The sequence below is a fragment of the Chitinophaga sp. genome, from assembly GCF_039596155.1.
Classification (GTDB): Bacteria; Bacteroidota; Bacteroidia; order Chitinophagales; family Chitinophagaceae; genus Chitinophaga.
The window spans coordinates 57,672-115,342 of sequence record NZ_JBCNKF010000002.1 but is presented as its reverse complement, the minus strand read 5'-3'; the positions used below and the strand labels follow the sequence as shown (position 1 = coordinate 115,342).

49 protein-coding genes (2 of these 49 cut by a window edge) are annotated in these 57,671 nt (G+C 46.1%); 15 read left to right on the top strand and 34 right to left on the bottom strand.

The genetic code is table 11. The features are described 5' to 3' along the window. A protein-coding gene (locus ABDW33_RS02330) for a type I restriction endonuclease (protein WP_343688456.1) crosses the window boundary here: on the top strand, window positions 1-416 show its end. Its footprint begins 670 nt before the window's first position; the window shows 416 of its 1,086 coding nt (coding positions 671-1,086); the start codon falls outside the window, past its left edge; the stop codon is at window positions 414-416. Between the two features lie 63 nt (window positions 417-479). Beyond that, window positions 480-1,337, top strand: a complete 858-nt coding sequence (locus ABDW33_RS02325) for a pirin family protein (RefSeq protein ID WP_343688455.1) — start codon at window positions 480-482, stop codon at window positions 1,335-1,337. A gap of 55 nt (window positions 1,338-1,392) precedes the next feature. On the opposite strand, the gene ABDW33_RS02320 is transcribed toward ABDW33_RS02325, so the two are convergent. Continuing rightward, window positions 1,393-3,345 (bottom strand): KUP/HAK/KT family potassium transporter, encoded by a 1,953-nt coding sequence (locus tag ABDW33_RS02320; protein WP_343688454.1) that lies wholly within the window; start codon window positions 3,343-3,345, stop codon window positions 1,393-1,395. 487 nt (window positions 3,346-3,832) lie between these two features. Continuing rightward, a complete protein-coding gene (locus ABDW33_RS02315; protein ID WP_343688453.1) occupies window positions 3,833-5,389 on the bottom strand; it encodes an OmpA family protein in 1,557 nt (518 codons plus the stop codon). Between the two features lie 313 nt (window positions 5,390-5,702). Between ABDW33_RS02315 and ABDW33_RS02310 the strand changes: the two genes are divergently transcribed. Both ABDW33_RS02310 and recJ read left to right on the top strand, forming a co-directional pair. Then, window positions 5,703-6,668 carry a polyprenyl synthetase family protein gene (locus tag ABDW33_RS02310; RefSeq protein ID WP_343688452.1) on the top strand — a complete coding sequence of 322 codons (966 nt, stop codon included), beginning with the start codon at window positions 5,703-5,705 and terminating at the stop codon, window positions 6,666-6,668. Window positions 6,669-6,953: 285 nt separating this feature from the next. Further along, window positions 6,954-8,609, top strand: a complete 1,656-nt coding sequence (gene recJ / locus ABDW33_RS02305; protein WP_343688451.1) for a single-stranded-DNA-specific exonuclease RecJ — start codon at window positions 6,954-6,956, stop codon at window positions 8,607-8,609. Window positions 8,610-8,901: 292 nt separating this feature from the next. Here the strand turns inward: recJ and htpG are convergent, their stop codons facing one another. Continuing rightward, window positions 8,902-10,731, bottom strand: a complete 1,830-nt coding sequence (gene htpG / locus ABDW33_RS02300; protein ID WP_343688450.1) for a molecular chaperone HtpG — start codon at window positions 10,729-10,731, stop codon at window positions 8,902-8,904. 296 nt (window positions 10,732-11,027) lie between these two features. Between htpG and ABDW33_RS02295 the strand changes: the two genes are divergently transcribed. The 5 genes from ABDW33_RS02295 to ABDW33_RS02275 all read left to right on the top strand — a co-directional run bounded on the left by ABDW33_RS02295 (window position 11,028) and on the right by ABDW33_RS02275 (window position 16,387). Beyond that, entirely contained in the window at window positions 11,028-14,294 is a 3,267-nt protein-coding gene (locus ABDW33_RS02295) for an Ig-like domain-containing protein (RefSeq protein WP_343688449.1), read from the top strand. Between the two features lie 138 nt (window positions 14,295-14,432). Next, the gene (rpsF, locus tag ABDW33_RS02290; protein WP_221223742.1) at window positions 14,433-14,783 is read left to right on the top strand and encodes a 30S ribosomal protein S6; all 351 of its coding nucleotides are present in this window, start codon (window positions 14,433-14,435) and stop codon (window positions 14,781-14,783) included. Between the two features lie 4 nt (window positions 14,784-14,787). Further along, window positions 14,788-15,054: a 30S ribosomal protein S18 gene (rpsR, locus tag ABDW33_RS02285; RefSeq protein ID WP_146965391.1), complete on the top strand. Its 267-nt coding sequence runs from the start codon at window positions 14,788-14,790 to the stop codon at window positions 15,052-15,054. Window positions 15,055-15,102: 48 nt separating this feature from the next. Next, complete coding sequence (gene rplI, locus ABDW33_RS02280) at window positions 15,103-15,549, top strand: 50S ribosomal protein L9 (RefSeq protein ID WP_343688448.1); 447 nt, start codon at window positions 15,103-15,105, stop codon at window positions 15,547-15,549. A 106-nt stretch (window positions 15,550-15,655) separates the two neighbouring features. Further along, window positions 15,656-16,387 carry a hypothetical protein gene (locus ABDW33_RS02275; protein WP_343688447.1) on the top strand — a complete coding sequence of 244 codons (732 nt, stop codon included), beginning with the start codon at window positions 15,656-15,658 and terminating at the stop codon, window positions 16,385-16,387. A gap of 139 nt (window positions 16,388-16,526) precedes the next feature. On the opposite strand, the gene ABDW33_RS02270 is transcribed toward ABDW33_RS02275, so the two are convergent. Next, window positions 16,527-17,354, bottom strand: a complete 828-nt coding sequence (locus ABDW33_RS02270; RefSeq protein WP_343688446.1) for an alpha/beta hydrolase — start codon at window positions 17,352-17,354, stop codon at window positions 16,527-16,529. A gap of 124 nt (window positions 17,355-17,478) precedes the next feature. Here ABDW33_RS02270 and ABDW33_RS02265 point away from each other — a divergent pair, with 124 nt between their 5' ends. Continuing rightward, a complete protein-coding gene (locus ABDW33_RS02265) occupies window positions 17,479-17,862 on the top strand; it encodes a hypothetical protein (RefSeq protein WP_343688445.1) in 384 nt (127 codons plus the stop codon). 59 nt (window positions 17,863-17,921) lie between these two features. On the opposite strand, the gene ABDW33_RS02260 is transcribed toward ABDW33_RS02265, so the two are convergent. The 5 genes from ABDW33_RS02260 to ABDW33_RS02240 all read right to left on the bottom strand — a co-directional run bounded on the left by ABDW33_RS02260 (window position 17,922) and on the right by ABDW33_RS02240 (window position 23,412). After that, window positions 17,922-18,995 carry a membrane dipeptidase gene (locus tag ABDW33_RS02260; protein WP_343688444.1) on the bottom strand — a complete coding sequence of 358 codons (1,074 nt, stop codon included), beginning with the start codon at window positions 18,993-18,995 and terminating at the stop codon, window positions 17,922-17,924. 93 nt (window positions 18,996-19,088) lie between these two features. Further along, entirely contained in the window at window positions 19,089-20,192 is a 1,104-nt protein-coding gene (locus ABDW33_RS02255) for a D-TA family PLP-dependent enzyme (protein ID WP_343688443.1), read from the bottom strand. Between the two features lie 6 nt (window positions 20,193-20,198). Beyond that, window positions 20,199-20,660, bottom strand: coding sequence for a RidA family protein (locus ABDW33_RS02250; protein ID WP_343688442.1), 462 nt, complete (start codon window positions 20,658-20,660; stop codon window positions 20,199-20,201). Window positions 20,661-20,788: 128 nt separating this feature from the next. Next, complete coding sequence (locus ABDW33_RS02245) at window positions 20,789-22,099, bottom strand: gluconate:H+ symporter (RefSeq protein WP_343688441.1); 1,311 nt, start codon at window positions 22,097-22,099, stop codon at window positions 20,789-20,791. Window positions 22,100-22,137: 38 nt separating this feature from the next. Next, window positions 22,138-23,412, bottom strand: coding sequence for an ABC transporter permease (locus tag ABDW33_RS02240; protein WP_343688440.1), 1,275 nt, complete (start codon window positions 23,410-23,412; stop codon window positions 22,138-22,140). Window positions 23,413-23,459: 47 nt separating this feature from the next. On the opposite strand from ABDW33_RS02240, the gene ABDW33_RS02235 reads away from it, so the two are divergent. Continuing rightward, window positions 23,460-24,461 carry a LacI family DNA-binding transcriptional regulator gene (locus ABDW33_RS02235; protein WP_343688439.1) on the top strand — a complete coding sequence of 334 codons (1,002 nt, stop codon included), beginning with the start codon at window positions 23,460-23,462 and terminating at the stop codon, window positions 24,459-24,461. A 286-nt stretch (window positions 24,462-24,747) separates the two neighbouring features. Then, a complete protein-coding gene (locus ABDW33_RS02230; protein ID WP_343688438.1) occupies window positions 24,748-25,812 on the top strand; it encodes an aminoglycoside phosphotransferase family protein in 1,065 nt (354 codons plus the stop codon). A gap of 69 nt (window positions 25,813-25,881) precedes the next feature. On the opposite strand, the gene ABDW33_RS02225 is transcribed toward ABDW33_RS02230, so the two are convergent. The 16 genes from ABDW33_RS02225 to ABDW33_RS02150 form a co-directional block, all read right to left on the bottom strand. After that, a complete protein-coding gene (locus ABDW33_RS02225) occupies window positions 25,882-27,252 on the bottom strand; it encodes an NADH-quinone oxidoreductase subunit N (protein WP_343688437.1) in 1,371 nt (456 codons plus the stop codon). Between the two features lie 27 nt (window positions 27,253-27,279). Continuing rightward, the gene (locus ABDW33_RS02220) at window positions 27,280-28,716 is read right to left on the bottom strand and encodes an NADH-quinone oxidoreductase subunit M (RefSeq protein ID WP_343688436.1); all 1,437 of its coding nucleotides are present in this window, start codon (window positions 28,714-28,716) and stop codon (window positions 27,280-27,282) included. Between the two features lie 46 nt (window positions 28,717-28,762). Next, entirely contained in the window at window positions 28,763-30,664 is a 1,902-nt protein-coding gene (gene nuoL / locus ABDW33_RS02215; RefSeq protein ID WP_343688435.1) for an NADH-quinone oxidoreductase subunit L, read from the bottom strand. A gap of 45 nt (window positions 30,665-30,709) precedes the next feature. After that, complete coding sequence (nuoK, locus tag ABDW33_RS02210) at window positions 30,710-31,027, bottom strand: NADH-quinone oxidoreductase subunit NuoK (RefSeq protein ID WP_116853914.1); 318 nt, start codon at window positions 31,025-31,027, stop codon at window positions 30,710-30,712. A 22-nt stretch (window positions 31,028-31,049) separates the two neighbouring features. Continuing rightward, a complete protein-coding gene (locus ABDW33_RS02205) occupies window positions 31,050-31,547 on the bottom strand; it encodes an NADH-quinone oxidoreductase subunit J (RefSeq protein WP_146965376.1) in 498 nt (165 codons plus the stop codon). A 36-nt stretch (window positions 31,548-31,583) separates the two neighbouring features. Further along, window positions 31,584-32,093: an NADH-quinone oxidoreductase subunit NuoI gene (gene nuoI / locus ABDW33_RS02200; protein WP_343688434.1), complete on the bottom strand. Its 510-nt coding sequence runs from the start codon at window positions 32,091-32,093 to the stop codon at window positions 31,584-31,586. A gap of 40 nt (window positions 32,094-32,133) precedes the next feature. After that, window positions 32,134-33,171 (bottom strand): NADH-quinone oxidoreductase subunit NuoH, encoded by a 1,038-nt coding sequence (gene nuoH, locus ABDW33_RS02195; protein ID WP_343688433.1) that lies wholly within the window; start codon window positions 33,169-33,171, stop codon window positions 32,134-32,136. Window positions 33,172-33,194: 23 nt separating this feature from the next. After that, the gene (locus ABDW33_RS02190) at window positions 33,195-34,283 is read right to left on the bottom strand and encodes a 2Fe-2S iron-sulfur cluster-binding protein (protein WP_343688432.1); all 1,089 of its coding nucleotides are present in this window, start codon (window positions 34,281-34,283) and stop codon (window positions 33,195-33,197) included. Window positions 34,284-34,346: 63 nt separating this feature from the next. After that, window positions 34,347-35,711 carry an NADH-quinone oxidoreductase subunit NuoF gene (nuoF, locus tag ABDW33_RS02185; RefSeq protein WP_343688431.1) on the bottom strand — a complete coding sequence of 455 codons (1,365 nt, stop codon included), beginning with the start codon at window positions 35,709-35,711 and terminating at the stop codon, window positions 34,347-34,349. Window positions 35,712-35,739: 28 nt separating this feature from the next. Then, entirely contained in the window at window positions 35,740-36,225 is a 486-nt protein-coding gene (nuoE, locus tag ABDW33_RS02180; RefSeq protein WP_072359211.1) for an NADH-quinone oxidoreductase subunit NuoE, read from the bottom strand. A gap of 33 nt (window positions 36,226-36,258) precedes the next feature. After that, window positions 36,259-37,476, bottom strand: coding sequence for an NADH-quinone oxidoreductase subunit D (locus ABDW33_RS02175; RefSeq protein ID WP_343688430.1), 1,218 nt, complete (start codon window positions 37,474-37,476; stop codon window positions 36,259-36,261). Between the two features lie 18 nt (window positions 37,477-37,494). After that, window positions 37,495-38,016 carry an NADH-quinone oxidoreductase subunit C gene (locus ABDW33_RS02170; protein WP_343688429.1) on the bottom strand — a complete coding sequence of 174 codons (522 nt, stop codon included), beginning with the start codon at window positions 38,014-38,016 and terminating at the stop codon, window positions 37,495-37,497. A gap of 51 nt (window positions 38,017-38,067) precedes the next feature. Beyond that, window positions 38,068-38,631, bottom strand: coding sequence for an NADH-quinone oxidoreductase subunit B (locus tag ABDW33_RS02165; protein WP_116853921.1), 564 nt, complete (start codon window positions 38,629-38,631; stop codon window positions 38,068-38,070). Window positions 38,632-38,712: 81 nt separating this feature from the next. Beyond that, window positions 38,713-39,105 (bottom strand): NADH-quinone oxidoreductase subunit A, encoded by a 393-nt coding sequence (locus tag ABDW33_RS02160; RefSeq protein WP_343688428.1) that lies wholly within the window; start codon window positions 39,103-39,105, stop codon window positions 38,713-38,715. Between the two features lie 157 nt (window positions 39,106-39,262). After that, complete coding sequence (locus tag ABDW33_RS02155) at window positions 39,263-40,978, bottom strand: tetratricopeptide repeat protein (RefSeq protein WP_343688427.1); 1,716 nt, start codon at window positions 40,976-40,978, stop codon at window positions 39,263-39,265. 37 nt (window positions 40,979-41,015) lie between these two features. After that, window positions 41,016-41,939 carry a substrate-binding domain-containing protein gene (locus ABDW33_RS02150; protein ID WP_343688426.1) on the bottom strand — a complete coding sequence of 308 codons (924 nt, stop codon included), beginning with the start codon at window positions 41,937-41,939 and terminating at the stop codon, window positions 41,016-41,018. 696 nt (window positions 41,940-42,635) lie between these two features. Here ABDW33_RS02150 and ABDW33_RS02145 point away from each other — a divergent pair. The 3 genes from ABDW33_RS02145 (at window position 42,636) to ABDW33_RS02135 (ending at window position 45,688) form a co-directional block, all read left to right on the top strand. Beyond that, window positions 42,636-43,070, top strand: a complete 435-nt coding sequence (locus ABDW33_RS02145) for a low molecular weight protein-tyrosine-phosphatase (protein WP_343688425.1) — start codon at window positions 42,636-42,638, stop codon at window positions 43,068-43,070. A gap of 18 nt (window positions 43,071-43,088) precedes the next feature. Further along, window positions 43,089-44,441, top strand: coding sequence for a histidine--tRNA ligase (gene hisS / locus ABDW33_RS02140; protein ID WP_343688424.1), 1,353 nt, complete (start codon window positions 43,089-43,091; stop codon window positions 44,439-44,441). A gap of 353 nt (window positions 44,442-44,794) precedes the next feature. Continuing rightward, the gene (locus ABDW33_RS02135; protein WP_343688423.1) at window positions 44,795-45,688 is read left to right on the top strand and encodes a cation diffusion facilitator family transporter; all 894 of its coding nucleotides are present in this window, start codon (window positions 44,795-44,797) and stop codon (window positions 45,686-45,688) included. 51 nt (window positions 45,689-45,739) lie between these two features. Here the strand turns inward: ABDW33_RS02135 and ABDW33_RS02130 are convergent, their stop codons facing one another. The 9 genes from ABDW33_RS02130 to ABDW33_RS02090 form a co-directional block, all read right to left on the bottom strand. Further along, entirely contained in the window at window positions 45,740-47,719 is a 1,980-nt protein-coding gene (locus ABDW33_RS02130; RefSeq protein WP_343688422.1) for a cytochrome c biogenesis protein CcdA, read from the bottom strand. A 115-nt stretch (window positions 47,720-47,834) separates the two neighbouring features. After that, entirely contained in the window at window positions 47,835-48,290 is a 456-nt protein-coding gene (locus ABDW33_RS02125; RefSeq protein ID WP_343688421.1) for a protein-disulfide reductase DsbD domain-containing protein, read from the bottom strand. 50 nt (window positions 48,291-48,340) lie between these two features. Continuing rightward, window positions 48,341-49,033: a phosphoribosylformylglycinamidine synthase I gene (gene purQ, locus ABDW33_RS02120; protein ID WP_343688420.1), complete on the bottom strand. Its 693-nt coding sequence runs from the start codon at window positions 49,031-49,033 to the stop codon at window positions 48,341-48,343. A 159-nt stretch (window positions 49,034-49,192) separates the two neighbouring features. Next, complete coding sequence (locus ABDW33_RS02115) at window positions 49,193-50,179, bottom strand: hypothetical protein (RefSeq protein ID WP_343688419.1); 987 nt, start codon at window positions 50,177-50,179, stop codon at window positions 49,193-49,195. Window positions 50,180-50,231: 52 nt separating this feature from the next. Beyond that, entirely contained in the window at window positions 50,232-50,822 is a 591-nt protein-coding gene (locus ABDW33_RS02110; protein ID WP_343688418.1) for a Crp/Fnr family transcriptional regulator, read from the bottom strand. Between the two features lie 9 nt (window positions 50,823-50,831). After that, window positions 50,832-51,911, bottom strand: coding sequence for a tetratricopeptide repeat protein (locus tag ABDW33_RS02105; RefSeq protein WP_343688417.1), 1,080 nt, complete (start codon window positions 51,909-51,911; stop codon window positions 50,832-50,834). 87 nt (window positions 51,912-51,998) lie between these two features. Further along, the gene (locus ABDW33_RS02100; RefSeq protein ID WP_343688416.1) at window positions 51,999-54,335 is read right to left on the bottom strand and encodes a mechanosensitive ion channel domain-containing protein; all 2,337 of its coding nucleotides are present in this window, start codon (window positions 54,333-54,335) and stop codon (window positions 51,999-52,001) included. Window positions 54,336-54,395: 60 nt separating this feature from the next. Then, window positions 54,396-57,104 (bottom strand): M14 metallopeptidase family protein, encoded by a 2,709-nt coding sequence (locus ABDW33_RS02095; protein WP_343688415.1) that lies wholly within the window; start codon window positions 57,102-57,104, stop codon window positions 54,396-54,398. A gap of 10 nt (window positions 57,105-57,114) precedes the next feature. Further along, on the bottom strand, window positions 57,115-57,671 hold the end of the coding sequence (locus ABDW33_RS02090; RefSeq protein WP_343688414.1) for an amidohydrolase. 892 nt of this gene lie beyond the right edge of the window; 557 of the gene's 1,449 nt are visible here — the last part of the coding sequence; its start codon lies beyond the right edge, outside the window; the stop codon is at window positions 57,115-57,117.

Sequence of the window (57,671 nt, the reverse complement as noted above, 5' to 3'; positions counted from 1 at the left end):
ACACCATTAATGAACGGCTAAAATCAGCGTTGAACAACCAGCAACAACAGGAAGTCAAGGAAGAAGTAACGGAACCTGTTGACCTCGATGAACAAAAAATAGTCACCACCGAAGAAGAAATGGAAGGATTTTATATCGTAAAATCCATACTGCGTCCTAAGATGGAAGGACACAGGGTTTTCTTCAGAGATACACAATCGTACTTCGGTATCCTGATCGATAACAATAACAGGAAACCCGTATGCAGACTACATTTCAACGGAAAGAAAAAGTATCTTTCTCTCTTTGACAAAGAAAACGAAGAAAAGGTAGAGATAAAAAATCTGGATGATCTATACACTTATGAGCAACAGATTCAGGCAGCCGCACTAAAATACAAACAGCAGCAGGCTGAAGAAGCCAGGGCCACCTTATAAAAGTGCACCATTTTCTGCATCCGATCCATCGGCTCCCCCTCCACTCCTTCGTACCTTTGCCCTATGCAAAGATCAATTAACAAAATCAACACGAACCACCCCATCAGTGGTTCATTGTCATCATACCACTTCTATGGTCCACTGCCACTTCCTGATGGCAACACCATCGATCCATTTCTCTTACTCCACCACCATGGCCCCATGACACTGCCTCCTTACAATACAGGCATGCCATTCGGCCCTCACCCCCACCGTGGTTTCGAAACAGTTACCTGGATCGTAAAAGGACACGTGGTACACAAAGACTCTCACGGCTTCCACAGCCGTATCGATGAAGGCGGCATTCAATGGATGACCGCAGCCCGCGGCCTCATTCACAACGAATACGTGGAAGATACCTTCAAAGAATCCGGTGGCGACCTGGAACTTTTACAATTATGGATCAACCTGCCCGCAAAGCAAAAGATGATCCCTCCTAAATACACCGGCTTACAAAAAAGCGATATTCCGGTCATCGAAAACGATAAAGTGAAAGTTGCCATTGCAGGTGGTCAGTGGAATGGTCATAAAGGCGCTTTACAGTCGATTACAGACATTAACGCGTATCTGGTAGATATCAGTGAAGGAGGTAGCACAACCATCCAGGTAGCGAAGGAAAGAAACATTCTTTTCTATGTGCTCCACGGAGAGGTCACTGTCAATGGTCGGAACACCGGCGACAGAAGTATGGTGCTCTTCAATAACGATGGAGATGAAATTACTATCAGCGCCGGCAAAGATGCACTGATCCTCTATTGCGATGGGCTGCCACTGAACGAACCTGTCGCCTGGCACGGCCCGTATGTCATGAACACACAGACGGAAATTATGGAAGCCATGCGCGATGAAAGAATGGGGAAATTCGGATTCTACATCGACTAAAAAGCCGATCGTATTTTAAATAAAGCGGGCCGCTCATGTGAGCGGCCCGCTTTATTTAATGTATAATTCTCTTTAACTGCAGGTTCGTCACCGGCGCGACTACCAGCGGATATTTCTCAATCGTCACATAACTGCTATCCAGACCAAAACCACGCTCCTCAGAAAGACTCACACGTTTCAGCCAGAAATACATCCGCATAATCAAACGCTCGTACAACGGCAGGTCATTATCGTGCGACAGGAACTTCTCCATTACGATGAACTGGAAGTCACCCACCACATTATTCTTGCTCAGCGATTCATAACGACTGGTGATATTCACCTCCTTATTCCTCACCATATCTTCCACCACCATTCTGAACATCAGGTTAATTCGCTGCTCCACCTTAAATCCAAGCCTGAACTCCACCCGGATTACCTCATTCGGAATGATCGTCTGTACTGAATATTCACTCAGGTAAGGCTCATCCACCACATCCACATGCACAAACCAATAAATATCCGCACGTTTAGGTTTCTTATTCAGAATAGAGTAAATGATCTTATGCTCTATCTCCTTCGGGTTATCAGCACTACTCATATATACGAGGTGCGTTGCATACTTCGGTATAGTCGTATCATTGCTCAGCTCCTGGATCACTGCCAGATGATCTTCCAGCCGCACGAACTCAACGTAACGGTTCTTGATCTTGCGGGATTTAAACCACACCAGCATAATCAGGAAGAGCACACCGGCTACAATCACTGTTACATAGCCCCCATGCATAAATTTCACCAGGTTGGCAAACAGGAAGGAGAACTCTATCGTAAAGTAAATAATGAGATATAGCAGGATCAGACTGACGCGTACCCTTCGCGTATATAGATAAAACGCAAAGAGACAGGAAGTCATCAACATACAGATTGTAATAGAAAGACCATAGGCCGCTTCCATCGCCCCCGACTCCTGGAAGATCAGTACGATTGCCACGCAACCAATAAACATCATGGTATTGATACCCGGGATGTATAACTGACCACGCATTTCTGTCGGATAATTGATCTTCAGCTTAGGCCACAGGTTCAATCGCATCGCTTCTGAGATCAGGGTGAATGAACCTGAGATCAATGCCTGGCTCGCAATAATAGATGCCAGTGTAGCGATCAGGATCCCGAATATCACAAACCACTCAGGCATAATGGTAAAGAACGGGTTCTGATCTTTAGGCAACATGGTGCCTTTATGTGTCAGCAACCAGGCGCCCTGACCCAGGTAGTTCAGCAGCAGGCAGGTCTTTACAAATGTCCAGGACACCCTGATATTACCCTTACCACAGTGACCCAGATCGGAATAGAGCGCTTCAGCACCTGTCGTACACAGGAATACAGCACCCAGGATCAGAAAACCACGTGGATAGGTAGTTAATAACTGAATGGCATAGTGCGGGCTGAAAGCCTTGAGTACAGAGAAGTCATCTGCCAGGTGGGAAAGCCCCAGGATACCCAGCATAGAGAACCATACTACCATGATGGGACCAAACAGCTTACCAATAGAGTTGGTACCAAATTGCTGTACCACGAAGAGTAAAGTGATAATGCCAAGTACAATTTTTACAATTGTCCACTGACTAAGATCTTTGAAAACTTCCAGTGTGCGAAGACCTTCAATTGCGGTCGTTACAGTAATAGGTGGGGTAATGATGCCATCTGCCAGTAGCGCAGCGCCGCCAATCATACCAAAAATAACGGCCCATTTGGCGTGTCGCCTTACAAGTGCGTACAAAGAGAAAATCCCGCCTTCACCTTTGTTGTCCGCCTGCAGCGTCAGGATGACGTACTTGATGGTTGTTTGTAAAGTAAGGGTCCAGAAAATACAGGAAATACCGCCAATGACCAGAAGATCGCTAATGTAGTTCGTACCTATAATAGCCTTGAAAACGTATAACGGAGAGGTTCCAATGTCACCGTAAATAATACCTAATGCTACTACTAAACCGGCCAGGCTTACCCTGTTAATGTCTTTTCTCACGAAATAAGTAATTAAATAAGTAAGAGTAGTAATTCTTTTGATGTCGTAACTACCTCCCTTTAGGAGTGTGCATTCAAACAGTTCTGCTACTCAAAAAAGCCATCAAAGTTAGTGCGAATTAAGGAATATAGAAAATTTTTTGTAAGAGTTAACATGGGTGCTTCAGGGGCTAGCAAAGGCGGCTGGTGAGGGTTTAGGCATACAGCGGGGTATCGGCAATAGCAGGGTTTCTTTTACTTACCAGTCATAAAAATTACTTTCACTTCTCCGGCAAATACGATTCCTTTTCCTTTCCCAAAAGAAGCATTTCTTTCATTTCCCCCGACAGCAAAATTGCACATAACACCCGACCTTCCTGTTCAAACGAAGGCTCATTTCGAATATCATTATCCCCTGGCATACCGGGTTCCCTTTCCTTCCCTGCTTTGCGGGCAATAAAAAACCCCGTCTCTACAGAGACGGGGCTGCTATAATTTTCTCAGTGAGATTAGTTAGCTGGAGACAGATCTACAGTACCAGACTCACCAGGAGTGTTTTGCTTGATGAAGCGACCACGGTCGATACCTTGCTTGTCAGCCAGGTAGTCGATCACTGAATCAACACGACGGCTGCTCAGGTCAACACCACCTTTCTTACCCTTAGCACCTGCGTGACCTGTTACCAGGATGTTACAAGTTGGGTTAGTTTTCAGGGTGCTAGCTACAGATGCCAGGATAGCTTCGTTATCGCTGGAAACTTTAGTAGAAGAACCTTTGAATGCTACGCTAGGCAGAACCAGGCTAGCACATTCAGCTTTAGGAGCCATGTTCTTGCAGCACTCTGGATCTGGGCACTTACCAACACCATCAGCATCAACTGGCTGGCAATAAGTAGGCGTGATCAGTTGCTTGTCTTTGTAGTCAGGAACACCATCACCATCAGTATCTTTAGCTACACCGTGAACATCAACTGGAGCACCAGCTGGTGTGTTAGGTTCGCGGTCGAACTGGTCAGTAACGCCATCGCCATCAGCATCAGGCAGAACTGGAGTAGGCAGTTTCATGTGACGAGGAGCGCTCAGCTCATTGTAAGCATAGTTGAGCGGATTAACCCACCACAGTGGCTCAACTCTCTTAGAAGAGTTACCCAGGTTGAAGTTCAGACGTACACTAGTGTAGCTGAATGCATCCTTGTGGTTAGAGTATGGAGAAGAATAACCATCCAGATAATCGTCGAAATACATAGTGTATTTCTCTTCAATACCGATGTTAAATCTCTTAGAAACTCTGAAAGCGATACCAGTACCGAAATCAGCACCATGACGTAACAGCTGGTTGTTATCTTTACGACCGATGTTACCTCTGTTACCCTGTGATGGAGCGTTTGATTCATAATCACCATCATAGATGTTCTTCAGCTGATCCTTGATGTCTTTACGAGGAGCGTTGAAGTTAACACCAGCATAGCTGTAACCATTACCGCTACCATCTACTGCATCAACGTCAACGTCGATGTAACCGAAGGAATAACCACCGAATACATACCAGTTAACTTTTGGCTGTGCCTTGTAGAACAGGATGTTGCTCAGAGAAGCCATCAGGTCCAAAGACAACTGGTGAGTAGCTGTTTTATAGTTAGGTACAATGTAACCACCGTTTAATGCAGCAGTTTTAGCCCATGTAGTAGCTGCATTACCGCCAGCACCCGCTACCGGACGCAGTCTGTAATCCTGACCCTTGTCGAAAGAACCAGTGTACTCAGCTCTTACAGAGAAAGTATGACCCAGTGATTTTCTCAGGGAGATACCACCACCAAAACCTGGTTTAGCTGGAATGGTACCGTTGATTACGTGCAGACCACCGTGGAAACCTAATTCCCACATATCGCGAGGTTTCGCAGGGAAATCATACTGGTGATTAGCGAAATTGTTTTGTTGTGCCTGTCTTGATGCTGGAACTTTGGTTGAATCCAGGGCGTCAAAAACAGGGGTAACTTGTGCATAACCGGAAGACGCCGCTAGGAGACTCATAGCGCCAGCCAGTAATAAGTACTTTTTGCTTGCCATAATTGTTTTCTATTTAAAAACTGTTAAAAATTTACTAATAACCCGTTTTTTTACCCAGCAAAGGTAAAATTCTCAAATGAATATTCAAATTTTTGTTGCAATATTATTTCTATTGATAACTGGTTAACTATTAACACTTAGGCCAAACTAATGTTATGCCATACTTTGTTTAGGTATATAACGAATAAGCATATTTGTTATAACTAAAACAAAGTAATGTTAAAGTTTTGTTACTCCCTTATATACAAATTAGGGGCCAAATTGTTAAAATTTGATATTTTAAGCATAGATTAGCAATCTTTTTCAATCAACCATGGACGAGATTAAAAACCTGATAAGTAAGGAATTAAGGGATTTCGAGAGCAAATTTTCTGATGCAGTAAAGAGCAATGTCGCACTGTTAGACAGGATCATGCATTATATAGTTAAACGAAAAGGGAAACAAATGCGCCCTATGTTCGTACTGCTCTCGGCACGCCTGTTCAGCAACGATATTCAGGAAAGCACCTACCGCGCCGCCGCCCTCGTAGAACTGCTGCATACCGCTACCCTCGTACATGATGATGTTGTGGATGATGCCAATGAGCGCCGTGGATTCTTCTCTATCAACGCACTGTGGAAAAATAAGATCGCCGTGCTCGTAGGAGACTACCTCCTTTCCAAAGGACTCCTGCTCTCCCTGAACAACAACGACTTCAGAGCCCTCCAGATTCTCTCCCAGGCCGTTAAAGAAATGAGCGAAGGAGAACTCCTGCAAATCGAAAAAACACGTAAACTCAATATTAAAGAAGATATCTACTTCGAAATCATTCGCCGTAAAACCGCCTCCCTCCTCGCCGCAGCCTGCGCCGCCGGCGCCTGGAGTACCTCGAATGATGAAGATACTACCGAAAAAATGCGCCTGTTCGGCGAAAAAGTCGGTGTCGCCTTCCAGATCAAAGATGACCTCTTCGATTATGGCAGCGAAAAAATAGGTAAACCAACCGGCATTGATATACGGGAGAAAAAAATGACTCTCCCCCTCATCTATACACTGGAACACGCTACCCCAGATGTAAGAAGAAGGATCATCAACATCGTCAAAAATCATAATACCGATAAAGCCCGCGTAGAAGAAGTCATTACATTGGTGAAAGCTTCCGGCGGCATCGAGTATACACAAAAAAAGATGTTCGAATACCGCGACGAAGCCATGGCTATCCTCCATAGCTTCCCAGATAGCAATATCAGACAGGGACTCGAATCAATGGTCAGATACACAACCGACCGTAATTTCTGATAACAGGGCCTGACCCCATCTGGATCTTTCTATAGCCCACCACATCAATCGCTGCGGTGAGCCCGGGAAAGTAATACGCTTCTCGTGAAAGCTTTCAGATCGAGTCATTACCATAATGATATAGGGACAATATAATTGCTTGTTGGTAAGTTCTTAATGAGAACGGACCATACTTTTTGAAATTTATGCCCTATCTTCCGTTCAAACAAGAATCGCTCATCCTCCTTTAGATTATAGATGCAAAAACGCTGGACAGTCCGATCGTATCAACCAAAACAGGAAGCTTTGCTGCAGGCCTCCCTGCGCATACATCCCCTGTTATGCAGGTTGCTGGTGCAGCGAGGCATGCATACCTATGATGAATCAAGGTTGTTCTTCCGCCCCACACTGGCAGATCTCCATGATCCATGGATCATGAAGGATATGGATAAAGCCGTATCCAGAATTGAACAAGCCTTCTTCAGGCATGAAAAAATTCTCGTATTCGGCGACTACGACGTGGATGGTACCACCGCCGTTGCTACTGTTTTCGATTTTCTACACTCCTTATATAATAATATAGAGTTCTACATCCCTCACCGCTACCGCGAAGGATACGGTATCTCCACTCAAGGCATCGAATACGCCAGAGATAACGACTTTAGCCTCGTCATTGCGCTGGATTGCGGCATCAAAGCCACCGAACAGATCACCTGGGCCGCTGCTCATGGAATAGACTTTATTATATGTGATCACCACCTGCCCGATGCAATACTGCCTCCCGCTGTCGCCATCCTCAATCCAAAACAATACGATTGCCCTTACCCTTACAAAGAACTAAGCGGCTGTGGTATTGGCTATAAGCTCATCACCGCCTTCGCCCAGAAAATAGGACTGCCGGAATCTGCCGCTCACCGCTACCTCGACCTCGTAGCCACCAGCATCGCTGCCGATATCGTACCCATGACCGGCGAAAACCGTGTACTCGCCTTTCATGGACTGAAAAAAGTCAATGAATCTCCCCTGCCCGGTATCCAGGCCCTCATCCAACTCAGCGGACTCAAAGAACAACTCACCATCTCCAACCTCGTCTTCGTGATCGCCCCCCGCGTCAACGCCGCCGGTAGAATGGACGATGCCCGCAAAGCCGTGAACCTGTTCATTGAAAATGATATGGAAAAGGCAATGGAAATCGCTAAAGTGCTGCATGCCGACAACTTCGACCGGAAAGAAATCGATGGCAACATCACCAAAGAAGCAGTCGAACTGATTCAAAACGATACCACACTCCACAATAAAAAATCTACAGTACTCTACAAACCCGACTGGCACAAAGGTGTCGTAGGCATCGTCGCCTCCCGCCTCATCGATAAATATTACTACCGCCCAACTATTATCCTTACCCTCAGTAATGATAAAGTGGCCGGCTCCGCCCGCTCCGTGATCGGGTTTAACGTGTACGAAGCCATCCACCAGTGTAAAGATCTGCTGGAAAACTATGGCGGCCACTTCTATGCCGCAGGTATGACCCTCAAACCTGAAAATGTACCCGCTTTCCAGGAAAGATTTGAAGAGGTCGTTGCCACCACCATCGATCCGGATATGCTGATTCCCGAAATCACCATCGATACCGAAATCACACTGAAAGATATCACACCCGCCTTTTTCAATATCCTCAGGCAGTTCGAACCACTGGGGCCGGACAATCAACGCCCCATCTTCCTCGTCCGAAACGTGGTCGACAGCGGCTATTCACGCCTCATAAAAGATGAACACATTAAATTTTCTGTGAAACAAGGTAAAAATACTACAGCCGTTACTGGTATCGGGTTCTATATGGCCGATAAATTCCCCATTGTCAGCAGCCGCCAACCCTTTGATATGGTATTTACGATTGATGAGAACGAGTGGAATGGCAAGATGAATCTGCAAATGAAAGTAATAGATATCCGCTCTCACTGATTTTTTGCTACTCAAAGCGAGTAATGATCACCACAAATTGCAGGGAATCAAAGTATTCGCTCTGATCCCCTGCAGAAGGAGATTTGATTACGTCTCCTATGATAGGGCTTTCTGTTTTTCCTTTTCTGAATAATAGTATGGGGAAATGATGCCATAGTCCATGGCCAAATTGCATAATTCCTTTTCTTTTTACATATCTCCCATCAACTAAAAATCCCGTCCCACGGGTATTGTGAGACGGGACCAGGAAGTGTGTAATACCTTCAAAACGGTATCACGAATGATTTATTGCTTAGTTACTCTTTTCACCCATTAACTCTACACTCCTTGCAACAAATGCCGTCAGATCTGCACCTGTCAACAGGTTCTGTGACAACAACGCCAGATCTGCCAGGTTGCGGATCTGCTTTTCCTGCAGCTGGTCATTGCCTTCCTTCAATATCTGCTGATAGATCGGGTGGTTCGCATTCACCGTCATATTAATTTCATCAGGCATGTTCGCATACCAGGACATACCACTACCACCTACAGCTGCCATATCTTTCATACGACGCATGAACTCCGGACGTGTTACAATCACTGGCTGTGATTCTGCACTCAAACCTTTCAGTTCTACCTTCACATGCTGCTGAGGGATCTTTTCAAACAGCGCTTTCAGGCGGGTTTCCTGGTCAGCTGTCAGTACATGCGAAGTATTTTCATCCTTGTCTATCAGGTTGTCAGCAATATCCGCATCCACACGGGTGAACTGTACTTTCTCCCAATGTGTTTCCATCTGGTTCAGGAAAGCAGCATCTACCAGGCTATCCAGTTTCACCACTTTATATCCCTTCGCCTTCGCCGCACTGATATAACTATCCTGCTGAACAGGACTGGTCGCATACAGGATCACCTGTTTCTCTTCCTTGTTGGTTTGAATAGCAGCGGTTTCCTGCTTGTATTCATCCAGGGTATAGAATTTACTGCCATCTACATCTTCCAGGATGAGGAACTTGTTGCCTTTCTCACGGAATTTATCATCCGTCATCATGCCATATTTTGCAAACAAACCGATAGACTCCCACTTCTCCTCGAAACTCTTCCGGTCATTTCTGAACATTTCATCCAGCTTATCGGCTACCTTCTTGGTGATATAAGAGCTGATCTTCTTCACATTCGGATCACCCTGCAGATAGCTACGGCTTACGTTCAGCGGAATATCCGGACTGTCAATCACACCATGCAGCAACATCAGGAACTCAGGTACAATATCCTTTACTTCATCTGTCACAAACACCTGGTTAGAATACAGGCTGATCTTGTCTTTCTGAATTTCGTAACTCTTGTTGATCTTAGGGAAGTAGAGGATACCAGTCAGGTTGAATGGATAATCCACATTCAGGTGAATCCAGAACAATGGCGGCTCAGAGAATGGATAGAGTTCCTTGTAGAAGTTCTGGTAATCTTCTGTAGTCAGCTCGCTTGGTTTCTTTGTCCAGGCAGGATGCGTATTGTTGATCTGTGTATCTTCATATTTTACCGGAACAGGCAGGAATTTACAGAACTTCTCGAGGATAGACTTGATCCGGTGCTCATCCAGGAACTCTTCGCTTTCCTCGTTGATGTGCATGATTATATCCGTACCTCTGCCCGCCTCCCGGGTGGTTTCTTCCAGGGTGTATTCAGGACTGCCATCGCATTCCCAACGTACCGCCGGTGCTTCCTTATGAGATTGCGTGATAATTTCCACTACATTACTCACCATGAAGGATGAATAGAAACCCAGACCGAAATGGCCAATGATGTTTGTACCTTCGTTCTGCCCTTTATATTTATTCAGGAACTCTTCCGCACCGGAAAAAGCGACCTGGTTGATGTATTTATCGACTTCTTCAGCTGTCATCCCGATCCCATTGTCGGAAATAGTCAGCGTTTTTTTCTCTTTGTCCAGTTTCACAGTGATGGCCAGCTCACCCAGCTCACCTTTGAATTCACCTACACTAGCCAGCGTTTTCAGTTTTTGTGTTGCGTCAACCGCGTTACTTACAAGTTCGCGGATAAAGATCTCATGATCTGAATAGAGGAATTTCTTAATAATGGGGAAAATGTTCTCTGTCTGAACACGTATTGCTCCTTTCTGCATGGGTATCTGTGTTTTTGGGTTTGTTTTTTCAAAGCGTATGCCAGCGGGTCCATAGCTGACAAACTGTCGGAACTGGCACCAGTCATACAACTATGTATGCCCGATACGGCGTTCAGACCAATCAGAAAGACCGGCCCTCCCACCGCAGGTACCTCCGCCAGTTAACAATTATATCATGCAAATTACAACACAAATGTAGTAGCTTTATTAGCTGGAATATCATGACCCTGAAGCAATTCCAACATAAACCATATTATAAATATTACCCACCCCTAACAAAACCATCTGATTATTACATGAAAAAAACTCTACTCTTATTATTTACTGTCTTCGGTGTACTGCGCTCATCCGCGCAAACCCAACCCACACCTCAGGCACTGCCTTATCAGCAGAACTTTGATGCACTTTCTGCCACATCCACCACCTATCCTGATGGATGGCAGGGCTGGACACTCTCCGGCTCCCCTTCTTCCAACTTTAACACCGCCCCTCCCGCATCAGACAAAGCATTGATTACCGGCACGGCCTCCAGCACAGCAAACGGTGTGTATAATTACAATGGTAAACTGGGTTTCCTTAATAGCGGCAGCGTGGACAACTGCCTCACCCTCGCCCTCAATACTACCGGGCAGGTGAACATCTCATTGACCTACGACGTAATGACGCTGCGCAATCCTTACGATGGCAGTAGCAATACCCGTATTAACGAAGTCATCTTACAATATAGAATCGGTAACAGCGGCAACTTTACCAATATCACCGGTACTGAATACCAGAATGGAACCACCCTCCAGACAACGTCTGGCGTCACCACGCCCCTCGATCCATCCACCAAAACACTGGTACTCCCCGCCGCCTGCGAAAACCAGCCACTGGTACAGCTTCGCTGGGTTAACCGCCAGATCGGAGGCGGTGGTTCCCGCCCCTCTTTCGCGATAGATAATATTGTCGCCGGCAGCGGTGGTGCAGATCATACGCCCCCTGTCATCGATTCACTCACACCCCTCAATCACGAAACGAACGTACCGCCCGCCACTACCCCCAGCATTATTTTCTCCGAAAATATTATTGCAGGTAGCGGACACCTCGTTCTCCACAATACCACCAATGGCACCCAGCAATCCTTTGACATTCCCGGTGCTGCCATCATTATCAAAAACCAGTTGCTCACTGTCAGCACATCCCTTGCTGGTAATAAATCCTACTACATCACCATCGACAGTGGTGCTGTAACAGACAATAGTGGCAACGCTTTCGCAGGTATTCAGGATAGCACGGTCTGGTCTTTCTCGACAGGTGCACAACAACTGGATTTTGATTTCAACAACTGTACTTCCGGTACAGGTCTGGTAGGTGGTTTCACTGCCTACAGCGTAACCGGTGCACAGGTATGGGATTGTACCACTTTTGGCCAAACCCTGAATGGGGCACAGATCAATGGCTATAGCGGTGGCGCAGTGCAAAATGAAGACTGGCTCATCTCACCGGCTTTTGATTTCACCGGCTTCGATTATCCACTCCTCTCCTTCGCCAGCCGTACTGCTTTTACAGGCCCGGCTTTACAATTGCTGATCTCCACCAACTACGATGGCAGCAGTAATCCCAACACTGCCACCTGGACGGCTGTCAATGGAAGATTCCCTGCTATGTCGTCAGATGCATGGAAGACATCTGACAGTATTAACCTCGCTGGCTTTAAACAACCCAACGTATATATCGCTTTCAAATACATCTCCTCTCCTGCACTGAATGCAGCCCGCTGGACACTGGATGATGTTCATATCTATAACAGCCCTGCTGCCCCCTTACCATCAATAGACAAATCTGCTACCAGCCTGGATTTCGACTATGTTAAATCTGGTCAGCAATCAGCGGCCCAATACTTTACATTCAATGCCAGCGACTTTACCGGTGCACTCACGCTTGCTACCAGTACAGGTTTCCAGCTGTCCAAAGACAGCGCTGGTACCTATACCACCTCACTCAACTACCCGGTTGACTCACTGACAGGCGCCGTAAAAGTGTGGGTAAGATTTACCCCTACAACCGCTGATCAGGCCTATACCGGCTCCCTTATTTTCACCAGTGCAGGTCTGAATACTACGCCAGTCAAGCTTTCCGGCACTTCATTACGTTCCCTGAAAGTGGTGAACTGGAACATGGAATGGTTCGGCAGCCCCGTACAAAATCCTGCCAATGACAGCCTGCAACAGGCGAATGCCACCGTTGTACTGAAAAAACTGGATGCCGATATCTATGCACTCGCCGAAGTAGTAGATACTGCCCGCTTCAGAGCTGTTGTCAACCAGATGCCAGGATATAGCTACATCATTGCTGACTTCGGTTCTTATGCCGACAGTATCACAGATGTTGACTATACTTCCGCTCAGAAACTGACCTTCCTCTATAAAACAAGCGTGATCCGCTCTATTCGCTCCTATGGCATACTGAGAAAAGGTGGTAGCTCAAATGCTTACTACAACTGGTCTTCTGGCCGCTTCCCCTTCCTGCTGCAGGCAAGTGCCAACCTGAATGGAGATAGTGCACTGATCAACTTCGTGCTCATTCACAGCAAGGCCAATACCGGTACCTCCGCCGAAAAGATCCAGTCATGGCAGCGCCGCAGAAATGGTAACCTGGAACTGAAAGACTCCCTGGATGCCCAGTATCCAAACAGTAACTTCATTATTCTCGGTGACTTCAACGATGCCCTGAATAAAACCATCACAACTGAGCTGGCACCAGATACAACGACTTCTTACATAGATTTCATGAACGATACCCTGCATTATAAACCACTCACTTTACCACTGAGCCTGGCAGGCGATCAGTCCACCACCGCTTATCCGACCGTAATTGATAATGTGATCGCTTCCGACGAAATGGCCATTGCCTACCTGCCCGGATCCGCTAAGATCCACAAGGAAGTCGCCCAACTCATCAGCAGCTACAGCAGCACCACCAGCGATCACTACCCGGTACAAACCAATTATAACCTACATATACTTGGCAACCCGGTTACTGCCGAAAACTTCAACGCAGCCGTGGACTCAGGCAATGTAAAAGTGACCTGGTCTACAGATTATGAAATCAACACGGACTACTATGTAGTAGAAAAAACCCAGAACCTGCGTAACTATGTAGCAGTGGATACACTGGCTGCACAGGGCAATAAAGATGCATTTACCGCTTATCGCACCACCGACTATCAGCCATGGCTGGGTTTCTCCTGGTACCGCCTGAAAATCGTAAGCAAGGATGGCAGCGTTCGCTATAGTGAAAACGATAAGGTATACGTATCTCTGATAGACCTGATCAAAAAGCTCATCTGGTGCATCATCGGCCATAACCTCCAGATCTGGGTGGATGTAGCAAAACCAGGACCCTGCCAGTTCGAACTGATAGATATGCAGGGACGCAGCCGTTTCAAATCACAACAGTTTGTGAATAAAGGACGGAATACAAAAAGTATTGATGTGAACGGCTTGCCAACCGGCATATATATATTAAGGATACAGAACCTGGATGGTGTAACTACCAGTAAGATATTGGTTACCAAATAATTAAACCCGGCCATCCGGCTAAAAACACACAAAAAACCACTTCTGCCTGTGGCGGAAGTGGTTTTTTGCATTTATTAATAAGAAAGCACTATCTTTGCGATCCAATTTTTTTCTAATCAAATTAAAAACAGGGAAATTATGAACTACGAATTGATGGTGATTTTTACCCCTGTGCTGTCTGAGGAAGACTACAAAGCTGCTCAGAAAAAATTCGCTGACATTATCAAAGAAAATGGTGGTGAATTAACGCACGAAAATCCCTGGGGATTAAAATCACTGGCGTATCCTATCCAGAAGAAAACCACGGGCATGTACCTGGTTCTGGAATATAATGCGCCATCCGACCTCAATGAGAAGCTGAAAATTCAGCTGAATCGCGATGAAAATGTGCTCCGTCACATGATTACTGCACTGGACAAATACGCTGTACAGTACAACAATCGCAAGAGACATGGCGTAAACGCTGATTCTAAAACCGCTGAAGCTTAAAATTATGGCAGTAAAACAAGAAATTAAGTACTTAACGGCCGTAAAAACTGAGAAACGTGCAAAGAAATATTGCCGTTTCAAGAAAATGGGCATCCGGTATGTGGATTACAAAGACGCTGAATTCCTGAAGAAATTCCTGAACGACCAGGGTAAAATGCTCCCTCGTCGTATCACTGGTAACTCCCTGAAGTTCCAGCGCAAGGTAGCTCAGGCAATTAAAAAGGCTCGTCAGATGGCGTTGTTACCTTACGTTACTGACCTTTTAAAGTAAACCGACAAATTACTTATCTCAAGTAAAAGGTCCTTAAAACTAATTAACATGCAAGTAATCTTAATACAAGACGTAGATAATCTGGGTCAGAAAAATGAAGTAGCTAACGTAAGAAACGGTTACGCTAGAAACTTCCTGATCCCACAGAAATTTGCGGTAGAAGCATCTCCTTCTAACATGAAGCAACTGCAGGAGCGCCTGAAAGTGCAGAAAGTAAAAGAAGAGAAAATGCTCGCCGAAATCGCTAAGGTGGTTGAAGTGCTGAAGGCAGGTCCAGTGAAAATTGGTGCTAAAACCGGTACTTCCGGTAAGATCTTCGGTAGCGTTACCGGTGTTCAGATCGCTCGTGCGATTAAAGAACAAAAAGGTTACGAAATCGATCGTCGCCGCATCCACATCCTGGATGATGTAAAAGAATTAGGTACATACAAAGCGAAACTGGACTTCGGTAAAGGCAATGAAGCTGAACTGGAATTCGAAGTGGTAGCTGAGTAAGTTCTACATACTTTATAAAAAGATCCCGGGCCTAAAGCCCGGGATTTTTTTTATACTATACCACATCCATGTATGGCACAATTTTCGTTTATATTTGTTCCATAATATGAAACAGTACCTATCTTTATTAACCGCCGCAGTTATTTATACTGCCTGCCACCCAAGCACTGCGTCAAACAGTACACCTGCTGAAAATGCCGCTACTGCACCGGCCTCCACCAATGAACGACCTATCGATTCATTCCGCATTGCCAACAAAAAATTCCTGGTATACAGCTTAGCAAAATCATCTATCAGTCCGGCAACTGAATTAGATTATGATAGCGTGGAAGGGCCACAATTAGCCAAAGAAGCCGCTAAAGTACAAAGACACGGCGATACCCTCGTCTTCGCCCTGAAGAATGGTAAAACTGCCATACTCGCCAATGACAGGAAACCCGCTATAGACGAAAACTATGCTGTATACTACTATGCCGGTTACCGCGAAGAACTCCGGCAACACCTGGCATTCGGCAGCTATTACGAATCCAGCGATTACCTGCTCATCAATCCTGCTAACGGTCAGCAAACACACCTGTGGGGTATTCCCTACCTCTCACCTGATAAACAATTCGTACTCTGTCCTTCTTTCGACCTCGAAGCAGGATTCAACAATAACGGGTTTGAACTCTACAGTTTCGAAAATGGTAATCTGAAACTACTGGGCGAAACTGACCTGCAAAAATGGGGTCCCGGCCAGATTAAATGGATAGACGCCAATACGCTCGAAGCCGAATACCAGACCATGGATACCGCAATGAATATCCACACGAAACCTGTAAAAATAGTCATGCAATAAAACCACTCCGGGATAATTTTATAAATTTCCTGAAGTATCCACATAAAAAGAGACGGTTACTTTCTTTGAAAAGCCCTCAAAAAGTGAAACGCTTTTGAGGGCTTTTTTTATGAATACAAGCTCTTTTTTTGCTTTCCTCCTACTTCATATACTTTGCAATGAAACCAAACATTTTTGCCGCCGCATCATTCGCTACACTATCCGAAGGATAACCATGATACCCCCTGAATATATAAAAGATATGTGGTACCCCATACTTCGACAACGCACTATCCAACGCCTGTCCCTGATTCAGTCTTACCAGCGAATCCAGCGAACCATGCGCCAGGAAAGTAGGCGGACTCGCTGCAGATACATACCTGACCGAACTACTGGCTGCATATACTTCCGAATTCTCTGCAGGTGTGTAACCCGTTACCCACTTCAACATATCGGGTACCCCCACATATCCCTCCTCATAAAACCGCTTCATATCATATGGCCCCCATGTACTCACCACACACCTGATATGCTTCTTTTCATTGTGCTTATATGCAATCAATGTCGCCAATTGCCCACCAGCACTTGCCCCTATCAATGCCGAAGACGGTGATACCAGCAAAGAGTCCGCATGTGCATATAAATACGACATCGCCGCGGTTACATCCTCTTCTGCTGCCGGAAACCTGTTCCTGCCATCTATAACAATCCTGTAATTGATATTCGCAAACGCATATCCCGGTGCAAAATCCGGGTTCTTTACCAGGTTCTCACAAGCCACCGTAAAGTCACTTTTATCCCCGCCAGCCCAGCCACCACCATGTACAAAAACCATCAAACGCGTGTTCTTTACCGACCTGCCCGCCGGCAGATAAATGTCGATAGTCTGAAGAGCATCATCTCCATAATGCTGATTGAGTAAAACTACTTCCTTCGGGGCTGGAGGATTCACTGCCAGCACAGTATCTACGGGCCTCGCCTGGGACATGGTTCCTTCTCTGCATGCAGGTAACAAATACACAAGAATGACGCATGATAACACCCTCTTCGGATTGAGAAACATCATATATAGACTTATAATTACTGTAACTTCCGGTTTAAAAACCGGTAATATGAAATATACCCTCTTACGCTGCTTTCTCTATTGCATAATGGCGATTTCAGTAGCATCCGCATCCTTTGCCCAGGCACCGCTCGCAAATGTGGAAGGCCATACCAATGCGATCATCGGTAAGCTGACTAAGTCCCTCTCGCTAAAAGAAGATCAACAGGCAAAACTGAAAGGTTATATCTCTGAATTCATTACTCAGCGGAATACTGTTGTCGCTGAAACAGCAGCCAACCCCAAAGCCTACGATGCTAAGATCAAAAGCATGCACAACGGCTTCTACAAAAAAATAAAGAACGCCCTCACGGCAGAACAATACGATCTTTTTTTACAGCAAAAACCCACGGAAAACGATCCGACCAATGTATTGTCTCAATTGTATTACTAATAACAAAAAGCCCTGCAGGATGTTCCCGCAGGGCTGTATTAATTTTTGTTAATTGCTTGTTATGCTCCCCAGGCCTTTCTCAGGAACCGTAGCCAGTTTCCATGCATAATGTTTGCTACATCCTCATCCGAATAACCTCTCTTTTTAAATAATGCGGGCAGCTTCTGCACATCTGCAATGGTCTCCAGGTCATAAGGAGACTGCTCTTTACCAAATGCACCATCCAGGTCAGAACCTATACCCACATGCAGGGCATTGCCGGCCAGCTGACAGATATAATCCATATGATCTACCACTTTGTCGAGGTTACAATCCATACCCTTCGGATCAGATACACCCCTTACCCATCCCGGTACTATCATCCATGCATCCATAGCACCACCAATTACAGCCCCTCTTTTCACCAGTTCAAGTATCATCTCATCAGAAAACTGACGGTTGTGATTCACCAGTTTACGTACATTGTTATGGCTGGCCCATACATGCCCGTTGAAGTGCTCCATGGCTTCCCAAAAGCTATCATCACACAGGTGCGTGGCATCGAGAATAATGTTCAGGCGCTCCATTTCTTTCAGCAACGCCCGCCCTTTTTCCCCCATATACCCCGTAGCATCTGTACCCTGTGCATATCGGCCGGGACCATAATGTGCAGGCCCTACCGCGCGCAGGCCATTGTCATACGCCCTTTGCAGGTAAGACAGATCTACGATAGAATCGGCACCTTCCAGGCTTAAAATGTAACCAATTGACTTGTTGTCTGTCGGCTGTCCATCATTCCAGTAGACAAGATGCTTATCCAGCGAAGCCAGGTCGGTAATCGGCGTCAGTTCTCCTGTCGCCTCCATTGCCTTGTACCAGGCCAGCTGTCCCTGTGTCTGTGCCCATGCCTGCTCCGGTGAAAACCAGCCAGGCAGCGGATTGTCAGGCGCCACAAAACGGGCAATCTGCGTACCTACTACCAATCCTATATTTCCCTTGCGCAACTCAGGAAAGGATACGACACCTTTGGCGCGGTCTGGTTTATCTGTGAGCCCTTCCTCCCTCTTCCTGATGTCAGTGACAGGCAGGCGGAGATTGCGGTTCCACTCCATCGCGTTCATGCTGAGATCCAGATGCGCGTCTATTGCAAACATGCTTATAATAGTTTTAGATCGTGATATAGCTTGACAATCATCTCTCAACTAAAACGGGCTTATTTAAGCGGCATCACTACAATCGTTTTAGGTTCAGATCATGATCTTCCTGTCTCTTGCAACTACTTTCCATTGCGCAATACAGGTATTATTTTCTACAACTCCTACGCGTTCATACAATGCAACGGTAGGGCATATATGATAAGGTACACCATAGAACACAGTGCCTACAGGGTACTGCGTGGTATCTGCTACTTTCACCACCAGGTGTTCCTCACTTTGTGATACCGGCGAAGCTTCCGGTGCATTGAGAAATACAACTCTTGGCTGTGGATTTTCTGCTGCGACTGACTTATGTCCCAGGTCAAGACAAAGCCGTTCTCTGTCTATCACAGAGATCACCCTTGTAACCAATACCGCGGCATAGTCATATTGCTGATCCGGTAAGTGTTGCTGATATCCCCAGTCCCAGAAAATAAAAGTGCCGGGGCTACACTCCACGCCTTCTCTTGCCGCATGAATGGGAAATGTGGGCGAACCTCCTGCCACAATCCGTGGAGCAGGTAATCCACTGTCTGTAATAGCCTGTGCAAGCGCCTGTACAGGCACATACGCGGCATCACATTTCTCTTTCCGAAGCGCCAGGTCCACATCATGCAGGTGACCATCGTAAGCATGTAACCCTACGGGTAATATACCCGGTAAGTGTGCCAGTTCCTGGTACAGCGCCAGTGCGGGTGCACCAGGTACAATACCGGTTCTGTTCATGCCTACATTCAGATCGAGATATACAGGCAGCACTTTTTGCGCGGCAACAAATTGTGCGGCAATGGCTACTGCCGAAGCAGCGTTGTCTACCAGGCAACTGTATTTCGTATCCGGATATTGTTCTGTGAGCGCCAGCAGCCGGTCTATCTTTGGCCCTACAGGCTGATATGCGAGTAACACATCTTTTGCACCGGCCAGCCCCAGCATCTCTGCTTCGGCAATAGTGGCACATTTAAATTTGTGTATCCCCTCTTCGATCATCAATGCTGCCGCTTCAGTGATCTTGCTGGTTTTCACATGTGGACGCAGTCGCTGCACATCCTTCACAGAAGCTTTCACTGCAAGGATGTTGTCTCGCATACGCTCCGGATACACCAGCAATGCAGGTGAATCCACCGTGTTAATGTTGTGCAGTTCGTACCAGTTCATAGCTGATTATGCTAATTCAAATAATGCTTCAATTTCTACAGGAATATTATCAGGCAGCGATCCCATACCTACCGCACTACGCACACCGATACCATTTTCTTCTCCCCAGATCTTTGCAAACAATTCACTGGCACCATTGATCACATAAGGATGACGACCAAAATCAGGGGTACAGTTCACCATACCCAATACCTTGATCACACGCTTTACTTTGTCCAGGCTACCCAGGTTCGTCACGATGGTTGATAGCATGGTCAGGCCCACCTGCCTGGCAGCCAGCTTCCCTTTCTCTATATCCATATCCTCACCAATACGGCCTATGATCAGGCTTTTGTCGTCCTGTACGGGGCCGTGGCCGGAGAGATACAGGTATTTGCCATCGATCAGATATGGCTTGTAAACACCCAGCGGAGAAGGTGCCGGTGGTAATGTCAATCCTAATGCCTGGAAGTTTTCTGTTGCTGTCATAGTCACTGAAAAATTTCTATAGTTATTTATTCGGTTTCCTATTATAGAATCAATTCCCTTTTTTTATCCCTCGTACACTATAAACTTTTTGCAGCTGCTTAAAGTTGATAACGTTTCGTCGTCGCTCACTAATGTACAAATACACTTAAAATTAAACATCCTATCAGTCCCACCACACTCACAATCGTTTCCATCACTGACCAGGTCTTAAAAGTGTCCTTTACTGACAGATTGAAGTACTCTTTAAACAACCAGAACCCGCCATCGTTCACATGACTGAACATCAGGCTGCCAGCTCCTGTAGCCAGTACCATCAAACATGGATTGACTCCCAACGCGCCTACCAGTGGTCCCAGCATCGCCGCCGTCGTCAATCCTGCAATGGTAGCAGATCCTACCGCCACTCTCACCAACGCTGCCAGGCACCATGCCAGCAGCAGCGGATTCATGTTTGTACTCATCATTCCCTGCGCGATGATATCGCTCACCTTGCTATCCATCAGCATCTGTGTCAATGCGCCGGAACCACCAATGATCAGTATAATAGGAGACACATCCTTAATAGACTCATCCAGCGATTTCATCACCGCTTTCATATTCAGCCCCCGCCTCAACCCTAACAGGTAAATACCATTCAACACCGCCAGCAACATCACGATGATCGGGTCGCCCAGCCAGTCAGCCACCTTCAGTAACGGCCCTGTAGCTGTCAGTTTCACAATCGTTGTTCCGGCAAGTAAGATCACCGGCAGCAATGCTGCAATAATGCTTTCTGCCATACCCGGCAATTTTTCATCCGGTATGGGCGCTATATGAAACAGCGCAGCAGGCTCCTGTTTGTATCCCTTTAAAAAACGACTGAAAACCGGCCCTGCACAAACAATCGCAGGAATAGCCACGATCATTCCATACACGAGCGTCATCCCCATATTCGCACCAAAAGCCCCGACCAATGCTGTAGGCGATGGATGCGGCGGCAGGTAACCGTGTGTTACCGACAATGATGCCAGCATCGGTATGCCCAGGTATACTGCAGGCAATTTTGTGCGTGCCGCCACCGTAAAGATCAGCGGTACCATAAGCACAAAACCTATATTATAAAACAACGGAATGCCTACTATAAACCCGGTCAGCATCAGCGACCACTGAATATACTTCCGTCCAAACAAATGCATCAAACCATTTGCAATACGCTGCGCAGCACCACTCTCTGCCACCAGTTTTCCCAACATACTGCCAAATACAATGATGGTGACCAACCCGCCCAGCGTCTTACCGATACCCGTGGTAATAGATTGTGTAATTGTGTTAATATCCATCTTCAGGGCTAAGCCCATAAACAGACACACGACCAGGAAAGCGATGAATGTGTTAAGCCTGAACCCCGCCACCAGCAATACCAGCAGTAGGATCGACATTAGTACAATGAATAAAGCCATTGAAATTCTTTAGATGTTGGCGACTAAATTTTATCTGGTTACTCATACCTGAGTGCAATAATAGGGTCGAGCTTCGAAGCCTTTATAGCAGGGAATATCCCCGCCATCAAACCCACCCCCGCACATAAACTGATACCCATAAAGATCCAGAACCAGGGTATCACAAAACTTGTATGCAATAACAGTGATACCACATTGCCCACCAGCATGCCCAGCAGCACACCCAGGGCACCACCCAGTACACTGATGATGATTGATTCATATACAAACTGCCTGCGGATGACCTGTCGCGTAGCACCCAGGGCTTTGTTTACACCAATTTCACGGGTCCGCTCTGCAACAGATACAAGCATAATATTCGTCAGTCCGATAGCAGAACCGAACAGGGTAATCATTCCTATAATAGCAGCAGCAATGGTCACAAAACCAAGACTGCTGAACAACATCTCACCAATACTGTCACTCTTGCTGATATAAAAATTTTCATCTTCATTCACATGCAGCCGCCTGATAATGCGGAATAAGCCGGTAGCCTCTCCCACAGCGGCATCCATTCGGCTAATGTCCTTCACTGACACGCCTATATTATACGTCATCGTATTACCACCATATATTCTTCTTGTATTTGTCACAGTAGTAATAACCACTTTGTCCGCACTCATAAAACCACTGTTACCTTTAGGCTCCAGCAATCCAATTACCCTGTAGCGTACATTACCTACACGGATGTTACTATTGATCACATTCTTCATCGCATCTCCATACAACTTCTTTGCTACATCTGTTCCCAGTATAGCCACATTCCGTCCCGTTTCCATATCCAGCTGGTTAAAGTTCCGGCCCTCTTTCAATTGATAGTTGGAAAACTCCAGGTAATGCTCATCTCCGCCTAACACCCTTACATTCGGGTTCGTCTTGTTATCCCCCATATATACAGTAGCAGCCCCACTCGCCGTTACAGACACACTCACAGTGGCAGGGAACGAAAACCGCCGGCTGAAATCCCTGGCTTCTTCCCAGGTAATGGGAATATTGCTGTTCGACGTCTTTACCTTCTTTTTGTTCTTATCACTCTTCTTCGCATCCGGCCCTCCTCCCATGAAAATGCGCAACGCCCTGTTCTGAATAGAGAAGCTGTTGGCACCCATGTTGGCAAAACTCGAATAAATACTGTTTTTCATACTTTCAGTAGCTGTCAGGATGCCCACCAGGGCCATGATCCCAAAGGCGATAATAGCAATAGTAAGCCCGGCGCGTAATCTATTCGCGCTAACAGACCGATAAGCGAGGGAAAATATGTCACGGAATTGCATGATTTAAAGATAATGAAAAACATTTTTCCGCTATTTTTATTCTATAAATGGCGAACCCTCCCACCATAAAAGAAATAGCTGCCATACTGAAGCTGGCAAAATCTACCGTTTCAAGGGCTTTGCACGACCATCCCAGTATCGGGCTGCGCACCCGGATGAAGGTACAGGAGCTGGCACGTGCACTTAATTACGAACCGAACCAGACTGCCATTCATTTTCAGCAAAAAAAGACATTTACAATCGGGATTGTGTTGCCGGAACTTTCGGAGGCCTTTTTCTCCGCCGCAATCAGCGGGATTGAAGATGCGGCAAATCAGCATAACTATATGGTACTGCTGGGGCAGTCGCATGATGATGCTGCCAGGGAAAAGAAGATTGTGGAAATTATGAAGAATCACCGGGTAGATGGGCTGATAGTTTCGCTGGCAAAAAATACCGGGGATTATGCACACTTCGAGGCACTGAAGAAATTCAATATTCCGGTGGTATTCTTCGACCGGATTCCTGATAAAACAGACATTCATTATGTAGCCTGTAATATGGAGTCAGGTACCATGCAGGCAGTCACGCTGCTACTGGAAAAAGGCCACCGTGTAATAGGTATGATCAATGGTCCGCAGCAGCTGGTGGCAACCCCGCAGCGGGCCAACGGTTTTAAACAGGCATTACTGAAAAAGCGGCTGAAATTTGATGCAAGTCTGATCGTGCATTCCGATCTTACAAAAGCAGGAACGAGGGCCGCCATGCAACAGTTATTGTCAAATAAAAGAAAGGTAACTGCCATTGTTACTTTCAATGATTATGTGGCGCAGGATGCCGTGCAGTATGCATTGGAGCAGGGGATTGCCGTAAATAAAGCACTGACGTTTGTGAGTTATGCAAATCTGCCGTTGAGCAGTTACATGGCATTTCCACCAATTGCTTCTGTAGAGCAGTATCCATATGAACAGGGTTTCAAAGCGACTGAAATATTGTTGTCTTTGTTATCCCAAAAAGAGGAGCAGGATTTCCAACACATCGTTATCGACTCCCGCTTAGTTATAAGATAACAGGACTTCCAACGCATCACTATCGACTCCCGCCCATTTATAAGATAACAGGAATTCCGACACATTATTATCGATTCCCCCTCAGTAATAACATAACAGGCCCCCTAACACATCACTACTAATTCCCGCTCAGAATCACCCGCCTTCCTACATTATCCGCCAGCCACAGTCCCCGCCCCCGCAGTTTGCCCCCCGCCCAAAAATCACGCAACCGTTTGCGCAATTTTTCTATCGATCTTTCCCTTAAGTTTGAAATATCACCAACATTTTATCAATCAAAAACAACATGCACGCTTCGATACTGGCAGCTTATGGAATAGTCGCAGAGGAATGTATCATTCAGCCTTTCGGCAGCGGACTTATCAACACCACGTGGAAAGTGATCCACAACGATCAGTCCTTTATTTTACAGCGCATCAATCACCAGGTTTTCAAACAACCGGAAGTGATCGCCGCCAATATCCGGTACATCGGCCAGTATCTCCGGCAGCATTCACCGGAATATTACTTTGTACAACCAGTCAACACACTCGATGGTAAAGGACTCGTGATCACAGCAGAAGGCGAATACTTCAGGCTACAACCCTTCGTTCCCGACTCCCGCAGCTACGACGTCGCAGACGATGAACAACTGGCTTACGAAGCCGCCAGACAATTTGGACGATTCACCCGCTTACTGGCAGACATCGACACCAAAAAGATTGGCGATAGCCTGCCCGATTTCCACAACCTCACGTTGCGCTATCAACAATTTGAGGATGCGTTGAAAAACGGCAACAAAGAGAGGATCGCAGCATCAGAAGAACTGATCTTCAGAATCAGGCAATACGCCTACCTCACCGATACCTTCGAAGCCATCAGGCATAACCCTGCATTTAAAATCAGGGTCATGCACCACGATACCAAGATTAACAATGTACTCTTTGATAATAGCGGCAACGGCATTTGTGTGATCGACTTAGACACCGTTATGCCGGGATATTTCATCAGCGACTTCGGCGATATGATGAGAACGTACTTATCCCCCGCAAATGAGGAAGAAAAAGACTTCAGTAAGGTACATGCCCGGGCGTCCTTCTTTCAGGCAATTGTAAGCGGTTATTTAAGCGAATTGAGAGATGAATTAAGTCCTGATGAAATCCATCATCTTGTATACGCAGGTCAATTCATGGTCTACATGCAGGCCATCCGCTTCCTGGCAGACTATCTGAACAACGATATTTACTACGGCGCCAGATACGACACACACAACTCTGTGCGAGCCGGCAATCAGCTGGCTTTATTAGACAGTATCACGGCGCAGGAAGGAATCTTTTTTAAAGCGATCACTACACCAGATCGCGTCGTTTGAAAAGCAGCACCATTTGAAAACAAAAATGCCGGCATATAGCCGGCATTTTTTATAGTATGCTAGTTTCTTTTATACAAATTGTAACAGCAATCCAGGGAACACACCCAGCAGGATCACAATCGCAGCTGTCACCACCAGCAATGCCTTAAATCCGCCACTCATCTCTTCTACACCTGGCTCACCGGATTTGAAATACATCGCCATGATCACCCTGAAATAATAGTACACAGAGATCGCCGCACATACTACCGCAATGATCACCAGCCAGAACAGGTTACCTTCCTGTACCGCAGCTGTCAGTACATAATACTTGGCAAAGAAACCCGCCGTCAGCGGAATACCCGCCAGTGATAATAAACAGATGGTAGTAACCGCTGCTACCAGTGGCTCCTTCTTTGCCAGTCCGTTAAAACCATCAAACGTATAATCCTTCATCTTGATCAATACCGCGAAGATGCCGATAGTCGCAACAGAATAAGCCGCTGCATACAGGATAATACCTTTCGCCGCAAAATCACTGAAAGCAATGACAGACAACAGCATGAAACCTGCCTGCGCAATACTTGAATAAGCCAGCATACGTTTTACACTCTGCTGGAATACCGCTGTAAAGTTACCGATGATCAGCGTAGCAGCTGTCACCAGTGCCAGCAGCAACTGCCAGTCCTTACTGATAGCACCTGTAAACGCTCCGTGGAACAAACGGATAAATGCGATGAAACTACCCGCCTTTACCACCGTTGCCATAAAAGAAGTGAATACAGAAGGTGCCCCATCATACACATCCGGTGTCCAGAAGTGGAAAGGAGCAGCAGATACTTTAAAGGAAAGTGCAAATGCAATCAGGATCACACCACACAGTGCCAGTGGACTCACCGCACCGTCACCAATTCCCAGTTCACTGATCAGGAAAGAACCAGATGCACCGTAAATCAGGGTAATACCCATCAGCAAAATACCAGTAGAGAAAGACCCCATCAGGAAGTACTTCAGCGAAGCTTCACTACTCTTGGGACTCTTCTTATCACTACCAGCCAGGATATACTGAGGAATAGAAATAATCTCTATCGCCAGGAAAAGCATTAATAAACTGCTGAACGAAGATGCCAGCGTAATACCCGACAGAATGAAAAATACCAGCGCAAAGTAATCAGACACATGTTCCCCTACTTTTTCAAATGCACTGCCTGACAACATAAAGTACAACAACGTAGCTCCAAAAGCTACCGCATTGAACAGTATACTGAAGCTACTCACAGTGATCATACCATACAGAGTGCGGCTTTCCCCCTGTAAAGTGGACAATTCAGCCAGGTTCGCTGCAAAGCAAATCAGCAACGCCACAATGGCAACAAATTTAATGGACTGCTTATTTTTCACGAAAAGCCCCGCAAACATCATCAAAACGCCCGATAAAGCAGTAGATATTAATGCATTCATATTCCTGTGTTACGAAAGAACAACTTTTTAATAAACCTTGTTAACCAATTCAGTAGTGCTCTGAACCAACTCCAGCATAGGCTTTGGATATACACCCAATACCAGGATGATCGCCACGATCACACTCAACGCCAGCATTTCATTGCCGCGCAGGTCAGTAGTAGTCTCGGTCAGCTGATTCGGCTGTCCGAAAATCACTTTCTGCACCATGTTCAGCGTATATACCGCACCCAGGATCACTCCCAGACCAGCTACCGCCATAAACCATGGATTATACTGATACAAGCCGCTGAACATCAGGAACTCCCCGATGAAACCATTGGTCAGTGGCAAAGCAATATTCGCAAAACTGATAATCACCAGGAAGGTAGCCATACGTGGCGCATAAGCCGCGATACCACCCAGATCGTTCAGTGATTTCACCTTCAGGCGATCCTGGATAATCTCAACGATGATCCACAAACCGATGATGTTGATACCGTGGTTGAAGAACTGCACCAGCACACCCTGTAAGCTCTGCTCATTGTTCGCAAAGATCGCAGCACTCATCAACCCGATGTGAGCGATGGAAGAATAAGCGATCAGGCGTTTGAAATCAGATTGTACAATAGCAATGCAGGAAGCATATACAATACCGATGATAGATAATACAATCGCAACATCAGACCATACATAAGCACCTTGTGGTAATACAGGCAGTAACCAGCGGATCACACCAAACAGACCCATTTTCACCATGATACCTGACAGTACCATTGTTACCGGGGTCGGAGATTGCTCGTAAGTATCCGGCTGCCAGGTGTGGAAAGGGAAGATCGGCATCTTGATGGCAAAAGCAACAAAGAACAGCCAGAAAAGGCAGGACTGAGTTTCCTTTGGCAACGCCGCTGTAGTGAAACTTGCATAACTGAAAGAGTGTTCAGGCGTTTGCAGATAGATATAGATTATACCAATCAGCATGAGCAGTGAACCCGCAAAAGTGTATACAAAGAATTTAAAGGTAACAGGGATTCTTTTTTCTCCTCCCCACAGTGAGCAGAGGAAATATACAGGAATCAGCGCCAGTTCCCAGAAGAAGTAGAACAACATCGCATCATAGGCTGCAAATACACCCATGAGACCTGCCTGCGACAACAGCATCAGTGCATAGAAGCTGTTCGCACGGTCATACTCCCTTTTATTAATTACAATAAAGATCAGTACAAATGAAATGGAAGTGAGCAGGCTAAGCATCATGCCCATACCGTCTAACCCAACACTAAACGTAGCGCCCAGTTGTGGAATCCAGTTGCAGCTGTGGCTGAGGGTCTCAGGTGCGGTCCTGAACTGGAACAGCGCAGCAATCGTGACTGCCAGCGATGCCAGAGATGATATCAAACCCACCGTCTTAGGGCCTGATCCCTTCAGGCCAAACGTAAGAAGGCCCGCCACCAAAGGAATCAAAATGAGTAATACTGTCAACATAACTTTATCTAAACTTGTCCTTTTTGAATGATGATGCAGGTAATTATTATCGTACCAGGAAGCCTATTACGAATAACAATACCATCCCTATAACCATGGCAAATATGTAAAAACCTACCTGCCCGCTCTGAAGCAATCTTACCTGTTGACTACCCCACTGAACACCACGGCCTACACCGTTCACCAGCCTGTCAATACCAGAACGCTCAATCGCCTCTTCAAAGAAACGGCTCAGCATACCAAGGGGCTTTACTATGATAGCATCGTAAATTTCGTCTACATACCATTTGTTCTCCAGCACTTTCGCAAGCCCCGTACGCGGCTCACCATTGTCGGCAAAGTTGCGGTACCAGCTGCGTGCCAGGAAAATAGTGATGATCACCAGCACAGAGCTCAGTCCCATCAGCAACCATTCGGTACTGTGTGCCAGCTCATGAGGTTCTACCTTCTCTGCAGAAGCAGCGAAAATAGGATGCAGGTAATGTTCTAACAGGTTAGGTGCACCAAATACTGCTGGTAAACCTACATAACCACCAATCACAGACAGGATAGCCAGCACAATCAGCGGGAACGTAATAGCGCCCGGACTTTCATGCAGGTGATGCTCCTGTTCGTGTGTACCGCGGAACTGACCACAGAATGTGATATAGTACAGGCGGAACATATAGAACGCCGTCATCAATGCTGTCAGCAAGCCTACTACATACAGCAGTTTGTTGGCAGCAAAGGTGTGGGATAAAATTTCATCTTTAGAGAAGAAGCCGGACAAACCAGGGATACCGGATATAGCCAGACATCCGATCAGGAAGGTAGCATTCGTGATAGGCATATACTTTTTCAGACCGCCCATCTTACGAATATCCTGCTCCCCACCCATCGCGTGAATCACTGAACCTGAACCAAGGAACAACAGCGCCTTGAAGAAAGCGTGTGTCATTACGTGGAATACCGCAGTCGTATAAGCACCTACACCCAGGGCAAGGAACATATAGCCTAACTGAGATACGGTAGAGTAAGCCAGCACTTTCTTGATATCATCCTGCTTCAGCGCAATAGAAGCTGCCAGCACGGCTGTAACCAGACCAATGATAGCTACTACGTTCTGCACACATGGAGCCAGTGTATAAAGAATATTGCTACGGGCAATCATATAGATACCCGCTGTTACCATCGTAGCAGCGTGGATCAGGGCAGAAACCGGCGTAGGACCCGCCATCGCATCAGGCAACCAGGTATACAAAGGCACCTGTGCTGATTTACCCATGGCACCTACAAAGAAGAGCATGGCGATCGCAGCAAGGGTACCATCCCCCTTTGCTACACCAGCGATCTGAGGTAATACCTCGGAATAATTCACACTACCAAAATGTACGATCATCAGGAACATACCCAGCAGGAAACCAAGGTCCCCGATGCGGTTCATGACAAAAGCTTTCTTGGCAGCGTTGTTGTAGTTGGTATTCTTATACCAGAAGCCGATCAGGAGGTAAGAACAAAGTCCTACACCTTCCCAGCCTATAAACATCATCACGTAGTTAGCTCCTAAAACAAGGATTAACATAGAGAACACGAACAGGTTCAGGTACGCGAAATAACGCGCAAACCCTTCGCTGGTCTCATCGTGCATGTAAGAAGTAGAGTAAATATGAATCAGCGAGCCTACGCCTGTAATGATCAGGAGGAACAGTGAACTTAACTGATCTACCTGAAAGGCAAATGGAATATGCAGGCTGCCTGCAGAAATGAAGTCAAACAGTTGTACGGTTACCGCCTGAAAACCCGGGGTACGTACTTCCAGGAACATCCCCAAACTAATCACAAAAGCCGCCAGTATAGCCCCGCTCCCAACGATACCTGCCAGTGATTTGGAGAGGTATCTTCTTCCCAATCCATTCACCAGAAATCCTAATAGTGGTAATAATGGTACCAGCCAAACTAGATTAATCATCTATCAAATACGAATTACGATTACAAATTACGGTTTGCCTTATGGTTAATTCTTCAGACGGTTCATGATATTCACATCTACTGACTGTGAATTTCTGTATACCATAACGATGATGGCCAGACCTACTGCTACTTCAGCTGCCGCCACGACCATGATGAAAAACACAAAGATCTGGGCCCCGGCCGCGTCTACTCTCCCCGCATCTGCCCACATTTTAGAAAACGCCACTAACAAAAGGTTCACAGCATTCAGCATCAACTCTACACACATGAAGATGATAATGGCATTTCTGCGCATCAATACACCCATCACTCCAATACAAAAGAGCGCAATGCTTAAAAAGATATAATATTGAACCGGCATAAAAATGAATTACAGATTACGATTAATGTTCTTTCTTACCAATCACGACCGCACCAACCATGGCGCTCAAAAACAGGATGCTGCTCACTTCGAAAGGAACAACATAAGTTTTGAATAAAGTCTGACCAAGATTAGCGATCAGGCCAATATTGTTAGATTCCGGTGTTAATGAAGGCAGGCTCGCTTCACGCAGCGCCGCCAGCAGTACTACCAGCAGAGCACCTCCACTGATCGCCCCTGCATACTTGAGCCAGTTCCGCTTTTGCGGTTCCCCCTCAGCATTCAGGTTCATCAGCATGATCACGAACAGGAACAATACCATGATCGCACCTGCATAAACAATGATGTGCACCACCGCCAGGAACTGAGCATTCAGCATCACGTAATGGCCGGCTATGGTAAAAAATGTAAGGATCAGGCAAAGGACACTTGTAACGGGGCTTTTACTAAACACCACGCCCAGCGCAGTGATCAGTGAAATGATAGAGAGAACCCCGAAAACGACTTGTTGTAAATTCATTCCCATTGCTATATTGTCTGATTGTTGTGTTTGGAATTATGCATTTTTCTGCTCTCCTGGCAATGGAATCAACAGATCCTGCTTACCATAGATGAAACCTTCACGTTTGTAATGAGCAGGTGCGAATGTTTCAGAGAGATAAATCGCATCCTTAGGACAAGCTTCTTCACAAAAACCACAGAAGATGCAACGGAGCATGTTAATCTCATAACGTGCAGCATACTTTTCTTCCCGGTACAGGTGCTCTTCACCCGGCTTCCTTTCAGCAGCTTCCATCGTGATCGCCTCTGCAGGACAAGCCACCGCACACAGACCACAAGCCGTACAATTCTCACGTCCTTCCTTATCCCTGTTCAAAATGTGCAGACCACGGAATACCGGGCTGAACTCACGTTTTTCTTCAGGATAACTTACTGTTGGTTTCTTCTGGAATATATGCTTGAAAGTGATCACCATCCCTTTCCCAATAGCCGGCAGATACAACTTCTCCAGGAAATTCATTGGCCTGCGATCTACCGGTTTTGCCCTGTTTGTTAAAGTTTGCATGATTAATAATGCGATTAAATAAGTTTACAATTTCTTTCTGTTAATGTTGATGCCACAAAATCCAGCCACCTGTGATCAGCATGTTCAACAACGCAATCGGGATCAGGTAGTTCCAACCCAAACGCATTAACTGATCGTAACGGAAGCGCGGGATCGTCCAGCGTACCCACATAAAGAAGAAAATGAAGCAGATAGTTTTTATAAACAGCACCAGTGTACCCAGTAAAGTCAGCAGGTTTGGCGACAAATGCAGACTATCCAGTCCCCAGAAGTGGTATCCACCAAAGTACAGCGTAGACATCAGCGCAGAGCTGATAAACATATTGATGTACTCAGCAAACAGGAAGAAACCCAGTTTCATGGAAGAATATTCCAGGTGATAACCACCATTCAGTTCATTCTCTGCTTCTGCCAGGTCAAATGGAGAACGGTTCGTTTCAGCAAAAGAACAGATCAGGAAAATGATAAAGCCCAGTGGCTGTAAGAATACGTTCCAGATACCACTGTGACGCTGTTGCTCTACGATCTCTTTCAGACTCAGGGTGCCGCTTACCATCAGCAGTGCAATCAGTGCCATACCCATCGCCAGCTCGTAGCTGATGATCTGTGAAGCCGCACGGATAGATGATAAGAGAGAAAATTTATTGTTGGAAGACCAGCCGCCCAGCATAATGCCGTAAACGCCTAAGCTCACCACACCGAAAATGTAAAGAATACCAATGTTCACGTCAGCAACCTGCAGGGATACGGTATGACCGGCAATGGTCAGGGTATCGCCCCAGGGAATAACTGCACTGGTCATACAGGCTACTGTCATAGCCAGTGATGGACCTAAAATGAAGAGGAAACGATTGGAAGATCCTGGAATGATCTCTTCCTTGAAGAAGAGTTTACCACCATCTGCCAGCGGCTGGAGCAATCCTAACGGACCCGCTCTGTTTGGACCAAGCCTGTCCTGCATAATACCCGCTACCTTTCTTTCGCCCCATGTGGAATACATGGCCACGACCAGAGATATTACCAATACACCGGATATCAGTAATATCTTCTCAAGAATGAAAAACCAGTCTACTTGCATCAAATACGAGTTATAAAAGTTACTTACTTGTTAAAATCATCAGAGTGTGCAGGCCCATCGATCTGCGACAGATCAATATTCGGACGGTTTACCTGGCTAATGCTGTGAATATCCATCAGCAGTTTGGGCTGACGGCCATCCAGTACTTCTACCAGGGTATCCTTCGGCTTGTTGACACCTACATAATGGTTAGCAGAAATGACACTCTGGCGCTCAATCTTACGTGGACCTTCGATCACCCAATCCTTCGCTTCCTTCTTGTCAAAGCGACAGGTATCGCAGATGAAGTCTTCTACTTCTCCATATTTATCTTTACGTGCAGTTACGCGGAATACTTCGTCACCACGCATCCAGAGCACCGTTTTACCACAGCACTTAGGGTTGTCGCAGTCACGGTGTGCATTTACGGGTTTCAGGAACCATACACGGTTCTTGAAACGGAATGTTTTATCGGTCAGGGCACCTACAGGACATACGTCAATCACGTTTCCGATGAAGGGGCTGCTTAAGTTCTTGCTCAGGTAAGTGCTGATTTCAGCATGCTCACCACGACCCAGTACACCATGTTCACGGTTGCCAGCTACCTGGTCGGCAGTGAATACACAACGGTAACAAAGGATACAGCGGGTCATATGTAACTGGATCTTATCACCCAGATCTACTTTATCAAAAGTACGGCGTTTGAATTCGTAACGGGTACCTTCAGCACCATGCTCATAACCCAGGTCCTGCAGGTGACACTCACCCGCCTGATCACATACCGGGCAATCCAGCGGATGATTCAGCAACAGGAATTCCACCACACCCTTACGTGCTTCCAGCACTTCAGGAGAAGTGATGTTGGCTACTTCCATCCCATCCATTACAGTAGTACGGCAGGAGGCCACCAGCTTTGGCATAGGACGCGGGTCTGCTTCAGAACCCTTGGATACTTTTACCAGACACGTACGGCATTTACCACCACTACCCTGCAGTTTGGAATAGTAGCACATTGCAGGCGGCACTATATCTCCTCCTATCTGACGGGCAGCATTCAGGATGGTAGTACCTGGTGCCACTTCCACAGTGATTCCGTCAATCTTGACTTTAAAGAGTTTCTGTTCTTCAGCCATTTTGTTCGCTTAAAAAAGGCGCTCGTTCTTTACACGAAACGTCGTGTTAGATATTGTTGATTCTTATACTGCTGCAGGTGCAGCGATTTCCAGCGGATCTGCATAGTGTGCAAGACCGAAATTGCGTTTTTGCGCTTCTTCAGGATGCAGCACATGCCATTCAAATTCATCGCGGAAGTGACGGATAGCCGCAGCTACCGGCCAGGCAGCAGCATCCCCCAGCGGGCAGATGGTGTTACCTTCAATCTTACGCTGAATATCCCACAGCAGGTCGATATCGCTCATCTTTCCTTTACCGTTCTCGATGTTCTTGAGCACACGCTCCATCCATCCGGTACCCTCACGGCATGGGCTACATTGTCCGCAGCTTTCGTGGTGGTAGAAACGGGCAAAGGTCAGGGTGTTCTTCACAATACACTGGTCTTCGTCCAGTACAATGAAACCACCTGAACCCAGCATGGTACCGGTAGCAAAACCACCGTCAGCCAGGCTTTCGTAAGTCATCATGCGTGGTTCTCCTTTTGCCGTTTTCAGCAACAGGTTAGCAGGCAGGATAGGTACGGAACTACCGCCCGGAATACACGCCTTCAGGCGCTTTCCATTCGCGATACCACCGCAATATTCATCAGAGTAGATAAATTCTTCAACTGAAATGTTCATCTCGATTTCATACACCCCTGGTTTGTTGATATTACCACAGGCAGAAATGAGCTTGGTACCGGTAGATTTACCAGTGCCATACTTAGCGTATTCTTCACCACCAATACGAAGGATCGGTACTACGGTAGCCAGTGTTTCCACATTGTTCACCACAGTAGGACAATCGTATAAACCTTTCACCGCCGGGAATGGAGGCTTGATACGTGGATTACCACGCTTACCTTCCAGGCTTTCGATCAGGGCAGTTTCCTCCCCGCAGATGTAAGCACCTGCACCACGCTGTACATATATTTCAAGATCAAAACCGCTGCCCTGGATATTCTTACCCAGCCAGCCGTTCTTCTTTGCATCAGCAATTGCTTCTTCGAGGATATCAGGGATCCATGCGTATTCACCACGAATGTAGATGTAGCAGGTATTCGCACCCAGGGTATAGCTGGAAATGATCAGACCTTCGATCAACAGGTGAGGAAGGAATTCCATCAGGTAACGGTCTTTGAAAGTACCTGGCTCAGATTCATCGGCATTACATACCAGGTAGCGGGGTACGCCTTCTGGTTTTGCGATAAAGCTCCATTTCATACCGGTAGGGAAACCAGCACCACCACGGCCTCTCAGACCGCTTTTCTTCACTTCATCCAGCACCTGGTCAGGAGTCATGCTCTTCAATGCTTTCTCCGCCGATCCGTAGCCGCCGTTAGCCCGGTATACATCATAATACCGGATGTTTTCTATATGTGCTTTGTCAAAAAGTAGTTTGCGTCCCATCTTACTGTTATAGTTTGTAGATTGGCTTTTAGTTTGCGTTCGCCCTGCATTCTTCAATGATGGCATCCACCTTTTCAGGTGTCAGGTGTTCTTTGTAGTGTTTACCCAGCTGCATCATCGGCGCGTAACCGCAGGCACCCAGGCATTCAACTGCTTTCAGCGTAAAGAGGCCGTCTTTCGTCGTCTCTCCTACTCCTATATCCAGTTTCTTTTTAATATAGTCGATGATATTGTCTGAACCGCGCAGCATGCAGGGGCCGGTCTGGCACACCTCGAATACATGCTTACCTACCGGCTGCAGGTTAAACATCGAGTAAAAGGTAGCCACTTCATACACTTCAATAGGCTTGATCTGCAGCAGGGAAGCTACGTAATCCATAGTCTCTGTGCTGAGCCAGCCGCCAAACTCACCCTGTGCAAGATGCAGCACGGGAATAAGCGCACTCTTCTGTCTACCCTGAGGATAGCGGGCGATGATCTCCTTTACTTTATTCAGCTTCTCTTCTGAAAACATATTCTATAGTTAAAAAAACAAAAAGGCGTTTCGTTATGCATCCAGCTCACCTGCAATCAGGTTCAGGCTACTCATACAGATCAGGGCATCACTCAGCATGGCCCCTTTGATCAGTTCAGCATAAGCCTGGTAATAAATGAAGCAGGGACGGCGGAAGTGCAGTCTGTAAGGGCTACGGCCACCATCACTGATAAGGTAAAAACCCAGTTCCCCGTTGGCACCTTCTACAGCATTGTACAATTCGCCTGGTAAAATGTCCGACTCACCCATGATAATCTTGAAGTGGTAAATGAGCGCTTCCATTTTGGTGTATACATCGCTCTTCTCCGGCAGGTAATAAGCAGGAACATCCGCATGGTATACATCGGAAGGCAGTGCCTTCACCTTATCCATCGCCTGACGGATAATGCTGAGACTTTCCCACATTTCACCGTTACGTACCAGGAAACGGTCGTAACAGTCACCGGTGGTGCCTACTGGTATAGAGAATTCAAAATCTTCATAAGAAGAATAAGGATGTGCTACGCGTAAATCGTAATCCACACCTGCAGCACGCAGGTTAGGACCGGTAAAGCCATAGTTCATCGCTCTTTCTGCACTGATCGGACCTACGCCCTGTGTACGCTCCATAAAAATACGGTTGCGGTTCATCAGGGTTTCGAATTCCTTCAGCGCTTTTGGAAACTCTACCAGGAACTTTTCGATCTTCTCGAAAGCAGCTGGTGTAAAGTTTCTTTCAAAACCACCTACACGACCAATGTTGGTAGTCAGGCGGGAACCACAGATCTCTTCGTAGATCTCATAAGCGAGCTCACGCCAGCGCATGAGGTACAGGAAGCCGGTGAAGGCGCCGGTATCTACACCTACAACCCCATTACAGATCAGGTGATCACAGATACGTGCCAGCTCCATGATGATCACACGCAGGTAGTCCACACGCTTAGGGGTTTGAATACCCAGCAGCTTTTCTACAGTAATGTGCCATCCCATGTTATTGATAGGAGAAGAACAGTAGTTCAGACGGTCTGTAAGAGGAGTGATCTGGTAGTAAGGACGGCGTTCAGCAATCTTCTCAAATGCACGGTGGATATAACCCACAGTAGATTCGGAGCTGACAACACGCTCACCGTCTATTTCCAGTATATTTTGAAACACCCCGTGTGTAGCAGGGTGGGTAGGTCCGAGGTTGAGGGTTTGAGTGACCCTTTCAATAGATCCTTCCGGAAGTGTTATGTTATGTTGCTCTGACATGATCAACGAAATAATTAATTATATGCCAATATGCCCGCCGCGGCCGAACATTTCATCATCTTTATCGATACGAGTCTGGTCTTCCAGTGGGAATTCCTTACGCATGGGGAAGTAATCCATCTCATCCACGTTTAAGATACGCTTCAGGTTTGGATGCCCTACGAAGTTCACACCAAAGAAGTCATAAGTTTCACGCTCCATCCAGTTTGCAGCTTCAAACAGGCGGGTGGCAGTAAACACTCTCGGATCTTCCACGCTGGTATACACCTTCATACGAAGTCTTACACGCTGGGCAAAATTGTAAAGGTGGTAAACAACCGCCAGCTCTTCTCCTTTACGATCAGGATAGTGCACAGCAGTGAGGTCTGTTAAAAAACGAAATTGCAGCTCCTCATCATCATAAAGGAACTGCATTACTTTCAGGTTCAGATCTTTAGGTACTGTAAAATTGAGCATCCCAAAGGTTTCTTCCACCTGTGAGACAGCCTCACCAAACTTGTCGGTTAGTCGTTGTTTAATATAGTCGTTAGTCAAGGACATTGCAGTGTATGTTTAAGATCACAGATACAGGAGTAAGGTGTATAGTGATCTTTATTGTATACCGTAGGAATTCAACAGTTCTTTGTACTTATCAGAGTGGCGGCGACGCAGGCTTTCCTGACCAATCAGGTCCTGGATACGCATAAAACCATCGATAATCGCTTCAGGACGTGGAGGGCATCCTGGCACATATACATCTACCGGGATCACCTGGTCGATGCCCTGTAATACAGAGTAGGTGTCAAATACACCACCACTGCTGGCGCATGCGCCTACCGCCATTACCCAGCGTGGCTCAGCCATCTGCAGGTATACCTGGCGTAATACAGGTCCCATTTTCTTGGAAATAGTACCCATTACCATCAGCAAATCACACTGACGGGGAGTAAATGCCATCCTTTCTGCACCAAAACGCGCCAGATCGTAGGTAGACGCCATGGTGGCCATGAATTCGATTCCACAGCAGGAAGTAGCAAAAGGTAGCGGCCAGATGGAGTTTTTACGTGCCAGACCGATCGCTTTGTCAAACGAAGTCGCAAAAAAACCTTCCCCGGAATATCCCTCAGGGATTTCCACTGTCTTCACTTTCGTATTATACTGAACCGGACGTGCCATAACCTTCAGATTTAAAATTTCAATATCAGATTTGACCTTTAGCAGGCACAGCTTCACAACAGGCTGTGTGCCATATTAATATTAATCTTCCCATTTCAGGGCTCCCTTCTTCAGGATATAAAGGAAACCACCCATAAAAAATGCCACAAACATCAACATGGCTACAAACCCCTCCCATCCTAACAGACGGAAATTGATGGCATAAGGATAGAAGAAAATGACCTCCACGTCGAAAAGAACGAACAGGATAGCCACCAGGAAGTACTTAATAGCTACCGGCTGGCGGGCGTTACCGTGTTGCTCAATACCGCTTTCAAACGTCTCCAGTTTATCCTTAGTCTTCCTTTTTGGACCCAGAAAGTGTGTAGCGAACATGGTAATACCTACAAAACCCAGTGCAGCTATTAACTGTAATACAATAGGAAAATAGCTAAAAGGAGTAGTTGCTGACAATAAAACTGTGTCTATAAACATAAGCTTCCCTATAAATCGTTCATCAGAATGAGCAAAAATAGGCTAAGTCTAGCAATATTCAAATCTATTGAACGATTAAAATATTATGTTTTTTCCCCAACCGGAAATAAAAAAACCCCGGCAGTCGCCGGGGTTTTCTATTTAAAGCACAGTTAGCTTATTTCTTGTTTCCCTGAGAAGCAGGTTTGGACGCAGATTTTGACTTGTTAGCCAGGTTTTCCTTGATCGCAGCAACGGTAGCGTTGTTTGGATCAATAGCAGTTACCTTGTCCATCCAGATCTTCATGTTCGCATCATCATTTTTGTTATAATAATAGATCATCAGGTACTGATAAGGGAACATCAGCTGTGTTGGCTTCAGTTTTTCATCACCTTTGATCTCGAACAGATGCTGGAAGTATGGCAGTGCCAGACCTTCTTTTGCTTCAGGATCCTTCGCCATGTTCGCACGACCTCTCCAGTAAGTACCCAGTATTTCCTGTGTAGGATACTTGGCTACGAACTGACCCCAGGTTGAATCTGCCTGGTCGTATTCGTGTGCATAGATCTCCATGGTACCTTTCCAGAACATATCCTGGATCTTACCGGTGTTCTTATCATCCGGGAAGTCATTTACCAGTTTACCATACCACTCAGCAGATTTCTTGCTGGCGCCCATCGCTTTGAAAGACTCAGCTACGCTTCTGTATTTTTCTGCATCTTTTGCAGTATCAGCCAGGGCATATTTTTCCAGGTACATCGCTGCCAGTGAATCGTTCTGCGCTCTTTGAGCAGAGTCAGCTACGTTTGCCTGGTAGATAGCACTCAGCAGTTTGTAGTCGTTTGGAGCCAGTTTGGCATCACCCACAGCTTTTACGTAGGCTTCCATTTCTGTTTTTGCAGTAGCGGTATCACCTTTCTGCAGGTAAGCATCCGTCAGCAGGCGGGTGAATTTACCCTTGTTTGCTTCGGTTGTCTGTGGCAATACAGATTTCGCTTTGGCAATAGCCGCATCATAGTCTTTCTTGTAGAAAGAGATAGCAGCCAGGTTGTATTCATTTTCCAGTTTACCGGCACCTTCACCTACCACGCTCATATATTTCTCCAGGTACTTAGCTGCATTTTCGAGTGACAGCTGTGCTTTGGTTGGAGTGATATAGAATTCGTACAGCTGATAGTAAGCAGGACCATAGTTAGGATCCATGTTAGTGGCTTTGGTCCAGTCGTTTACCGCATCCTGCAGCAGCTTGGCATTGTAGTTTACAATACCTTCTTTCATGGTCGCTTCAGCACTGTTAGGATCCAGCTCTAAAGCCTTCTCATACGTATTGATCGCTTTACCACCATTTTCACCACCCAGCATACGGTAAGCATCACCCAGCTCGATATAATCAGCAGCGGTAGCTGTATAAACTTCTTTCTTCTTGCGACCTTCGTTGTTCAGTAATTTTTCCATTACACTCAACGCATAACCACGGTCGCCACCATGGATCTCTGAATTCGCATCCGCGATTGCACGGGCTACATCGCCATTACGACCCTGTGTAGCAGTACTTGCTGCTTCGAACTTGGTCTTTGCAGCAGCAGCATCACCTTTCAACAGGTCCAGTCTGCCCATACCTACCTGCAGTAAAGCAGAAGTAGGCACTGCGGTCAGACCTTTCTGGAAGGTGGCAGCAGCACCATTGTTATCACCCAGACCCAGCTGAGCGATACCCAGGTAATAATATGCTCTTTCTTCAGTAGGCTTAGCGGCTATTACTTTTTCCAGGTCTTGTTTGGCTGTCTCATACTTGCCATAATACAGGTCTTTCAATCCATCTTCTACAGATTGGGCCATTGCGCCGTTCGCGACGCACAGCATTGCAACAATTAAACTTTTCCGTCTGTTCATGAGCAATCCGGTTTTTAATTTTAGTTGTGTTAGTTTTTTACTTGATGTTCGCTTCCCTAAACACGATGTTCAATTTCGCAGGGAACAGTTTGAATTTACCTATCACCATCTGTCCTTCTTGTCCGCCGAGGAAGGTCGCGAATCCGGATCCCAATCCACTGTAAGGTTCTTTTAAGCAAAAGAATAATCCTCTTTTCAGTGGATATGAACCGAGAGCGATATATGCCTGATATGGTTTTACAAATTCTGAACCATTATCAGCGCGCACCTTCACAACGCTCACTTTGTTTGTAAATTCTATCGCCTGAGCATCGTTGGTATCTGATATCCAGCTTACCCCGATTACACCCAGTGCATCTTTCGATTTAGCCACGTAATCAATCACTTCCGGATTGGTTTTCGCTGCCATTACATTCTTGGGCAGGGCCTTTCCTTTATTGATTGAATCCTGGATATATCTAACCGTACTTGAATTCGAATTGTCAAAAATGATTTGCCACTTTTTTTCTGTATCAGTTCCGTCCATTATGTTGCGCACCTGGTCCATAGTGAGGATAGAATCCGGATTACTGTGATTAGTAATCAATGCCACGCCATCCCAGGCGAGCAGCATACTTTGCGGCGATATCTTAAGTTGTTTCAAATAATCCAGCTCCTGCTGGTTGAAGCTCCTGGTTACGAGGACCAACCGTGCGCTGTCGGCCATCAGGTCTCTGAAGCAATCTACTTCGGGTTTGTATTCCGCGATGATATGAGCTTTCGGATAAAGTGACTCAAAAACTTTTATTTCCGACTCAATCAGCGGCCTGTATGTCTCATCTACACTTATTTTGATCGTGCCGGATGTTGGCGTATCCTTCACCTGACCGGATTTATTATTCGATGTACAGGATGACAAGATAACGATTGTCGCTAACAATGCGCTATAAATCCGGTTCCTTTTAATGATACTGGTAAACATATACCTGACTATTAGTAGATTAATTCCTATTAAAAAATGAATTTTTCACTCCCCGGTACACGCGGAAAATACCATAAGCGATCAGCACCCCCCCGAATATAGTGAGCACAGTCTGCGATACCTGAAAACTACCCATACCGAGTCTTTCAGCAAATATTGCAAATAATCCAAAGAGCATAAAAAATAACCCTCTAATTAACTCTCCCATTGAGCGGTAATCGATGCTCATATTCCTTTTACCAGATCTTTCCTGTTCCATCAGCGTTGTTGCGAATTACAATTATACAAAAAAAAATTTCTAATCAAATACCTGTTCTATTAGAAGATTGTCAAGAAAAATGGGTTGCATACTAAACGTATACGTGGAAAATCCGCCACTAGCGCAGGTTTTGTAAACGTCTGGCATTCACACATTTTTTCATATTCAATCTACACTTAATTACGAACGAAGTTGTTAAAACCTTGTTAATACTAATATGAATCAAATTTCCCGCTATTTGCAGTATATACGAGAATAATCTTCATCATAGTATTCTATAATTATTATATAGATGCTGCATAATTAAAATTCCATAAGCCATGCCATTTATACCACACCGGGCCTGACAGTGCCCGGATTCCCACCGGGTGGGCCTTTCGGCAAAATTGCGGTGGATTAATAAAATAATGTTAAAATCTTGTAGGTTTGCGGCAATTATGAGAATATTAATGGTTTGTCTGGGCAATATATGCCGCTCCCCACTGGCGGAAGGCATTCTCAGACATCTGGCAGACGAAAAAGGACTCAACTGGGACGTTGATTCAGCCGGCACCGGCAACTGGCACGTGGGCGATCCACCAGACAACCGCTCTGTAAAGGTGGCCAGACAGCATGGCATAGATATTTCAGGACTGAGAGGCCGTCAGTTCCAGGTCGCTGACTTCGACGAATTTGACCACATCTTCGTGATGGACCTCGACAACTATCGCGACGTGCTGCGCAAAGCCCGCACCACGGCTGACAGAGAGAAAGTACAACTGCTCCTTGATAACCAGCAACCTGTACCTGATCCATGGTACGACGATGCACTCTTTGAACCGGTATATAATATGATCTACAAAGCCTGCCAGCGCATAGTGGCAAGCTACTGATATAAAAAAGTAAAAACAATGATAAAACCTAGTATACCAAAAGGTACCCGCGATTTCGGACCTGTGGTAGTAAGGAAAAGGCAGTATATCTTTCAGACGATCCGCGAAACATTCGAACTATTCGGCTTTCAGCCACTGGAAACCCCTGCCATGGAACAAATGGATACCCTGACCGGCAAATACGGTGAGGAAGGGGATAAACTGATCTTTAAAATTCTTGACAACGGTGATATCCTTGGCCGCGCCCAGCAGGCAAAAGATAGCCGCGAACTGGGGATCCTGCTGTGCGAAAAAGCATTGCGGTATGATCTCACCATTCCGTTCGCCAGGTTCGTAGTGATGAACCAGAATGACCTGGCATTTCCTTTTAAACGGTACCAGATGCAGCCGGTATGGCGCGCCGACAGACCGCAAAAAGGCCGCTACCGCGAATTTTATCAATGTGATGTGGATATTGTAGGCAGCAATTCCCTGCTAAATGAAATTGAATTACTCATGATCTATGATGCCGTATTCACTAAACTGGGTATGGCAGGCTATGAAATTCGAATTAATAACCGCAAAATCCTCAGCGCACTGGCTGAAGTGGCCGGAAAACCTGAGTTATTAACAGATATCACCGTAGCCATCGATAAATTAGATAAAATCGGTATTGAAAAAGTAAAAGAAGAATTGGCTGAGCGTGGCCTGAGCGACAGTGAAATCGCCGTTATCGCAAATTTTCTCAACATTGAGGGGAATAATGAGGAAAAACTGCAACAACTGGGCGAACTGTTCAAAAATTCTGAAACGGGTAAAAAAGGTATTGAAGAACTAACATATGTACTTCATTCCCAGCCGAACGCGTTCAAAACTACCCCCATACTCGATGTAACCCTCGCCCGCGGCCTGAACTACTATACCGGTATGATCGTGGAAGTAAAAGCACCATCCACCGTTAAAATGGGCAGCATCGGCGGCGGCGGCCGTTACGACGACCTTACCGGTCTCTTTGGCCTGCCTAACCTCTCTGGCGTCGGTATCTCCTTCGGCGTAGACCGCATCTATGATGTACTTGAAGAATTAAACCTCTTCCCGGCCACTGCCCAGCAAGGTACCCGCGTACTTATCTTCAATATGGACGCAACTACCACCGCCACCGCATTCCCCATGCTCGCCAGCCTCCGCGCCCGGGGCATCGCCGCAGAACTCTACCACGAGCCTGCCAAAATGGATAAACAGATGAAATACGCCAATAAACGCGGCATCCCATATGTCATCATCATGGGCGAAAGTGAAGTGAAAGAAGGCGTACTCAGTATCAAGAATATGGTGAGCGGCCAACAGGAAAAAATTACCGCTGCTGCACTGGAAAGCTATTCTTTCCAATAAGGTATAAGATATAAGTTTCAATTATCCAATATGTTATAGCCAGGGTACAGATGTATCCTGGCTATATTATTTCTACACCAGGTCTGGCGCCCTCCCACCCGCTTTTCTTATGCTGCTCTTACACATCCCCCCACTTCTCCTTTATCTCTCCTTCATATCCAAAACGCCACTTAACCATCACTAAAAGGGCACCTCAATATCACCTCAATATCCAATCGATATACAAGTGCCCTTTTGGTGACCTTATAGTGTCCTTTTAATATCGTTAACGTGGTATAGTTGATATATAGCAACCATATAGCTTAGACATATCCCCCCTCATACATTCGGCATACTTTTCACTGGCTATCCATATGCATCCGAATCGAACTGTATACATCGCCCTGGCAGCGAACCTCCTGATCGCCGTTATTAAATTCATCTCTGGCTTCGTTACCCGCAGCACCGCCATGCTCTCCGAAGGTGTCCACTCATTGGTAGATACCACCAACCAACTCCTCCTGCTGCTCGGCATCCGGCTTAGTAAAAAAACCGCCGATGCAAAACGCCCCTTCGGCTATGGCAAGGAACTCTATTTCTGGTCTTTCATCGTCTCCTTACTCATTTTCGCCATCGGTGGCAGCATCTCCATTTTCCAGGGCATCAGCCATCTGCGCCATCCCGCACCGCCTGCCGATCCTTTCTGGAACTATATCGTACTGGCATGCTCCTTCCTCTTCGACGGCGGCTCCCTCGTAGTAGCTATTATCGACTTCAAAAAAGTAAAAGGCAAAAAATCATGGTGGACAGCAGTGCATCAAAGTAAAGATCCCGCCAGCTTCCTCGTATTGTTCGAAGATAGTGCCGCCGTATTAGGACTGGCGGTAGTGGCAATCATGTTGTACCTGGGTCATAAACTCAATAATCCTTACCTGGATGGCGTAGCTTCTCTGATTGTTGGGGTGATACTCACGATTGTTTCCGTTCTGCTGGCTCGTGAAAGCCGCAGCCTGTTGATGGGTGAAGGCATTGCCACCGCTACGCAATTCAAGATCCGTAGTATCGTGGAAAATGATAAAGCCATTGATAAGGTGCTACAGATCTTCTCTACTTATCAATCACCTGAAGAAGTGATGCTCTTACTTTTAGTACGCTTCAAAGATGATCTCGAAACACAGGATATAACTGACGCAATCGAACGGGTAAAAACAGCCATCAAAAAAGAATTCCCATTCGCACATTATATCATCATCACACCCGGACAATAAAAAAGGGCCGCTTTTACAAGCAGCCCTTTTTAAAATCTATCTTTTAAAAACCTATTTCACTTTATTATACGCTTCCAACCCCTTCTTCAACCAATCTGCATATTTGTCCACATCCGGCGTATACCCCACCGGCGTTGTGAGCAACTGCTCGTCCGGACTAATCAGCACGTAGTACGGCTGAGAGTTATTAATGAAGTTCTCCGTCTGCATCGTCGCATATTTATCCCCAATCGTCTTGATCTCTTTCTTCTGACCATTGGTAGTGGTATACAGGAACTGCTGATCTTCCGGCAACACCTTCCTGTCATCCACGTACAATGACACGAGTATATAATCTTCTTCGATTAAATGCTTTACCTCTGTCGTTGTCCACACATTCTCTTCCATCTTGCGGCAGTTCACACACGCCCAACCGGTAAAGTCTATCAGGATCGGCTTATGCTGTGCCTTCGCCATCTCCAGGGCCTTCTCATAATCATTCACCACATTGGCTTCTACACCTTTCGCCCTGTTGTTGTAAATGCTATAACTCAACGGAGGAGGGAAACCACTGATCAGCTTACGGTTAGCCCACGCTGTATTCGTCAGCCCCGGCAACATATACACTGTAAACGCGGCGAATATGATAATAAATACGATACGCGTTACGCTGAACTTCTTAATCGGAGAATCATGCGGGAAACGGATCTTACCCAGCAGATATAACACGATCAGGATGCCACAGATAATCCACACGGCAAAGAAGATCTCTCTCTTCACAATACCCCAGTGCTCTACCAGGTCAGCATTTGAGAGGAACTTAATCGCCATACCCACTTCTATAAAGCCCAGTACCACCTTCACAGAAGACAACCATCCACCGGATTTAGGTAATGCACTCAATAAATTAGGGAACAACGCGAACAGCGCGAAAGGCAATGCCAGTGCAAAACCAAATCCCGCCATACCTGCTGTAAGCTGTACCGCACCACCATCAGCTGATAACGCACCCGCCAGTAGTGAACCTAAGATAGGACCTGTACAGGAGAAAGATACCAGCGCCAGTGTCAGCGCCATAAAGAAAATACCTACCAGACCACCTACGCCTGATTTGCTATCCACCTTGTTCGCCAAACCACTTGGGATCGTTATTTCAAACACCCCAAAGAAGGAAATGGCAAATACAATGAAGATCACAAAGAACACAAGGTTCAACCAGACGTTGGTAGAGATATTATTAAAGATCTCCGGCGCAATACTATTCAGGAAATAGAAGGGTGTGCTCAGTAATACATAAATCGCAAAAATGAAGAACCCATAAGTCACGGCATTCGCAATACCTTTCTTCTTGTCCTGGGATTTCTTGGTGAAGAAAGATACGGTCAGCGGAATCAGTGGGAACACGCAAGGTGTCACCAATGCTACAAAACCACCTATCATACCCAGCAGGAAAATACCCCACAGGCTTTTCTTTTCATGCACCTGCTCACCAGTTACAATCACCGGCGCGTCGAGTTTGATATGGCTGCGCTTCAGCGAGTTCGCCGCATCTGCCGATGCTTCCTGCAACCCGGCAGCTACACTTACCAAACTACCAGATGCATCCGCTTTGAACTTGAATTTAAACTCGTCAGGTCCACCAGCTTCTTCTCCTTTCAGGTACATGTAGTTCACCGCACCCTCCAGCTTCTTCACTTCTCCATTCAAATGAACCGGTACATTCAGTACTACTTTATCTTCAAAGTATTTCACCTCGGCATTGTCCAGTATCGCCTCTTTTCCCTGCTTCAGGCTACCCTCTTCTGTGATGGTACCTACTGTAGCTGCGCTATCCGCTACCACACGGCTATACACCAGGGCATCATCTGGCATGGTGGTGGAGATCAGTTTCACACCCTTCTCAATGGTTCCGGTAAAATGCAGCACATAATCCTGTGCGCCTTTCTTCTCCGCGGTGTATTGCCAGTGAACGACTGTATCCGCCGGCTGCTCCTGTGCCTGCGCCCCAAAGGCCGTGGCAATAAGTATTATGAATGTTAGCAAATGCTTCATATAGATAATAGGATTTAGGGACTGCTTCCCATTTCAAACAGTAAACGAGTTCCCGGAGGAACTCGTTTCAATTGACGTGTACGGAAATACTGTGGTGTACAGCTTCCTGTATAAATTATTTTCCTCCTACAGAAATTGCAAAGTCTACTGATTTAGGCGGCAGACATTGATGATCATCGCAGGTCATGAACTCTACTGATCCTTTCACCTTTGTAGCAGCTTTACCTTTCACGGTAACTTTCTGTACGAAGTCTACCTGGTTCTCGTAGTATTTCAGTTCTGAATCAAAGTTCTTATCAAAAGCTTTATGCAGCTTACCTACCTCAGTTACTTTACCCTCGGCTACTACCAGCGGGCTTTTAGTGAACTTGAAGGAAGTAGGTACCGGACCTTCTCCGGCTTCCTGTGCATACAGGTGCCAACCACCGTCGATAGTAGCTGTCATGTGTAATTCATACGTGGTAGCGTTGATCTTCTTCGACGTAAAGCTCCACTTCACCGGATTCTCAATCTGCGCACTTGCCAGCAGTGGCAAAGCGAAAAGACAGATCGCTGTTAATAATTGTTTCATACGTTTTTTTTAACTGGTTGGCTGATTTTATACTATACTTCTAAACAGAATCAATTGTTGTTAATAAGGCTCTGGAATATCAGCTGCCCATCGGTATTACCCAGTACGTTGCGGGTCGCCCTTTCCGGGTGAGGCATCATACCAAATACATTGCGCTCCCTGTTACAGATACCTGCAATGTTCAGCGTCGCACCATTCGGATTTGCTTCTTCCACTACGTTACCAAATTCATCGCAGTAACGGAACAGGATCTGGTTGTTTGCCTGCAGGCTTTCCAGGGTATCCTTATCTGCATAATAACGACCTTCTCCATGTGCTACCGGAATCATCAGCGGACGACCGGTTACATCTTTCGTCAGAGAAGCCACCGGATTATCACTCTTCAGGTACACATTCTTACAAACGAACTGCTGGTTCTCGTTACGCAACAGTACACCTGGCAACAGCCCTGCTTCTACCAGGATCTGGAAACCATTACATACGCCTATTACACGACCACCTTTATTAGCAAATTCGATCACACTCTGCATCATCGGACTAAAGCGTGCAATAGCACCACAACGCAGATAATCGCCATAAGAAAAACCACCCGGCAGTACGATACAGTCAGCTGTACTGAACATGCTCAGGTCTTTATCCTTGTGCCATAACTCTATCACTTCCTGCCCCAGATCGTTACGCAGGGCATCTATCATATCATGATCGCAATTTGAGCCAGGAAAAGTGACTACGCCGAATTTCATATTAAATAGTTGAATTTTATGGTCTTAAATATATCTTATTGATTTTAACCGACTTTTACATCCAGGACCATGAACGCAAAGTACCGGAAAAACCACAAAATTACTGTGCCGTCTGCACATTTCCATAGCCGTTCAAAATAAAACCTGCCGGAAATATCGCTAATGATTGCTACTAAACCATTGCATCACAATCACATAAGCCACTGTTAATAAATGAATGACATTGGCCATCGTATTGTTCCGGATAGACCAGTAAACATTCGCTACGAACATGGATAACGGTAATATAGCCAGTACCCAGTACGCCGGAGAGAAGTGAAAATTAAAGAAAGGAATCAGCATGGCTACGAACACATAGATCACCAATACCCCCCAGATCTTCCTGCCCTGAATCAGCATCTTCTTCAGGCTCCGTTGTAACAGCGCCCATCCCAACAGGAAAAATACCACACTGAATACAATAGCACCCCATACCTTGTAATGCAATATGAGCTCGATGGAAAGCCCAATTCTCGGAATCTTTTCAAATAAGCCCCATTGGTCTGTCAGGAAAAGATAAGTGCCCAGCAAATACAGCGGGCCCACCAGTCCCAACACCGCAATGATCCACTCTGCCAGGCGGAAGGGCCTCATTATCAACAAACTCATTAACAATAACAGGCAGAATATAATGGCCGGGAAATAGAATAATCCACAGATCCCAAGCGCAAATCCTATATTAAATACCACATCTCTCGCAGAGGTGCGGGTATATAGTAAGGTGATAGAAGAGAATACCCACAGCATAATCAGGTTCACCAGCAGCGCAGGTGAGAACACATTCCAGTCATGTAGTAATGACGTGAAAAGCATATATGACATAGCAGGTAAATAGTTCGGCTTGGCAAAGAGCCGCTGGTGATTCACAATTTTCGTGATCAGCAGGGCCTGCAACAGGAGGATCATGATCGCCAGTGAGGTAAAAAAGAATGGACTGGGGCCTACAAGCGCCCGGAGCCATTTTACCAGCAGGTCATATAATAACCCTTCAGAACCGTCGGCCAGGTAAGTGGACGGATAATAGAGGTAATGAAATTTTACCACCAATGTGTATAATAACAGCAGTAATACTGTCAGCGGGTTGCCGGAGCGGAAGAATTTAACCACAATCTGATTCTCTTTTCTACTTTTTAAAGCGTTCCAAAGGTAAAGTAAAATATTAAGTTTTTTTCTGCATCCGCTTTCTGATACGGCTCAAAGATGGCCCCGCTATACCCAGGTAAGATGCAATGTGGTACAGCGGCACCTGGTTAAAGATGTCCGGATGCTGATCCAGGAGCTGTAAATACCGCTCCTCCGGCGTCTTAAACATCACATCCTCTGTATGCTCCATCATCAGGTTGAAAGCTACCTCAGCGATATACCGCCCAAAACGTTCCCATTCATGAGACTGTTTATACAATTCCTGTAAGTGATCTACATGTATATATAAAATAGTCGACTCTACCATGCTCTCTGTATAAAAATTACAGGGCCGCCGGGTCAAAAAACTCTTATAAGCGGTTACCATCTGGTTCGTGGTGTAAAACAACATATTCTTCTCCTCTCCCGTCTCTTCATTCACATAATAGGTGCGGAATACCCCGTTCACAATGAAACCCAAATGTTTACACACATTCCGGTATTCATTGTAATACTCCCCTTTCTGGTAAGTCCTCAACTCCCAATACGGCAATGACAAGGCAAAGCTTTGCGCATCCATGCCTGAAAAACCCCTCACCGCCTGTTCTAATATCTGCTGTTCTGTCATGGCCCCAATTTAATACTTCCCTCTGTAAAACTTATTTTCCTGCGTTATCTGCAAAGGATGCTTCCTGAACCATTGCAGGAATTCCTCCCACTCCTTCTTATGTTCACCTCTCCACTCTTCAAACTGCTTTTCATCGCCCTCCGCCAGTATCCAGTAATTATATGCTTCCATATAGCCCGCGTCTTTTACCTGCTGCTGATAGTCAAACAGTACCACAGGGCTCTTTTTAGCCAATGGCATTTTTTGATAATTTTCCACGAACCGGGTCCTGATCCTGTTCAGGGAAGGCAAACTGATAAACTGCTCACCTGCCAGCGACATGAGCAACACCGGCTCGTACACTGCCATTCCATAAGGAAGACGTAACTTCCCATCAGGCAATGCCGACACTTCCGCCTGCTTACAAAAACTCACCGTTACAGCAGTGTCGTCTTTAAACCGGATCTCTCCCTTATACGTCAGGTACAATTGCCTGCTGATCTCGTCTGTACGCTTAGAACCACGCTCCAGGTTCAAAAAAATCTCTCCATACAGCATGCCCCACACCTCCTCCTGGGTATTCAGAAAAATCCTGGCCGCCCAGTAATAATTTGATGGAAACATCGGATCTACCTCAATCCCCTTTTCAAAATATGTTAATGCCTTATTATAATCCTTTACGTTCATTTCCATCACTCCCCGCTCCAGGTACAGGTTACCTGCCGCAGGAAAGACCTTCAATCCTTTCTCATACGCATCCAGCGCCTTATCCCGCCTGCCACCCAGGTCATAGGCGTTTCCCAGCAACTGGTACACCCGGCTGTTGATGTCTTTCCGCTTTACCAGCTTTTTGAGAATATCGACGGCCGCATTGTAATCCGCCTGCATGTATTTCGAGTAGGCAATCTCATAATGATAGGCCCATTCATTGGGGTTTAATCGAATCGCTTCTTCAAGCAAAGGAATTGCTGCCGCGGGCTTTCCTTCCTCCATCAATGCAATCGCCGTTTTATACCTGGCATCCGCTGTGTCCCTTTCAGCCTGTGCCTGCACCTCCCCGGTTATCCCCATACAAATGCTTAGTAACAGTAATAAGGTAAATTTCTGCATAAGAGGTTAAGTCGTTACGAATATAGGATGAAAAAAAAGCCCGGACTCCATAAGAAGTACCGGGCTTTTCTATTTTAACATTTCTTTTTACTGGGTCACAATCCCCTTTTGCGCAAAGTAATCGTAAATCGCATTGTTAATGGCAGCCTCTGTTTCTGACACTTTCATAATATCTCTGCACCAGAAAGCAATCCTTACTGACAGGGAAGTTGCACTGACAAGATTCATAATGATCTCAATCTCTCTGCGTGCTATCACCTGCTCATTGGCTGCAATCAGCGCTTTCAACTCCTGTTTTACCGTTTCAGGATCTTCCAGCTTCGCTACCTTGTAGTTGAAATTGATCCGGGCATTGCTGTTACTCAATGTCCAGTTCGTGATCTCCTTGGAAAGCACATCCCCATTGGGCAGAATGACCTCTGCCCCATCTTCGGTTAACAATGTACTGCTGCGGATACCAATTTCCTTCACACGCCCTTTGTTACTGCCTATTTCCACTGTATCCCCAATACGGAGCGGGCGGTCAAAGATCAGGATGATGCCGGATACAAAGTTGTTGACAATACTCTGTAAACCCAGACCAATACCCACACCCAACGCACCGAGGATCACCGTGATCTTATCCACCGGTAACCCTGAAGCACTGATTGCCAGCAGGAAAGCCAGCACCAGTAATATCAGCCTGGTCACCAGCAACCTTGAGCGCTGTCCCTTATCATCGAACGCCGCGTCATCACCGATATCCCCAAAGAAATAAGCAATATACTTCTGGAGAAAATTCGCGACCCAGATAATGCCCAGGAACAGCACAACACCACCAATCGTAAAGGAACTGTTGCCAATTACAATGGATGCCTGGAACAATGCCTTCAGTCCCGCATTGAATGCATCGTAAATATTCAGATTGGTACTGAATACTATTGCCCAGATCAGCACGGCCAGTACTGATACAAAACGGAAAAGTGACCGCCGGATATCTGCTACATCAAACTGTTCAGGATAACGCTTACGGATACGGCTACCTTGTATCTGTAACAGGAATGCTTCTATGGTCAATTGCACAAAGACACTGAGACTTGCTGCCTGCGCCAGTGCATATACCGCTGTGGCACTGAAGATCTGTGACAACGTCACACGACCAAACATATTCATGCATACTGCCAGGATATTCAGGAATGTATACAGCATCACCGCCCACCACATCAAACGGTATTCATTGCGGAAAGAGCGGACCCGTATAAATAACAACCCGATCACAATGGCTACCAGGTCATGCACCACATTCGCATAGCGCATGAGGCGTATGGGCAATCCTAATATCCGGATCACAGGCAGGAAAAGGAATAAGAGGATGAATAATCCCCAACCCATAAAGATCTGCCTGGGTAATAGTTTATAAAACACAGGCGTCAGCAGTACCATCAGCAGGAACTGTGTCGTCTCTATATAAATAGCAGGCGCATTGTGATCGAATAATGGCGCCAGGTTCAACATCAATACAAAAGTCATCAGCCATGGCACTGCCTTTACATACTTGAAATCAAACTCCTTGATAGCACTCAGCTTATTTAATTTCTTCAGGCTACGGAAGTTATAATTGACCCAGGCAAAAAATGCAATGCCAATCACCCATAACATAGAGCGTTTGCTCCGGGTATTCCTGAAATAATAGCTGGCAAGTTGTTGTTCTGCATTTACTGACTTCTTAAAGCCACCCGGCGGAGGGGTGCTGCCTTGTGCGGTAACAGGTTCCCACAGGTAAAGCCGTTCTTTCGTAAATGCACGGCCACCAGCTGTTTTAAGCGCTTCGGAGGTTTGATACCCCAGTTCTTCTATCACAATCGCATCGGTAGATACTTTTGCCTTCAGGTCGTTGAGGATCGCCGTGTTAGCTTTCACGAGACTATCCGCTCTTCTGAACTTGGTACGCAGCGTCTGCAGCTGCGGCGTGAAAGAAGCTCTTAATACAGAATCTTTAAACAGGCCACGCATCAGCGTATCCTTGCGCAGATCCCTGATCTCCTTTCTCACATCATCCATCTTCTGATCATAGCCATTCAGGACCTTACCAAATTCACTCATGGTATTATCCAATTCTTCCAATAAAGACTGGTACATCTGAAGATTCCTGATATTCAGGGTTCTGTCTTTTCCGGAGAAACGATCTTTCAGGATCTCCAGCACGGAATCGGCATCTTTCAGGTGTGACTGGATGTCCTGCAAACGGGTAAAGGAACTGGTGACAAGCGGTACTTTGTTCATGGTTTGAAATACTTTCTCAAACCCGGCCAGGTAATCGCTTCTTGTTGGTTGGTTATTGTCGCTGAACAAGGTAGTGTCAGCGCCCTTTGGTGGTGCTTTCTGAGCTAATGCCATACCGCTGGTGAACACCAGTAGTAAAAGCAAAAGGATAGGTTTTTTCATGAGTGTTGTTGAATAGTACCGGAAATATAAGCGGATTTTTCGGTACAAAAAAAAGGGGGCTTAATGCCCCCCTTCCTGGTATAGTGTGTTGAAGAGTAACTTGAATGTACCGTGCGACTGTCCCCGGAATGTCACTTCGGGGCCATAGGCATACAACATACCCTTGCCGACCGGTGCACAAAAGGCGGCCACCCCACCTTTCAGATAACCCTGTCCCCACGCCCAGCCACTGTGCAAAGGTGTATCTGTACTAAACCAGGCAATGGGATGTACATCCTTCGCACCTGCATCGATCTTAAACACAGGGCTGTTATCAAAGTTGATGTCACCACTGGCAGGCATACCCCATGCCGGCAAAAGCGTGCTATCGAAATTAGCCTTCAGAATACTACCCGGTATAAAATACTTTGTACCCGGTAATGGCTTGCCATTTTCTACCAATGCATTGTGCACCGGTAAACCTAAGTGATAAGCCAGGTTTGTACTGGTCCCAATGGTTACGATATCACCACCTGCTTCCAGGAAAGCTTTTAACTGGGGGATACTTGTATCTTTGGTAATCTTGCCTAACATCCCCCTGTACTGCGCAGGAATATCCTCCGGCAATGGTGCCTTCTGTGAAAACCCATACCGGTTCGGCTCTTCTCCTGATACAGGTGGAATAGCACGTGTTACAAATACAATTACATCGAAATCCTTTTTCAGGTCGCCTTTATCAATGTCTTTTGCATATATCACCCTGAATGGAAACTTGTATTGCTCCAGCAACCATCTTACCCATCCTGAAGGAATAGAACCACCATAGTTATCCCACAATCCTATACGGGCAGGCTTTATTACCTGCAGATCTGAAGGCCGTTTACTTAATGGCTTTACATTCATTGCCACATTGCCCAACAGCGCTACTGCTTCTTTCTTATTGCTTACATAAAAATCCCCCGTCTTTGTTCTATACACATCTATCCCTTCCTGCAGCATCTTATTGACGGTTGTAAATACATCATTCTGTTTGCCGCTTAATAAGTAGCCACCTTTACTTACAGGTAACACACCTGCTTTTACCTGCTGCAATTCGCCATAAGGCACTGGTGTAAACGGCCCGCTGAAATCATCTAATATCCGGTCAAACTGTACGCCCATCTGGTAAGCCAGGGTCCAGCCCGCAGCGTCGTATGGATGAACAGGAGGACCTCCGGGATACTGAAAATCATTCGGGTGATCCTGTGGTTCAAACATGTCCAGTATATGCGGACGGAAAGCCTGGTTGGTACGTACGATGTAAGAACCCGCGGGATACTGCCTGCCTGCTACGGTAAACGCTGCACTCGCTTTCTGTACACTAATACCGGTTTTGATCAGTGCGTTGATGAACTTTACAGCCGTTGGAAAATCTGCCTGATCTGTGGTGATGATATATCCTCTCGGGTCGCGCGTAGCTGGATTTTTATACACAGCTTCATAGTAAGACATGGGAATATTACTTCCCCTTTTCATCCAGCCGTAAGGATCACTGCCATCATCTTTAGTCGTATCATTTTTATCTTTTTTATACGCCGCTGTAATCGCATTGGCACCTTTTGGTGATAATGTCCAGTTGTCCCTGTTACCACGATCTATTGCATTTTTACCCATCTTGTAAATGTTGTACAAGACTTCATCACGCTGCCTGGCAGCATAATCCAGTACTGAGTAGTTCAACGATACCGAGTAGTCGATAGACTGCCGGAAATGCCATACTTCCTGCGGCAATACCGGATTAGGAGTAGCTCCATTTGGAATCAGCCGCTGTGGCACCACTGGTATCTTCTCCGGGGTAGGATTTCCAATGATTTCTGTGAGCAACCCGATCATATTGTGAAACTGTGTGGTAGTACGTAATCCACCATTATACCAGGTAGAGAAACTGGAACCATTCAACCTGGTATATCCGGGTTTATCTTCTGCATTCAGGCGATTGTACATGGCAGCACCCAATGCATCGATCCCGGTAATCATCAGCGGATCAAATACAAAGTTGAACGGATCGCGGTAAGGCGGCCCTGCTAACACAGAGCCTTCCGGACCGCGCTGGTGATGATTATACATGATCTGGGGCATCCATTCCAGGAACAGCTGCTTCCCCATGTTGACACTTTCGCTCATATTCATCATGTAAAAGTCACGGTTGTTATCATGACCAATGTATTTCTGGTATAACACCGGCACCTGGTCAGTAGTACGCTTCAATGTGTCGGCATGGCGCATGTACCAGTCTGCAACCAGCTCCTGTCCATCCGGGTTCGCATGCGTCATCAATACGATCACATTGTCAAGTATGCGTTTGGTTTCATCATCATTCCTGCTGATTAACTGGTAAGCAGTTTCGATGAGCTGATGCGAACCGACTACTTCAGTTGCATGCAAACCGCCGTCTATCCACACGACCGCTTTACCCGTAGCAGCCATGGCTCTTGCCTGTATGTCACTGATACCTTCTGCACGTGCCAGTTGCTGGGAGATCTTCTTATACTTTTCTAATTGCTGAATATTTTCAGGCGATGATATAACAAGCATATACTGATGTCGGCCTTCTTCAGTAAGACCAATATCTACCAGTTTTACACGGGGACTATTGGATAGCTTTTGAAAATAAGCGGCTGTCTGTGTATAATTTGCCAGTTTGTAATCATCTCCCATATTGAAACCAAAATGTTCTTTGGGAGAAGGAACTGTTTGCCCATACAAAGTAGTGGCACAACATAATATGATAGCGGATAATACCTGTTTCATTACAACTATTTTATTTCTTCCTGTAATCCAGTGCCGGGGCTCTGTCTCCCAGCATGGCTTCATACCTGAAATCTTTTCCTCTGCGCTGTTTCAGCTCAGCCTGTGCCGATGCTACGGCTGCAGGATCATTGAACAGGTCATAGGCCGTCAGGGCAATGGTTTTGGCAGCCACCATCATCCCTTTTGCGCCAATGCTGGACCCTGCTGCGGCCACATTCTGCCAGCTATGCCCACCGGAACCAGCTACGAACGTAGCTGCACTCATACCGGCGGTTGGCGTTACCCAACTTACATCCGCTACGTCAGATGATCCGATACCTCCTTCTTTCACAATCGTAAATGGCTGTACCTTCATAGTGGCACTGTCCATATCAGGAATGTTCTTCTGATCGATAAAAGACGCCTGGATCTTTTTCCCGAATTCCTTTTCTTCAGCAGTATATTTAAAACCACCCACGATGTGCAGGTTCTTATCCATCATGTGTGACAATGTTTCATTGGGCATCATGTTATACACACCGCCGATTACTTCATACTTCATGGTAGTACCTGTGCCTAATGCAGCAC

Coding starts and splice junctions, on each gene's coding strand:
- ABDW33_RS02315 (WP_343688453.1), bottom strand. CDS start 5,389: ATGGCAAGCAAAAAGTACTTATTACTGGCTGGCGCTATGAGTCTCCTA.
- ABDW33_RS02260 (WP_343688444.1), bottom strand. CDS start 18,995: ATGTTTGCAATAGACGCGCATCTGGATCTCAGCATGAACGCGATGGAG.
- ABDW33_RS02205 (WP_146965376.1), bottom strand. CDS start 31,547: ATGAATTTACAACAAGTCGTTTTCGGGGTTCTCTCTATCATTTCACTG.
- ABDW33_RS02100 (WP_343688416.1), bottom strand. CDS start 54,335: ATGAAAAAACCTATCCTTTTGCTTTTACTACTGGTGTTCACCAGCGGT.
- nuoE (WP_072359211.1), bottom strand. CDS start 36,225: ATGTTTTCAGAAGAGAAGCTGAATAAAGTAAAGGAGATCATCGCCCGC.
- ABDW33_RS02170 (WP_343688429.1), bottom strand. CDS start 38,016: ATGTCCTTGACTAACGACTATATTAAACAACGACTAACCGACAAGTTT.
- htpG (WP_343688450.1), bottom strand. CDS start 10,731: ATGCAGAAAGGAGCAATACGTGTTCAGACAGAGAACATTTTCCCCATT.
- hisS (WP_343688424.1), top strand. CDS start 43,089: ATGATAAAACCTAGTATACCAAAAGGTACCCGCGATTTCGGACCTGTG.
- ABDW33_RS02265 (WP_343688445.1), top strand. CDS start 17,479: ATGAAATATACCCTCTTACGCTGCTTTCTCTATTGCATAATGGCGATT.
- ABDW33_RS02235 (WP_343688439.1), top strand. CDS start 23,460: ATGGCGAACCCTCCCACCATAAAAGAAATAGCTGCCATACTGAAGCTG.
- ABDW33_RS02160 (WP_343688428.1), bottom strand. CDS start 39,105: ATGTTTATAGACACAGTTTTATTGTCAGCAACTACTCCTTTTAGCTAT.
- nuoI (WP_343688434.1), bottom strand. CDS start 32,093: ATGCAAACTTTAACAAACAGGGCAAAACCGGTAGATCGCAGGCCAATG.
- rpsR (WP_146965391.1), top strand. CDS start 14,788: ATGGCAGTAAAACAAGAAATTAAGTACTTAACGGCCGTAAAAACTGAG.
- ABDW33_RS02130 (WP_343688422.1), bottom strand. CDS start 47,719: ATGAAGCATTTGCTAACATTCATAATACTTATTGCCACGGCCTTTGGG.
- nuoF (WP_343688431.1), bottom strand. CDS start 35,711: ATGGGACGCAAACTACTTTTTGACAAAGCACATATAGAAAACATCCGG.
- rpsF (WP_221223742.1), top strand. CDS start 14,433: ATGAACTACGAATTGATGGTGATTTTTACCCCTGTGCTGTCTGAGGAA.
- nuoK (WP_116853914.1), bottom strand. CDS start 31,027: ATGCCGGTTCAATATTATATCTTTTTAAGCATTGCGCTCTTTTGTATT.
- rplI (WP_343688448.1), top strand. CDS start 15,103: ATGCAAGTAATCTTAATACAAGACGTAGATAATCTGGGTCAGAAAAAT.
- ABDW33_RS02230 (WP_343688438.1), top strand. CDS start 24,748: ATGCACGCTTCGATACTGGCAGCTTATGGAATAGTCGCAGAGGAATGT.
- ABDW33_RS02255 (WP_343688443.1), bottom strand. CDS start 20,192: ATGAACTGGTACGAACTGCACAACATTAACACGGTGGATTCACCTGCA.
- ABDW33_RS02135 (WP_343688423.1), top strand. CDS start 44,795: ATGCATCCGAATCGAACTGTATACATCGCCCTGGCAGCGAACCTCCTG.
- nuoL (WP_343688435.1), bottom strand. CDS start 30,664: ATGATTAATCTAGTTTGGCTGGTACCATTATTACCACTATTAGGATTT.
- ABDW33_RS02220 (WP_343688436.1), bottom strand. CDS start 28,716: ATGTTGACAGTATTACTCATTTTGATTCCTTTGGTGGCGGGCCTTCTT.
- purQ (WP_343688420.1), bottom strand. CDS start 49,033: ATGAAATTCGGCGTAGTCACTTTTCCTGGCTCAAATTGCGATCATGAT.
- ABDW33_RS02245 (WP_343688441.1), bottom strand. CDS start 22,099: ATGGCTTTATTCATTGTACTAATGTCGATCCTACTGCTGGTATTGCTG.
- ABDW33_RS02150 (WP_343688426.1), bottom strand. CDS start 41,939: ATGTTTACCAGTATCATTAAAAGGAACCGGATTTATAGCGCATTGTTA.
- ABDW33_RS02270 (WP_343688446.1), bottom strand. CDS start 17,354: ATGTCCCAGGCGAGGCCCGTAGATACTGTGCTGGCAGTGAATCCTCCA.
- ABDW33_RS02105 (WP_343688417.1), bottom strand. CDS start 51,911: ATGCAGAAATTTACCTTATTACTGTTACTAAGCATTTGTATGGGGATA.
- ABDW33_RS02250 (WP_343688442.1), bottom strand. CDS start 20,660: ATGACAGCAACAGAAAACTTCCAGGCATTAGGATTGACATTACCACCG.
- nuoH (WP_343688433.1), bottom strand. CDS start 33,171: ATGCAAGTAGACTGGTTTTTCATTCTTGAGAAGATATTACTGATATCC.
- ABDW33_RS02110 (WP_343688418.1), bottom strand. CDS start 50,822: ATGACAGAACAGCAGATATTAGAACAGGCGGTGAGGGGTTTTTCAGGC.
- ABDW33_RS02175 (WP_343688430.1), bottom strand. CDS start 37,476: ATGTCAGAGCAACATAACATAACACTTCCGGAAGGATCTATTGAAAGG.
- ABDW33_RS02240 (WP_343688440.1), bottom strand. CDS start 23,412: ATGCAATTCCGTGACATATTTTCCCTCGCTTATCGGTCTGTTAGCGCG.
- ABDW33_RS02125 (WP_343688421.1), bottom strand. CDS start 48,290: ATGAAACAATTATTAACAGCGATCTGTCTTTTCGCTTTGCCACTGCTG.
- ABDW33_RS02190 (WP_343688432.1), bottom strand. CDS start 34,283: ATGGCTGAAGAACAGAAACTCTTTAAAGTCAAGATTGACGGAATCACT.
- ABDW33_RS02095 (WP_343688415.1), bottom strand. CDS start 57,104: ATGAAACAGGTATTATCCGCTATCATATTATGTTGTGCCACTACTTTG.
- ABDW33_RS02275 (WP_343688447.1), top strand. CDS start 15,656: ATGAAACAGTACCTATCTTTATTAACCGCCGCAGTTATTTATACTGCC.
- ABDW33_RS02310 (WP_343688452.1), top strand. CDS start 5,703: ATGGACGAGATTAAAAACCTGATAAGTAAGGAATTAAGGGATTTCGAG.
- ABDW33_RS02295 (WP_343688449.1), top strand. CDS start 11,028: ATGAAAAAAACTCTACTCTTATTATTTACTGTCTTCGGTGTACTGCGC.
- ABDW33_RS02155 (WP_343688427.1), bottom strand. CDS start 40,978: ATGAACAGACGGAAAAGTTTAATTGTTGCAATGCTGTGCGTCGCGAAC.
- ABDW33_RS02325 (WP_343688455.1), top strand. CDS start 480: ATGCAAAGATCAATTAACAAAATCAACACGAACCACCCCATCAGTGGT.
- ABDW33_RS02225 (WP_343688437.1), bottom strand. CDS start 27,252: ATGAATGCATTAATATCTACTGCTTTATCGGGCGTTTTGATGATGTTT.
- ABDW33_RS02165 (WP_116853921.1), bottom strand. CDS start 38,631: ATGGCACGTCCGGTTCAGTATAATACGAAAGTGAAGACAGTGGAAATC.
- ABDW33_RS02145 (WP_343688425.1), top strand. CDS start 42,636: ATGAGAATATTAATGGTTTGTCTGGGCAATATATGCCGCTCCCCACTG.